52 protein-coding genes, 1 rRNA gene, 1 pseudogene and 1 riboswitch (1 of these 55 only partly in view) are annotated in these 56644 nt (G+C 64.9%); of the genes and pseudogenes, 23 read left to right on the forward strand and 31 right to left on the reverse strand.

Translation table 11 applies throughout. From position 1 onward, the window contains the following. Positions 1 to 176 precede the first annotated feature (176 nt). Positions 177 to 1665 (reverse strand): 16S ribosomal RNA (locus ACVMDN_RS32710). A 1008-nt stretch (positions 1666 to 2673) separates the two neighbouring features. Between ACVMDN_RS32710 and ACVMDN_RS32715 the strand changes: the two genes are divergently transcribed. After that, positions 2674 to 4737, forward strand: a complete 2064-nt coding sequence (locus ACVMDN_RS32715) for a M23 family metallopeptidase (RefSeq protein WP_057017855.1) — start codon at positions 2674 to 2676, stop codon at positions 4735 to 4737. 94 nt (positions 4738 to 4831) lie between these two features. Continuing rightward, entirely contained in the window at positions 4832 to 5089 is a 258-nt protein-coding gene (locus tag ACVMDN_RS32720; protein WP_057017856.1) for a hypothetical protein, read from the forward strand. Positions 5090 to 5104: 15 nt separating this feature from the next. Here the strand turns inward: ACVMDN_RS32720 and ACVMDN_RS32725 are convergent, their stop codons facing one another. The 3 genes from ACVMDN_RS32725 to ACVMDN_RS32735 form a co-directional block, all read right to left on the reverse strand. Then, on the reverse strand, positions 5105 to 5419 hold the full coding sequence (locus tag ACVMDN_RS32725) for a hypothetical protein (protein WP_141340954.1): 315 nt from the start codon (positions 5417 to 5419) through the stop codon (positions 5105 to 5107). 380 nt (positions 5420 to 5799) lie between these two features. After that, the gene (gene clpB, locus ACVMDN_RS32730; RefSeq protein ID WP_076827467.1) at positions 5800 to 8451 is read right to left on the reverse strand and encodes an ATP-dependent chaperone ClpB; all 2652 of its coding nucleotides are present in this window, start codon (positions 8449 to 8451) and stop codon (positions 5800 to 5802) included. Between the two features lie 191 nt (positions 8452 to 8642). After that, entirely contained in the window at positions 8643 to 9206 is a 564-nt protein-coding gene (locus tag ACVMDN_RS32735) for a helix-turn-helix domain-containing protein (protein WP_076827465.1), read from the reverse strand. 58 nt (positions 9207 to 9264) lie between these two features. Between ACVMDN_RS32735 and ACVMDN_RS32740 the strand changes: the two genes are divergently transcribed. Both ACVMDN_RS32740 and ACVMDN_RS32745 read left to right on the forward strand, forming a co-directional pair. Beyond that, entirely contained in the window at positions 9265 to 9780 is a 516-nt protein-coding gene (locus ACVMDN_RS32740) for a GNAT family N-acetyltransferase (RefSeq protein WP_076827463.1), read from the forward strand. A 55-nt stretch (positions 9781 to 9835) separates the two neighbouring features. After that, a complete protein-coding gene (locus ACVMDN_RS32745) occupies positions 9836 to 10627 on the forward strand; it encodes an MOSC domain-containing protein (protein ID WP_057017861.1) in 792 nt (263 codons plus the stop codon). 41 nt (positions 10628 to 10668) lie between these two features. On the opposite strand, the gene ACVMDN_RS32750 is transcribed toward ACVMDN_RS32745, so the two are convergent. After that, complete coding sequence (locus tag ACVMDN_RS32750) at positions 10669 to 11334, reverse strand: TIGR02594 family protein (RefSeq protein WP_076827461.1); 666 nt, start codon at positions 11332 to 11334, stop codon at positions 10669 to 10671. Between the two features lie 232 nt (positions 11335 to 11566). Between ACVMDN_RS32750 and ACVMDN_RS32755 the strand changes: the two genes are divergently transcribed. After that, positions 11567 to 12439 (forward strand): alpha/beta fold hydrolase, encoded by an 873-nt coding sequence (locus tag ACVMDN_RS32755; RefSeq protein ID WP_076827459.1) that lies wholly within the window; start codon positions 11567 to 11569, stop codon positions 12437 to 12439. A gap of 91 nt (positions 12440 to 12530) precedes the next feature. On the opposite strand, the gene metW is transcribed toward ACVMDN_RS32755, so the two are convergent. Together metW and metX are read right to left on the reverse strand one after the other, a co-directional pair. Next, the gene (metW, locus tag ACVMDN_RS32760) at positions 12531 to 13196 is read right to left on the reverse strand and encodes a methionine biosynthesis protein MetW (protein WP_076827457.1); all 666 of its coding nucleotides are present in this window, start codon (positions 13194 to 13196) and stop codon (positions 12531 to 12533) included. After that, positions 13193 to 14398 (reverse strand): homoserine O-acetyltransferase MetX, encoded by a 1206-nt coding sequence (gene metX / locus ACVMDN_RS32765; RefSeq protein WP_076827455.1) that lies wholly within the window; start codon positions 14396 to 14398, stop codon positions 13193 to 13195. The genes metW and metX overlap by 4 nt, the downstream gene beginning before the upstream one ends. 85 nt (positions 14399 to 14483) lie before the next feature. Further along, positions 14484 to 14563: riboswitch (SAM riboswitch) on the reverse strand. 174 nt (positions 14564 to 14737) lie between these two features. On the opposite strand from metX, the gene ACVMDN_RS32770 reads away from it, so the two are divergent. From ACVMDN_RS32770 to ACVMDN_RS32790, 5 genes are all read left to right on the forward strand, one after another. Continuing rightward, entirely contained in the window at positions 14738 to 15586 is an 849-nt protein-coding gene (locus ACVMDN_RS32770) for a chorismate mutase (protein WP_038385298.1), read from the forward strand. A gap of 99 nt (positions 15587 to 15685) precedes the next feature. Continuing rightward, positions 15686 to 16783: a histidinol-phosphate transaminase gene (hisC, locus tag ACVMDN_RS32775; RefSeq protein ID WP_076827513.1), complete on the forward strand. Its 1098-nt coding sequence runs from the start codon at positions 15686 to 15688 to the stop codon at positions 16781 to 16783. Positions 16784 to 16787: 4 nt separating this feature from the next. Beyond that, positions 16788 to 17720: a prephenate/arogenate dehydrogenase family protein gene (locus ACVMDN_RS32780; RefSeq protein WP_057017866.1), complete on the forward strand. Its 933-nt coding sequence runs from the start codon at positions 16788 to 16790 to the stop codon at positions 17718 to 17720. A gap of 289 nt (positions 17721 to 18009) precedes the next feature. Further along, on the forward strand, positions 18010 to 18444 hold the full coding sequence (locus tag ACVMDN_RS32785; protein ID WP_076827454.1) for a VOC family protein: 435 nt from the start codon (positions 18010 to 18012) through the stop codon (positions 18442 to 18444). 246 nt (positions 18445 to 18690) lie between these two features. After that, entirely contained in the window at positions 18691 to 19542 is an 852-nt protein-coding gene (locus ACVMDN_RS32790; RefSeq protein ID WP_141340956.1) for a hypothetical protein, read from the forward strand. A 35-nt stretch (positions 19543 to 19577) separates the two neighbouring features. Here ACVMDN_RS32790 and ACVMDN_RS32795 read toward each other — a convergent pair. From ACVMDN_RS32795 to ACVMDN_RS32810, 4 genes and pseudogenes are all read right to left on the reverse strand, one after another. Continuing rightward, a pseudogene (locus tag ACVMDN_RS32795) lies at positions 19578 to 20566 on the reverse strand (Bug family tripartite tricarboxylate transporter substrate binding protein). Positions 20567 to 20661: 95 nt separating this feature from the next. Next, positions 20662 to 21168 carry a hypothetical protein gene (locus tag ACVMDN_RS32800; protein ID WP_076827451.1) on the reverse strand — a complete coding sequence of 169 codons (507 nt, stop codon included), beginning with the start codon at positions 21166 to 21168 and terminating at the stop codon, positions 20662 to 20664. Between the two features lie 239 nt (positions 21169 to 21407). Next, on the reverse strand, positions 21408 to 22976 hold the full coding sequence (locus ACVMDN_RS32805) for a hypothetical protein (protein ID WP_244558796.1): 1569 nt from the start codon (positions 22974 to 22976) through the stop codon (positions 21408 to 21410). Between the two features lie 286 nt (positions 22977 to 23262). After that, positions 23263 to 24450: a DUF2125 domain-containing protein gene (locus tag ACVMDN_RS32810; protein WP_076827446.1), complete on the reverse strand. Its 1188-nt coding sequence runs from the start codon at positions 24448 to 24450 to the stop codon at positions 23263 to 23265. A 153-nt stretch (positions 24451 to 24603) separates the two neighbouring features. On the opposite strand from ACVMDN_RS32810, the gene ACVMDN_RS32815 reads away from it, so the two are divergent. Then, complete coding sequence (locus ACVMDN_RS32815; protein ID WP_057017872.1) at positions 24604 to 25200, forward strand: gamma-glutamylcyclotransferase; 597 nt, start codon at positions 24604 to 24606, stop codon at positions 25198 to 25200. A 17-nt stretch (positions 25201 to 25217) separates the two neighbouring features. Here ACVMDN_RS32815 and ACVMDN_RS32820 read toward each other — a convergent pair whose 3' ends face one another. Continuing rightward, positions 25218 to 25451 (reverse strand): hypothetical protein, encoded by a 234-nt coding sequence (locus tag ACVMDN_RS32820; protein WP_141340958.1) that lies wholly within the window; start codon positions 25449 to 25451, stop codon positions 25218 to 25220. Positions 25452 to 25515: 64 nt separating this feature from the next. On the opposite strand from ACVMDN_RS32820, the gene ACVMDN_RS32825 reads away from it, so the two are divergent. The 4 genes from ACVMDN_RS32825 to ACVMDN_RS32840 all read left to right on the forward strand — a co-directional run bounded on the left by ACVMDN_RS32825 (position 25516) and on the right by ACVMDN_RS32840 (position 32320). After that, positions 25516 to 28818, forward strand: a complete 3303-nt coding sequence (locus ACVMDN_RS32825; RefSeq protein WP_076827444.1) for an efflux RND transporter permease subunit — start codon at positions 25516 to 25518, stop codon at positions 28816 to 28818. A 57-nt stretch (positions 28819 to 28875) separates the two neighbouring features. Then, complete coding sequence (locus tag ACVMDN_RS32830) at positions 28876 to 29346, forward strand: peroxiredoxin family protein (protein ID WP_076827442.1); 471 nt, start codon at positions 28876 to 28878, stop codon at positions 29344 to 29346. Positions 29347 to 29453: 107 nt separating this feature from the next. Continuing rightward, entirely contained in the window at positions 29454 to 30935 is a 1482-nt protein-coding gene (locus ACVMDN_RS32835; RefSeq protein ID WP_057017874.1) for an aldehyde dehydrogenase, read from the forward strand. Between the two features lie 161 nt (positions 30936 to 31096). Next, positions 31097 to 32320 carry an ABC transporter substrate-binding protein gene (locus tag ACVMDN_RS32840; RefSeq protein ID WP_057017875.1) on the forward strand — a complete coding sequence of 408 codons (1224 nt, stop codon included), beginning with the start codon at positions 31097 to 31099 and terminating at the stop codon, positions 32318 to 32320. Between the two features lie 233 nt (positions 32321 to 32553). Here the strand turns inward: ACVMDN_RS32840 and ACVMDN_RS32845 are convergent, their stop codons facing one another. From ACVMDN_RS32845 to ftsE, 4 genes are all read right to left on the reverse strand, one after another. Further along, complete coding sequence (locus tag ACVMDN_RS32845) at positions 32554 to 33321, reverse strand: lysophospholipid acyltransferase family protein (RefSeq protein WP_057017876.1); 768 nt, start codon at positions 33319 to 33321, stop codon at positions 32554 to 32556. A 139-nt stretch (positions 33322 to 33460) separates the two neighbouring features. After that, entirely contained in the window at positions 33461 to 34171 is a 711-nt protein-coding gene (locus ACVMDN_RS32850) for a YdcF family protein (RefSeq protein ID WP_076827440.1), read from the reverse strand. Positions 34172 to 34334: 163 nt separating this feature from the next. Next, the gene (locus ACVMDN_RS32855) at positions 34335 to 35306 is read right to left on the reverse strand and encodes a cell division protein FtsX (protein ID WP_057017877.1); all 972 of its coding nucleotides are present in this window, start codon (positions 35304 to 35306) and stop codon (positions 34335 to 34337) included. Continuing rightward, entirely contained in the window at positions 35299 to 35958 is a 660-nt protein-coding gene (gene ftsE / locus ACVMDN_RS32860) for a cell division ATP-binding protein FtsE (RefSeq protein WP_016845305.1), read from the reverse strand. Before ftsE ends, ACVMDN_RS32855 begins: the two co-directional genes overlap by 8 nt. Positions 35959 to 36139: 181 nt before the next feature. Between ftsE and ACVMDN_RS32865 the strand changes: the two genes are divergently transcribed. Both ACVMDN_RS32865 and ACVMDN_RS32870 read left to right on the forward strand, forming a co-directional pair. After that, positions 36140 to 37000 (forward strand): MJ0042-type zinc finger domain-containing protein, encoded by an 861-nt coding sequence (locus tag ACVMDN_RS32865; RefSeq protein ID WP_076827438.1) that lies wholly within the window; start codon positions 36140 to 36142, stop codon positions 36998 to 37000. Positions 37001 to 37037: 37 nt separating this feature from the next. Then, positions 37038 to 37415, forward strand: a complete 378-nt coding sequence (locus ACVMDN_RS32870; RefSeq protein WP_016845302.1) for a response regulator — start codon at positions 37038 to 37040, stop codon at positions 37413 to 37415. 171 nt (positions 37416 to 37586) lie between these two features. On the opposite strand, the gene ACVMDN_RS32875 is transcribed toward ACVMDN_RS32870, so the two are convergent. From ACVMDN_RS32875 to ACVMDN_RS32890, 4 genes are all read right to left on the reverse strand, one after another. Further along, positions 37587 to 37964: a TadE/TadG family type IV pilus assembly protein gene (locus tag ACVMDN_RS32875; protein ID WP_244558795.1), complete on the reverse strand. Its 378-nt coding sequence runs from the start codon at positions 37962 to 37964 to the stop codon at positions 37587 to 37589. Next, positions 37961 to 38401, reverse strand: coding sequence for a TadE/TadG family type IV pilus assembly protein (locus tag ACVMDN_RS32880; protein ID WP_141340959.1), 441 nt, complete (start codon positions 38399 to 38401; stop codon positions 37961 to 37963). Before ACVMDN_RS32880 ends, ACVMDN_RS32875 begins: the two co-directional genes overlap by 4 nt. 74 nt (positions 38402 to 38475) lie before the next feature. Next, entirely contained in the window at positions 38476 to 39711 is a 1236-nt protein-coding gene (locus ACVMDN_RS32885) for a pilus assembly protein TadG-related protein (RefSeq protein ID WP_229191842.1), read from the reverse strand. 397 nt (positions 39712 to 40108) lie between these two features. Further along, positions 40109 to 42727, reverse strand: coding sequence for a TIGR02302 family protein (locus tag ACVMDN_RS32890; RefSeq protein WP_076827437.1), 2619 nt, complete (start codon positions 42725 to 42727; stop codon positions 40109 to 40111). A gap of 172 nt (positions 42728 to 42899) precedes the next feature. Between ACVMDN_RS32890 and ACVMDN_RS32895 the strand changes: the two genes are divergently transcribed. Both ACVMDN_RS32895 and ACVMDN_RS32900 read left to right on the forward strand, forming a co-directional pair. Beyond that, a complete protein-coding gene (locus tag ACVMDN_RS32895) occupies positions 42900 to 43283 on the forward strand; it encodes a carboxymuconolactone decarboxylase family protein (protein ID WP_018268955.1) in 384 nt (127 codons plus the stop codon). A gap of 198 nt (positions 43284 to 43481) precedes the next feature. Beyond that, the gene (locus ACVMDN_RS32900; protein ID WP_076827435.1) at positions 43482 to 44393 is read left to right on the forward strand and encodes an NAD(P)-dependent oxidoreductase; all 912 of its coding nucleotides are present in this window, start codon (positions 43482 to 43484) and stop codon (positions 44391 to 44393) included. 236 nt (positions 44394 to 44629) lie between these two features. Here ACVMDN_RS32900 and lysA read toward each other — a convergent pair whose 3' ends face one another. The 3 genes from lysA to argH all read right to left on the reverse strand — a co-directional run bounded on the left by lysA (position 44630) and on the right by argH (position 47671). Next, a complete protein-coding gene (gene lysA, locus ACVMDN_RS32905; protein ID WP_057017759.1) occupies positions 44630 to 45895 on the reverse strand; it encodes a diaminopimelate decarboxylase in 1266 nt (421 codons plus the stop codon). Positions 45896 to 45911: 16 nt separating this feature from the next. Then, positions 45912 to 46181 carry an LPS translocon maturation chaperone LptM gene (gene lptM, locus ACVMDN_RS32910; protein ID WP_057017758.1) on the reverse strand — a complete coding sequence of 90 codons (270 nt, stop codon included), beginning with the start codon at positions 46179 to 46181 and terminating at the stop codon, positions 45912 to 45914. 92 nt (positions 46182 to 46273) lie between these two features. Beyond that, positions 46274 to 47671 (reverse strand): argininosuccinate lyase, encoded by a 1398-nt coding sequence (gene argH / locus ACVMDN_RS32915; protein WP_076827431.1) that lies wholly within the window; start codon positions 47669 to 47671, stop codon positions 46274 to 46276. Between the two features lie 126 nt (positions 47672 to 47797). Here argH and tlpA point away from each other — a divergent pair, with 126 nt between their 5' ends. Further along, a complete protein-coding gene (tlpA, locus tag ACVMDN_RS32920; protein WP_076827429.1) occupies positions 47798 to 48478 on the forward strand; it encodes a thiol:disulfide interchange protein TlpA in 681 nt (226 codons plus the stop codon). Here the strand turns inward: tlpA and ACVMDN_RS32925 are convergent, their stop codons facing one another. Together ACVMDN_RS32925 and ACVMDN_RS32930 are read right to left on the reverse strand one after the other, a co-directional pair. Beyond that, positions 48479 to 48667 carry a putative motility protein gene (locus ACVMDN_RS32925; RefSeq protein WP_076827427.1) on the reverse strand — a complete coding sequence of 63 codons (189 nt, stop codon included), beginning with the start codon at positions 48665 to 48667 and terminating at the stop codon, positions 48479 to 48481. A 121-nt stretch (positions 48668 to 48788) separates the two neighbouring features. Next, the gene (locus ACVMDN_RS32930) at positions 48789 to 49640 is read right to left on the reverse strand and encodes a LysR substrate-binding domain-containing protein (protein ID WP_076827508.1); all 852 of its coding nucleotides are present in this window, start codon (positions 49638 to 49640) and stop codon (positions 48789 to 48791) included. A 110-nt stretch (positions 49641 to 49750) separates the two neighbouring features. Here ACVMDN_RS32930 and ACVMDN_RS32935 point away from each other — a divergent pair, with 110 nt between their 5' ends. Continuing rightward, positions 49751 to 50134: a tautomerase family protein gene (locus ACVMDN_RS32935; RefSeq protein WP_076827425.1), complete on the forward strand. Its 384-nt coding sequence runs from the start codon at positions 49751 to 49753 to the stop codon at positions 50132 to 50134. Beyond that, the gene (locus tag ACVMDN_RS32940) at positions 50131 to 51342 is read left to right on the forward strand and encodes a pyridoxal phosphate-dependent aminotransferase (protein ID WP_076827423.1); all 1212 of its coding nucleotides are present in this window, start codon (positions 50131 to 50133) and stop codon (positions 51340 to 51342) included. The genes ACVMDN_RS32935 and ACVMDN_RS32940 overlap by 4 nt, the downstream gene beginning before the upstream one ends. Positions 51343 to 51475: 133 nt before the next feature. Here the strand turns inward: ACVMDN_RS32940 and ACVMDN_RS32945 are convergent, their stop codons facing one another. The 5 genes from ACVMDN_RS32945 to ACVMDN_RS32965 form a co-directional block, all read right to left on the reverse strand. Further along, on the reverse strand, positions 51476 to 52357 hold the full coding sequence (locus ACVMDN_RS32945; RefSeq protein ID WP_076827506.1) for a 3-hydroxybutyryl-CoA dehydrogenase: 882 nt from the start codon (positions 52355 to 52357) through the stop codon (positions 51476 to 51478). A gap of 248 nt (positions 52358 to 52605) precedes the next feature. Further along, positions 52606 to 53556, reverse strand: coding sequence for an electron transfer flavoprotein subunit alpha/FixB family protein (locus ACVMDN_RS32950; RefSeq protein ID WP_141340063.1), 951 nt, complete (start codon positions 53554 to 53556; stop codon positions 52606 to 52608). Beyond that, positions 53556 to 54305 (reverse strand): electron transfer flavoprotein subunit beta/FixA family protein, encoded by a 750-nt coding sequence (locus tag ACVMDN_RS32955; RefSeq protein WP_016845285.1) that lies wholly within the window; start codon positions 54303 to 54305, stop codon positions 53556 to 53558. Before ACVMDN_RS32955 ends, ACVMDN_RS32950 begins: the two co-directional genes overlap by 1 nt. 117 nt (positions 54306 to 54422) lie before the next feature. Then, positions 54423 to 54995 carry a cob(I)yrinic acid a,c-diamide adenosyltransferase gene (locus tag ACVMDN_RS32960; protein ID WP_076827419.1) on the reverse strand — a complete coding sequence of 191 codons (573 nt, stop codon included), beginning with the start codon at positions 54993 to 54995 and terminating at the stop codon, positions 54423 to 54425. A 79-nt stretch (positions 54996 to 55074) separates the two neighbouring features. Further along, the gene (locus tag ACVMDN_RS32965; protein ID WP_028340366.1) at positions 55075 to 55269 is read right to left on the reverse strand and encodes a twin transmembrane helix small protein; all 195 of its coding nucleotides are present in this window, start codon (positions 55267 to 55269) and stop codon (positions 55075 to 55077) included. Positions 55270 to 55435: 166 nt separating this feature from the next. Here ACVMDN_RS32965 and ACVMDN_RS32970 point away from each other — a divergent pair, with 166 nt between their 5' ends. After that, the gene (locus ACVMDN_RS32970; RefSeq protein WP_371852129.1) at positions 55436 to 56296 is read left to right on the forward strand and encodes a YihY/virulence factor BrkB family protein; all 861 of its coding nucleotides are present in this window, start codon (positions 55436 to 55438) and stop codon (positions 56294 to 56296) included. Here the strand turns inward: ACVMDN_RS32970 and ACVMDN_RS32975 are convergent. Next, on the reverse strand, positions 56223 to 56644 hold the 3' end of the coding sequence (locus ACVMDN_RS32975; RefSeq protein ID WP_076827504.1) for an ATP-binding protein. 910 nt of this gene lie beyond the right edge of the window; 422 of the gene's 1332 nt are visible here — the last part of the coding sequence; its start codon lies off the right edge, out of view; it ends in the stop codon at positions 56223 to 56225. The genes ACVMDN_RS32970 and ACVMDN_RS32975 overlap by 74 nt on opposite strands.

Raw genomic sequence — 56644 nt, forward strand, 5'->3', positions numbered from 1 at the left:
GAAGTCGGTACATCGCACAGCGCTCAGCCCCTGGCGCGTGTTCGTCCGCGAAGAAAGAGAAACGAAGACGGCGAAATCCCGCCAATGGAGCTCAACAATCCTGAAACTGTTGGCCCCTGAATGTTTCTAAAACGATCCGATAGATAGCGTGAGCTGATCTGAAGGATCATCCTTAGAAAGGAGGTGATCCAGCCGCAGGTTCCCCTACGGCTACCTTGTTACGACTTCACCCCAGTCGCTGACCCTACCGTGGCCGGCTGCCCCCTTTCGGTTAGCGCACCGTCTTCAGGTAAAACCAACTCCCATGGTGTGACGGGCGGTGTGTACAAGGCCCGGGAACGTATTCACCGTGGCGTGCTGATCCACGATTACTAGCGATTCCAACTTCATGGGCTCGAGTTGCAGAGCCCAATCCGAACTGAGACGGCTTTTTGAGATTTGCGAAGGGTCGCCCCTTAGCATCCCATTGTCACCGCCATTGTAGCACGTGTGTAGCCCAGCCCGTAAGGGCCATGAGGACTTGACGTCATCCCCACCTTCCTCGCGGCTTATCACCGGCAGTCTCCTTAGAGTGCTCAACTAAATGGTAGCAACTAAGGACGGGGGTTGCGCTCGTTGCGGGACTTAACCCAACATCTCACGACACGAGCTGACGACAGCCATGCAGCACCTGTCTCCGGTCCAGCCGAACTGAAGAACTCCGTCTCTGGAGTCCGCGACCGGGATGTCAAGGGCTGGTAAGGTTCTGCGCGTTGCGTCGAATTAAACCACATGCTCCACCGCTTGTGCGGGCCCCCGTCAATTCCTTTGAGTTTTAATCTTGCGACCGTACTCCCCAGGCGGAATGCTTAAAGCGTTAGCTGCGCCACTAGTGAGTAAACCCACTAACGGCTGGCATTCATCGTTTACGGCGTGGACTACCAGGGTATCTAATCCTGTTTGCTCCCCACGCTTTCGTGCCTCAGCGTCAGTATCGGGCCAGTGAGCCGCCTTCGCCACTGGTGTTCTTGCGAATATCTACGAATTTCACCTCTACACTCGCAGTTCCACTCACCTCTCCCGAACTCAAGATCTTCAGTATCAAAGGCAGTTCTGGAGTTGAGCTCCAGGATTTCACCCCTGACTTAAAGACCCGCCTACGCACCCTTTACGCCCAGTGATTCCGAGCAACGCTAGCCCCCTTCGTATTACCGCGGCTGCTGGCACGAAGTTAGCCGGGGCTTATTCTTGCGGTACCGTCATTATCTTCCCGCACAAAAGAGCTTTACAACCCTAGGGCCTTCATCACTCACGCGGCATGGCTGGATCAGGCTTGCGCCCATTGTCCAATATTCCCCACTGCTGCCTCCCGTAGGAGTTTGGGCCGTGTCTCAGTCCCAATGTGGCTGATCATCCTCTCAGACCAGCTACTGATCGTCGCCTTGGTGAGCCATTACCTCACCAACTAGCTAATCAGACGCGGGCCGATCTTTCGGCGATAAATCTTTCCCCGTAAGGGCTTATCCGGTATTAGCTGAAGTTTCCCTCAGTTGTTCCGAACCAAAAGGTACGTTCCCACGCGTTACTCACCCGTCTGCCGCTGACATATTGCTATGCCCGCTCGACTTGCATGTGTTAAGCCTGCCGCCAGCGTTCGCTCTGAGCCAGGATCAAACTCTCAAGTTGGACTTGAAACCTTGAACCGGCTGATCACAACGTTTGACGAGGTCCCACCATTCTTCGTCGACCGAAGTCAACGAGCCGCCTGCGATTCACATCGTTGGCAGCGATGGTGTAACCTTTAAAACGTGTACCGCCGAAGTCTTTCGTCCACTCTCAGAAGTCAAAAGCCGAAGCTTTCAAGTATTCCGAGAGACGCAAGGACTCCGCCGTCCACGTTTCTCTTTCTTCATCTTCACTTGTCAAACAGCCCGGGATCCGATGACCCCACACCCTTGGAGGGTGGTTCTACCCTTCACCGGCCGACGGTGAACTTCAACCGATTTATGTCGGCTGTTGTGTCACTCATCGAAGTGAGGAGCATCAGTGGCGCGTTCGCTCGCCTTGGTCAGTGACCCGGCGGCGCCGCGCTCAGTGGTTGGTTTATAGTCCGCACCCCTCGGGATTGTCAACGGCCATTGTCAACGAATCGTCGCACGCCCAAATCGCTTGTGCAGTGCGAAGAAATTCTCGTGCTTTCCGTGGCTTAGGTCGGAGGTAAAAATTCGCCGCCCAGCCCACGCGGCAAAAAACTTTAAAAAAAGTTCGTCGCCGGGCGGCCCGTGAGGCCCTCCAAAACGGGTTCCGACCGCCCCGGGGCCGGGCGGCGCGCATCGACCTGCTTTCAGGGAAGCTTTTCCACCTCAAATGCCGCACTTGAGCCACAATCCTGCGACGTTCTGGCTATAACGAATGCATTGAACCGCTCGTAACCTGTGGGGGCTGGGGCGGTTTTTCTGGGGGACCAGGCGATTTTCTCCAAAAATCCGTCGCCTCTTCCCTTCGCGGCCGAGCAACATCGAGAGATCTGCACACCATTGACGTTCGAGATCGCGGCTAGCTAATGGCCATCGGCTTCTCGAATTCGATGCGTGTGGCTCGCCACACTGCCGCGATTCCTCTTCGGGGGATCAAGGTGGGGACGAGGACGAGCTGAGGTCGATCGCAGTTGCTGGAATTTGGGGGGATATCGGGTTGAGCCAACGGGCGTCACGCGGAAGCGGAATTGGGCGCGAGACCGGGATGATCGATCTCGGTCACGAGCCGCCGCTTTCAGTCGACGGCACCGAGGCCGCGGTGATCGACCGTCGCCGTGTCTCCGTCCAATGGTTTAGCGGCACCATTCTGACTGGACTATGTGGCGCGGCCCTGATCGGCGGCGCCGTTTTTGCGTCGCTCGACGGCGAGATGACCTTCGCCAAGGTGCCGGAGCGTGTCGAAGGCGCGCTCCGCGGCGCGTTCACCGGCAACGATCGCGTCGTCAGCCTGCACAAGGGTGACCGCCTGCCGCCGCCCAGCGAATCCTCCGCCTCCCGCAGCCTGGTGCGCGTGTCGACCGTGACCCGCGTCGGCAATCGCGACGTGATGCGGGTGCGGCCCTTCATCCGAATTTCCGGCAATCTCTCGATGACCACGAGCGACCTGTCGGCAAAAATCCCTGCGTTCAACGCGCAGCGTCTCTTGACCGATGTCGGCTCCGACACGCCGGCGGCGGCCGAGGATCCGAATGCGGCGGCCGAGCCCGACGCCGAGGTCTCGTTCGTCACCAAGGATCTCGGCTCCGTGCTGCCGAAAGCCAAGCTCGCCGCGGTCGTCGCGCTCGACGACGTGCTGATGCGGGTCCGCGACGCCGCCAACTGGCGCGGCTCCGGCGGCTCGGTGCGCTACGCTTCACTCGCCAATGCCGCGGCTGACGCGAGCGGCGCCGGCCCCGACATGAGGATGGCCTACGCCACCGAGGGCAACACCTCCGATCCCTATGCCGGCTTCGAGACCCGCGTGGTGCCGGAAAACGTCACCCTGCTGCCGAAGACCAAAGAGCAGGTCACCGGCGGCAATCCGGTCGGCGAGCGGGTTCACCTCGTCAGGAAGGGCGACAGCATCACCTCGATCCTGCGCGATCAGGGCGCAACGCCCGACGAGGCGAAGGCGATCGCCGCAACGCTCGGCCCGCGTGGCCGCGAGGGCGGCCTGAAGGAAGGCCAGAAGGTACGGATCCTGATGGCGCCGGCCGCGCCCGGACCGAATGTCAGGCTGCAGCCCTATCGCGTGATCGTCGCCAACGAATCCGTCATCGAGGCCGTCGCTGCGCTGTCCGATCTCGGCAAATACGTTGCCGTCGACGTGCAGAGCATGAACACCGTCACCGAGACCGCCGACAATTCCAGCGACGATGACGAGGATGATGGCAGCGGCGTGCGGCTCTATCAGAGCATTTACGAGACCGCGCTGCGCAACAAGGTGCCGCCGACCGTCATCGAAGACATGGTCAAGATCTACTCCTACGACGTCGATTTCCAGCGCAAGGTCCAGCCCGGCGACTCGTTCGACGTGTTCTTTGCCGGCGAGGACGAGGGCGTCACCAGCACCGAAAAGACCGAAGTGCTCTACGCCGCGCTGACCGTGGGCGGCGAAACCAAGAAATACTACCGATTCCAGAGCTCCGACGACGGCCTCGTCGACTACTATGACGAGACCGGCAAGAGCGCGAAGAAGTTCCTGGTACGCAAGCCGGTCAACAACGCGATCATGCGTTCGGGCTTCGGCGGCCGCCGCCACCCGATCCTCGGCTATGTGAAGATGCACACCGGCGTCGACTGGGCCACCGCCTACGGCACGCCGATCTTCGCGTCCGGCAATGGCGTGCTCGAGAAGGTCGGATACGAGGGCGGTTACGGCAAATATATCCGCATGAAGCATGCCAATGGCTACGAGACCGCCTACGGCCACATGTCGGCCTTCGCCAAGGGCATGGAGATCGGCAAGAAGGTGCGGCAGGGCCAGGTGATCGGCTTCGTCGGCTCGACCGGCCAGTCGACCGGCCCGCACGTCCACTACGAAATCCTGGTCAACGGCCGATTCGTCGACCCGATGCGCGTGAAGCTGCCGCGCGGCCGTTCGCTCGAAGGCCCGATGCTGGCGAACTTCGAGAAGGAGCGCGACCGGATCGAGGCCCAGATGTCCAGCCGCGGCAGCTCGCGAATCGTCTCGGACGCCACCAGTTCCACGTCGCAGACGCGCTCCACCACCAACCGCTGACGGCGGAAACCTCGCTCAGGAAGCCGTTCCATCCGGAACCATCCGCGCCCGTCAGGCTTTGTCCGCTTAGGTAAACCTTGCAGAGGAGGCGCGCATGGCAAGCCTCACCCGCGACGATGTGCTGAAGGCCGTCGGCTCCGCCGACGACGTCACGATCGCGAGGATTATCGCGTCGGGGGCGACGATCACCGAGCTTGCCGAGGCGCAAGCCTGGCTCGCCAATGACGAGCCGCTGATCAATGCCGGCAAGCCGCTGGCCACCGGCCGCGCCCGCGAGCTGGTCGATATCCTGTCCGAACTCGAGCCCGGCGAGGACGACGAGCCGTCACCGCCCATCGCCCCGCCGGAATGACGGGTCCGGCAAGATTTACGGCGCGAGGCTGGCGCAGATCAGGAACACGATCCCGATCGCGGTCAGCCCGAACGCCACGGATGCGAGCGGGAGCAGCATGTCGATGGTGGCATGGGTGCTGTTGATCGTGCTGCCCCAGACCGCGAATTCGCCGGTCCGCCACTCCCGGAACGGAATCGACCGCTGATGCAGGTTGTGCCGATCGTCGTATTTCTGCCGGATCAGCGAAAGCACCCACGGCAACAGCACCGCGACGAACAGCGATACGCTGACGAACATCAGCGACAGCTCGACGTCGTCCTGACGGTCGAACAATATCCATGCCGCCACCGCGAACCACCGGCGGCTACGCCGTAGACGCGGGGATGAAGATCGTCATAGACGGGCCGGTTATGGGCAATGAGGTCTCTGCTCATGCAATTCGCCTGCTGCTGAGGGCGACCGGAGGTGTGGCTTTGCAGGATGATGCAAGGCGGCGCGCGAATCAGCGATGCGATTCGGACCGAATACTTCCCTTTGCAGCTGCGCGGGACGTTTGCCACGCCAGCCGATCATCAGGATGAAAACGAACGCCGTCCCGAGGCGGTTTCATTAATTCGGGCTCACAAAACCGGCCGCCGAACAGGAACTCCGTCGCATGCGGCCCGCCGATGTCATGGCGATGGATGCGGCCTGTCGCCAGGCCGCATCCGGTTTCGCTATCGAAACGCTCAGTTCAGCTTGCGCTTCGAGACCGGGGCCTCGAACTGCACGATCTCGGCGGTTTTGGGCACCTGACCGTTGAAGGTCAGCACGTTGCCCTTCTCCGAGATCACGACATGATCGCCGTCCTTGACCTCGCCGGCGAGGATCATCTCGGCCAGCGGATCCTGCACGCTGCGCTGGATCACCCGCTTCAGCGGGCGGGCGCCGTAAGCCGGATCCCAGCCCTTCTCCGCGAGCCAGTCCCGCGCCTTGGGGTCCAGCGTGAGCTCGATCTTGCGATCCTCGAGCAGCTTGGTCAGCCGCGCGAACTGGATCTCGACGATACGGCCCATCTCGCTCTTCTGCAGGCGGTGGAACAGGATGATCTCGTCGATGCGGTTCAGGAATTCCGGCCTGAAATGCGCCCGCACGACGCCCATCACCTGATCGCGGACCGCCGCGGTGTCCTCGCCCTCCGGCTGATTCACCAGGAACTCCGAACCGAGATTCGAAGTCATGATGATCAGCGTGTTGCGGAAGTCGACGGTGCGGCCCTGACCATCGGTCAGGCGGCCGTCATCGAGCACCTGCAACAGCACGTTGAAGACGTCGGGATGCGCCTTCTCGATCTCGTCGAACAGCACGACCTGGTAGGGCCGGCGCCGCACGGCTTCGGTCAGGGCACCGCCCTCGTCGTAGCCGACATAGCCGGGAGGCGCGCCGATCAGCCGCGAGACCGAGTGCTTCTCCATGAACTCGGACATGTCGAGGCGGACCATCGCGGTCTCGTCGTTGAACAGGTCAGCGGCGAGCGCCTTGGTCAGCTCGGTCTTGCCGACGCCGGTGGGGCCTAAGAACATGAACGAGCCGGTCGGCCGGTTCGGATCCTGCAGGCCCGCGCGGGCACGGCGCACGGCGGTTGCCACCGCACGCACGGCTTCAGCCTGGCCGACGACGCGCTTGGCGAGACTGTCCTCCATTTTCAGGAGCTTGTCCTTTTCGCCCTCGAGCATCTTGTCGACCGGCACGCCGGTCCAGCGCGAGACGACCTGCGCGATGTGGTTGGCGGTGACCGCCTCCTCCATCATCTCGCCGCCGCTCGGCTTGCTGTTCGCTTGCGCCTCGATGTCGGCGAGCTTCTTTTCCAGCTCGGGAATCCGGCCATAGGCCAGTTCGCCCGCCTTCTGGAATTCGCCGCGACGCTGCGCATTGGCCAGCTCAACGCGGAGCGCGTCGAGTTCGCTCTTCAGCTTCTGGGCATTGGAGAGCTTGTTCTTCTCCGCGCTCCAGCGCGCCGTCAGCGCCGTCGATCGCTCCTCGAGCCCTGCGAGTTCCTTCTCCAGGGTCTGCAAGCGGCTCTTGGAGCCGGCATCGTTCTCCTTCTTCAGCGCCTCCTGCTCGATCTTCAGCCGGATGATGTCGCGATCGAGCGAATCGAGCTCTTCCGGCTTCGAATCAACCTGCATCTTCAGCCGCGCCGCCGCCTCGTCCATCAGGTCGATGGCCTTGTCCGGCAGGAAGCGGTCGGTGATGTAGCGGTTCGACAGCGTGGTCGCGGCCACCAGCGCGGAGTCGGTGATGCGCACGCCGTGATGCTGCTCGTATTTGTCCTTGAGGCCGCGCAGGATCGAGATGGTGTCCTCGACCGTCGGCTCGCTGACATAGATCGGCTGGAACCGGCGAGCCAGCGCCGCATCCTTCTCGACATGCTTGCGGTACTCGTCGAGCGTGGTCGCACCGATACAGTGCAACTCACCACGCGCGAGCGCAGGCTTCAGGAGGTTGGACGCGTCCATTGCGCCGTCGGTCTTGCCGGCGCCGATCAGGGTGTGCATCTCGTCGATGAACAGGATGATGCCGCCCTCGGCCGACGAGACCTCCTGCAGCACGGATTTCAGCCGCTCCTCGAACTCGCCGCGATATTTCGCGCCGGCGATCAAGGCGCCCATGTCGAGCGACAGCAGCTTCTTGTCCTTCAAGCTCTCCGGCACGTCGCCATTGAGGATGCGCAGCGCCAGGCCCTCGACAATGGCGGTCTTGCCGACGCCGGGTTCACCGATCAGGACGGGATTGTTCTTGGTCCGCCGCGACAGAACTTGAATCGTGCGGCGGATCTCCTCGTCGCGGCCGATCACCGGGTCGAGCTTGCCGTCGCGCGCAGCCTGGGTCAGGTCGCGGGCATATTTCTTCAGCGCGTCGTAAGCGTTCTCGGCGGTCGCACTGTCGGCGGTGCGGCCCTTGCGCAGCGCTTCGATGGCCGCGTTCAGGTTCTGCGCCGTGACGCCGCCCTTGCTCAGGATCGAGGCCGCCTCGCTGCCCTTCTCGAGCGTGAGCCCGAGCAGCAGCCGCTCGACGGTGACAAAACTGTCGCCGGCCTTGTCGGCGGCCTGTTCCGCCGCATCGAAGGCGCGCGCCAGCTCCGGCGACAGGTAGACCTGTCCGGCGCCATTGCCCGAGACCTTCGGCAGCTTGTTCAGCGCCTCTTCGGTCGCTTTCAGGATCGCTCCGGAATTGCCGCCGGCACGGTCGATCAGACCGCCGGCGAGCCCCTCATTGTCGTCCAGCAGTACCTTCAACAGATGCAGCGGCGAGAACTGCTGGTGACCGTCGCGCATTGCGAGCGACTGGGCAGACTGGATGAATCCGCGCGCGCGCTCGGTGTACTTCTCAATGTTCATTCGTTTTCCCTCGGCCTGCCGTCACCACCCATTCAGGCATGGTTCCGGCATCTTCATTGGGTTTCCGCGGGCCGCGTTGACGTTCCTCAACCAGCCTCTGGTCGTCGCCATCATTTTTCAGGCTTGCCGCAGATGTGGGCACTTGGTTCCAAAACGGAAGAGCCACAGCCTGCGATTTCGCCCGGTGAAGCTCAGCGCCGCACGATGGCGACAAGGTAGCGGCAAGGCTGAGCGGTTTCGTTACGGAAGACGATGTCCGACGGCGGACCGAGCTCGACGCGGTCGCCCGCAGCGAGCTCGTGGCGCTCCGCTCCTTCCATCAAGGTGAGGCGGCCGCTGATCACCCAGACCACCTGGCGGACCAAGTGATAGGCGCTGGCGGGGAAGCCGGCTTCCTGCCTCGCAGGCAGTTCGATCTCCACCAGCTCCAGCGGATTGGCCGGATGCAGGAACACTTGCCGCCGCAGATAGGCCGCCTTCGGATCTCGCCACACCGGCTGATCCTTGGCCCGCTGCAGGCGGGAATTTCGTGAGGCAACCTCGAACAGCGCGGCCATGGTCAGGCCATAGGCCGTGGCGATCCGCGACAGCGTCGCCGCCGTCGGGCTTGCCTCCGCCCGCTCGATCTTGCTGAGCATGGCCTTGGACACGCCCGCCCGCCCGGCGAGGTCCGCCAGCGACCAGCCGCGGCCCTCCCGTTCGGCGCGAACCCGCCGCCCGAGAGCCTCATCGGCCTTGTCCTCTATAATTGACATATCGTCTTATATAATAGACGATGGGGATCCGTTCAAGAGGCCCGTCAAGGAACCACCGATGATTATCCGCCCCGCCACAGAGCAGGACATCCCTGCGATTACCGCGATCTTCAACGAGGCGGTCGCCAACTCGAATGCGATCTGGACGGAGAAGCAGGATTCCGAGGCCGAGCGGCTGGCCTGGATGACGGCGCGGCTGGCTCTGGGCTATCCCGTGCTGGTGGCCGTCGAGGGGACGACGGTGCTCGGCTACGGCACATTCGGCGACTTCCGGGCCTTCCCGGGCTACCGCTACAGCGTCGAGCACAGCGTCTATATCCATGCCGATCATCGCGGCCGCGGCCTCGGCCGGATCATCGTCGACGAGCTGATCGCCGCGGCCACCGCGCTCGGCAAGCACGTCATGATCGCCGGCATCGACGGCGGCAATCTCGCCTCGCTGCGGCTGCACGCGCGGGCCGGCTTTGTCGAGGTCGCCCGGATGCCGGAGGTCGGACGCAAATTCGGCCGCTGGCTCGATCTCGTGTTCATGCAACGCCTGCTGGACGCTCCTGGAGCGGCGCGCGCCGACTAGTACCTTCCCGCGGGCGGCAGTTCTCCTCGCACGCCAAACAGGCTAGAGCGGGCGAATGGACAACACGCACGCTTCCTCTGCCCGGATCACCGGCATCTATCGCTACCCCGTCAAGGGTCTCACGCCCGAGCCGCTGCCGCACGCAGAGCTCAAGGCCGGCGAGACGCTCCGCTCCGATCGCCGCTATGCGATCGAGAACGGCCCGAGCGGTTTCGATCCCTCGGTGCCGAAATGGCTGCCGAAGCCGCATTTCCTGATGCTGCAGCGGGACGAGTGGCTGGCGCCGCTGCGCGCCCATTTCGACGATGACAGCCATGTGCTGACGCTGCGCCGGGATGGCGCGATGGTGGCCCAGGGCGACCTCGAGACCGCGGAAGGCCGCGCGGCGATCGAACGCTATTTCGCCAATCGTCATACCGGCCAGATCAAGGGCCCGCCCAAGGTGCTGGTCAGCCCCGGGCACAGTTTCTCCGATGTGCCGCGCAAGGTGGTCTCGATCATCAATCTGGCCAGCCTGCGGGCGATCGAGGAGATGGTGCAGGCGCCGGTCCATCCGCTGCGCTTCCGCGCCAACCTCTATGTCGAAGGCTGGCCGGCCTGGCATGAAGCCAGCCTGCTCGACCAGACCATCGCGATCGGCAGCGCCCGGGCCAGGGTGGTGAAGCGCATCACCCGCTGCGCCGCGGTCAATGTCGATCCCGACACCGGCGCGCGCGACCTCTCGGTGCCGAACACGCTGATGCAGCGTTTCGGCAACAATGAGTGCGGCATCTATGCCGAGATCATCAGCGATGGCGGCGCCGCCGTCGGCGACACGATTGCCGCTGAGGGACCTGTAGCGTCGTAGGCCGGGCAAGGCGCGTGCGCGCCCCGCCCGCTTTCGAGCGATCAGTTGGTCGGCATCACATAGGCGTAGATGCGGCCGCGCGAGACCCGCGTCTCGCGGACGCGGTGGCCGCTGTTGCCCGAGATCATGATCGGATTGCCCTTGGCATCGACGCCGGTGATGATGCCGACATGGCCGCCGCCGCGGCGGCTCATCACGGCGATGGCGCCGACCTGCGGTCCCGAAACGCGCGTGCCGTATTTGGCGAACGAGCTCGCCATGTCGGAGCCGGTGCCGCGATGGCCGGTGTGCTGCAGCACCATGTTCATGAAGCGGGCGCACCACAGGCTGGAGCGGCCGGTCGGATTGCCGCCGAGATAGCGGCGCGCCTCGGCCACGATGCCGGACGAGCCGAAGCCGCTTGCCGCAATCACGCCGCCCGTGTTGGGCACGGGGTCAGCGCTGCCGGGCAACGGCGCTGCGTTGGTTTCGATGATCCCGCCCGGCTGCGCGAGTGCGCGGCGCTCGGCGCGCGACAGCCGCGCTGCGGGCCGATAGTGATGACGGGCATAATGACGCGCGTGATGGCCGGCATGGGCCGAATGCGCGTGACGGGAATGATGCGGACGGGCGGATGCCGGTGCGGCGGAGATCACGGCGAGAGTGAGCGAACACAGAGCCAGCGCCAAAACACGAAGTGACCGGCGACACGCAAGCAACTGAACCATACTTCACTAGATCCTCTGTAACGCCCCCCAATTCCCCGTCGCGTTCCCGGGGGAACACGGCGGGTGGTTTTGAAAATCGGGATGGCGCGAGGAAGATTTCATGCGGCACTGCGGGACCAATTTCTTGGTCATTCCGCGATGATTCGATGACGAGAAAGGAACCGGAACTGCCGCATTGCGGCCTCGAAAATTAACTGCAAATCTGGAGGCGGCCAACGAGAGGAGAATTTCAATGCCCTACGCCACGACGAAAGATCATGTCCGCCTCCACTTCGAAGAGGCCGGCAGCGGAACCCCGATCATCTTCCTGCACGAGTTCGCCGCTGATCACACCAATTGGGAGCCGCAGATGCGCTACTTCGCGCGCGGCCACCGCTGCATCGCCTATTCGGCGCGCGGCTACACGCCGTCCGACGTGCCTGCGAGTGCCGACGTTTACACCTACCAGCACTTCTATACCGACGCGCTCGCCGTGCTCGACCATCTCGGCATCGCCAAGGCGCATTTCGTCGGGCTCTCGATGGGCTCCTATTCGTCGCTGCAGATCGCCCTCAACGCGCCGGAGCGCGCGCTGTCGATGACGCTGGCCGCGGTCGGCTCCGGCTCAAGCCTCGAGCATCTCGATGCCTTCCGCGCGCAGTGCCGTGCCAATGCCGAGCAATACGAGAGCATCGGCGCGGTCGAGGTCGCCAAGGTGACGCGCGAAGCGCCGAGCCGGATTCCGTTCCTGGTCAAGGATCCGCGCGGCCACGCCGATTTCTACGCCGCGCTCGCCCGCCACGACGCCAGAGGCTCAGCCAACACGATGCGCAGCTTCCAGGGCGGCAGGCCCTCGATCTACACCATGACCGACGCCATCAAGCGCGCCGCGACGCCGGCGCTGATCCTGTGCGGCGACGAGGACGACAATTGCATCGCGCCCAGCATGTTCCTGAAGCAGCATCTGCCGGCCGCCGGCCTCTCGTTCTTCCCGAAGTCGGGCCACGTGCTCAACCTCGAGGAGCCGGCGCTGTTCAACGAGATGGTCGAGCGCTTCATCGCGCTGGTCGAGGCCGGCCGTTGGCCGGTACGCGATCCGCGGTCGCTGGTGGCGGCGCCGGTGTAGTCCTGTCATTCCGGGGCGATGCGCAGCATCGAACCCGGAATCTCGAGATTCCGGGTTCACACTTCGCGTGCCCCGGAATGACGCCATGACGTCACTTCCCCTGCCCACCCCGGCTGAGCAGGAACACGCCCTGCTCGCCGAACATGTTCCACACCCACCACGGCAGGTTGAGCGGCACCGGACGGCCGTAGAGATCGAGCGCCACCGCGCGCTCCATCTTGACGTTGATCTCCTCGCAGAGCTGCACGAAATCCTTGATGGTGCAGAAGTGGATGTTCGAGGTGTCGTACCAGCTCGCCGGCAAATTCTCGGTGCGCGGCATGTGGCCCCCGATCAACAGCTGCAGCCGCATCCTCCAGAACCCGAAATTCGGGAACGAGACGATGGCGCGCTGGCCGATGCGCAGCAGATTTTCCAGCACCACCTTGGGCTGTCGCGTCGCCTGCAAGGTCTGCGACAGGATCACGTAGTCGAACGCATCATCCGGATAATTGACGAGGTCGGTGTCGGCATCGCCCTGCACCACCGCGAGCCCCTTGGCGACGCAGCCATTGACACCCTCGCGCGACAGCTCGATGCCGCGGCCGTCGATGCCGCGGCTTTCCAGCAGTTGCAGCAATTCGCCGTCGCCGCAGCCGACATCGAGCACGCGCGAGCCCGGCCGCACCATGTCGGCGACCAACAGATGATCGGTGCGATAGCCGCCGGTCCGCTCCGGCGCGATACCCGGCAAGGGCAATGTCTGCTGCATGCTCATGACCGGCCGCCGTCCTTCAGGCCGCGCGCCTTGCCTGCGGCCAGCAGGAAGGCACGGGAGATCTCGAGGAATTCGGGCACGTCGAGCAGGAAGGCGTCGTGCCCCTTGTCGGTCTCGATCTCGGCGAACGACACCCGCGCGCTCGACGCGTTCAGCGCATGCACCAGCGCGCGCGATTCCGAGGTCGGAAACAGCCAGTCGCTGGTGAACGACACCACGCAGAACCGCGTTTGGATGCCGGTGAACGCCTTCGCCAGCACGCCGTTGTGGTCGGCGGCGATGTCGAAATAGTCCATCGCGCGGGTCAGATAGAGATAGGAGTTGGCATCGAAGCGCTCGACAAAGGACGAGCCCTGGTAGCGCAGATAGCTCTCGACCTGGAAATCCGCATCGAACGAGAAGGTCGGCAGCTCGCGGTCCTGCATCCGCCGTCCGAACTTGCGGTGCAGCGCGGCGTCCGAGAGATAGGTGATGTGCGCGGCCATCCGCGCCACCGCCAATCCGCGGTGCGGATGGGTGTCCTCGTCGACATAGCGGCCGCCGCGCCAGTCCGGATCGGCCATCACGGCCTGGCGGCCGAGCTCGTGGAACGCGATGTTCTGCGCCGAGTGGCGCGTCGAGCAGGCGATCGCGAGCGTCGAGAACACGCGCTCCGGATAGGCCGCGGTCCATTGCAGGACCTGCATGCCGCCCATCGAGCCGCCGACCACGCAGAACAGCGTCGTGATGCCGAGACGATCGATCAGCATCGCCTGCGCACGCACCATGTCGGGGATGGTGATGATCGGGAAATCGAGTCCCCACACCTTGCCGGTCGCGGGGTTCAACGACGCAGGGCCGGTCGAGCCCATGCAGCCGCCGATCACATTGGAGCAGATGATGAAGTACTTGTCGGGATCGATCGGCCGGCCGATGCCGACCATGGTCTCCCACCAGCCGGGCTTGCCAGTGACGGGATGGATGTTGTTGACATGCTGATCGCCGGTCAGCGCGTGGCAGACCAAGATCGCGTTGGAGCGGTCGGCATTGAGCTCGCCATAGGTCTGGTAGGCGATCTGGAATGGTGCGAGATCGACGCCGCAATCGAGCTTGAGCGGCTGGTCCATCCCGAACTTCGCCACCAATGACGACGGATGGTCGGCCTCATGGGCGCGATCATCGCTCGGGGTTTGTGGGCTCGGTATCGGACGCACGTTGCTCATCTAGGCGACCCTGCCTCCGCGCGGGAGGGCTCGACGGACCTCAGGCCAATAAAAAACCCGGCCTGAACAAAGGTTCGGCCGGGAGCTGATAAGGTCCCCGGCCTGTTTAGCGAGTTGTTTAACGTGGCTGCAAGCCGGCCGGCTCAAATGACCACGGGACGCAGGGAACGTAGTCCCCACGCCCCCCGCCGTCAAGACAGCCCTGCCCACGGCCAATTGGTTAACCGAATGCGCAAGGCACGCCTGCGACGTTTCTCTTTGCTTTCGCTGCCCGTCTTTCCTAATCAGGGACCCTGTCCGACGCGGCACCGGGCCGCCCCGACGACAAGGTTTGAGAGCATGTCCAACCCACCCCCGTCGCCGCCCTCGCTGCAGGATCTGCGCAAGGAGATCGATGCGATCGACGAGCAGGTACACCGCCTGCTGATGGCGCGCGGCGACATCATCGACCGCCTGATCCAGGTCAAGAAGACCCAGGAGGTCGGCTCGGCATTCCGCCCGGCACGCGAGGCCAGCATGATGCGCGAGCTGGTGCGGCGTCATCGCGGCATCCTGCCGCTCGACACCATCGAGAGCATCTGGCGCGTCATCATCTCGACCTTCACCTATGTGCAGGCGCCGTTCGCGGTGCATGCCGATGTTTCGGTCGGCGAGTCGGCCATGCGCGACTCGGCGCGGTTTCACTTCGGCTTCGTGGTGCCTTACGTGTCGCATTTCAGCGCACAGGCCGCGGTCGAGGCGGTGGCGAAGTCGAAGGGCGACCTCGCGCTGGTCTCCGCGATCGCAAGCCGTACGCCGTGGTGGAATGCGCTCGAGGCCAGTGGCGCGCCGAAGATCATCGCGCGGCTGCCGTTCCTCGAACGCGCCGACCATCCCGCCGCGCTGCCGGTGTTCGTGATCTCGCGGGTCGCCGACGACGCCATGGTCACCGAAGTGCAGACCTGGAGCGTGCGCGTCTCCGGCTGGAACGCCGATGTCGCCCGGGCGCTTGCGCCGCTCGCCGAGATCGTCGCGGTCCCCGACACCGCTTTCGACGGCGCGGCGCTCCTGGTCTCGGTCACCGGACACGATTTCGAGGCCATCAAGCTCGCCCTGATCAAGGCCGGCGCCTCGGTCCGCTCGTCGGCCCTCGTCGGCAGCCACGCAACGCGCTATACGGTGCCCTCTAACGGATCGGCCAGGACCTGAAGTAAGAGCCAGCCGCCCGTCCAGGCTTTTGTTTTGACGCGTTTTCTTCACGCGAACCGGTATCCACTTCGCTCGAAAACGCTCTGTTCGGAGTTGATGATGTCCCGCCCCGTGCCGAACCCCGGCATCCTCGATATTGCGCCCTACACGCCCGGCAAGAGCCCGGTGCCGGAACCGGGCCGCAAAGTGTTCAAGCTGTCCGCCAACGAGACGCCGTTCGGGCCGTCTCCGAAGGCGATCGCGGCCTACAAGGCGGCGGCTGACCATCTCGAGGACTATCCGGAGGGGACCTCACGCGTGCTGCGCGAGGCGATCGGCCGCGCCTACGGGCTCGATCCCGACCGCATCATCTGCGGCGCCGGCTCCGACGAAATCCTCAACCTGCTGGCGCACACCTATCTCGCGCCCGGCGACGAGGCGATCTCGACCACCCACGGCTTCCTGGTTTACCCGATCGCCACCATGGCGAACGGCGCCAGGAACGTGATCGCGGCCGAGACCAATTTCACGGCCGACGTCGACGCCATACTCAAGGTGGTGACGCCGCGCACGAAACTGGTCTGGCTCGCCAACCCGAACAATCCGACCGGCACCTACATCCCGTTCGACGAGGTCAAACGGCTGCGCGCCGCGCTGCCGTCGCATGTGCTGCTGGTGCTCGACGCCGCCTATGCCGACTACGTCTCGCGCAACGACTACGAGCTCGGCATCGAGCTGGTCGCGACCACGGACAACACGGTGGTGACGCACACCTTCTCGAAGATCCACGGCCTTGCGGCGCTGCGGATCGGCTGGATGTTCGGGCCGGCGCATATCGTCGATGCCTGCAACCGTATCCGCGGTCCGTTCAACGTCACGACGCCGGCGATGCTGGCGGCGGTGGCGGCGATCGAGGACTCGGCGCATGTGCAGATGTCGCGAACCCACACCGAACAATGGCGCAACTGGCTGACCGAGCAGATCGGCAAGCTCGGGCTGAAGGTGACGCCGAGCGTCGCCAATTTCGTGCTGATCCATTTCCCGACCGACAAGGGCAAGACCGCGGCGGAAGCCGACGCCTATCTCACACGGCGCGGCCTCGTGCTGCGCGCACTCAACAATTACAAGCTGCCGCATGCGCTGCGCATGACCATCGGCACCGAGGAGGCCAACCGCCTCGTGGTCGAGGGGCTGCGCGACTTCCTGGCCGGAAAGTGACATCGTGACCACCGCCCCGCTCTTCCAACGCATCGCGCTGATCGGCTTCGGCCTGATCGGCGGCTCGATCGCGCGCGGCGCGCGCGCGCAAGGGCTGGTCGGCGAGATCGTGACCACCGCGCGCTCGGAGAAGACGCGTGCGCGCGTCGCCGAACTCGGCATCGTCGATCGCGTCGTCGAGACCAACATCGAGGCGGTGAAGGATGCCGACCTCGTCATCCTCTGCATCCCGGTCGGCGCCTGCGGCCCGGTCGCCGCTGAGATCGCGCCGCATCTGAAGCCCGGCGCGATCATCTCCGACGTCGGCTCGGTGAAGGGCGCCGTCGTCAAGGACATGGCGCCGCATCTGCCTGACGGCGTCCACTTTGTCCCGGCGCATCCGGTGGCCGGCACCGAGCATTCGGGGCCGGATTCCGGCTTCGCCGAGCTGTTCATCAACCGCTGGTGCATCCTCACCCCGCCCGAAGGCACCGATCCCGCGGCGACCGACCGATTGCGAACGTTCTGGGCCGCGCTCGGCGCCAAGGTCGAGATCATGACGCCCGACCATCATGACCTCGTGCTCGCGATCACCAGCCATTTGCCGCATCTGATCGCCTACACCATCGTCGGCACCGCCGACGAGCTGGCGCAGGTGACGGAATCCGAGGTCATCAAATTCTCCGCCGGCGGCTTCCGCGACTTCACCCGCATCGCGGCCTCGGACCCGACGATGTGGCGCGACGTATTCCTCGCCAACAAGGACGCCGTGCTCGAGATGCTCGGCACCTTCAACGAGGATCTGTCGAAGCTGACCCGCGCGATCCGGCGCGGCGACGGCGAAGCGCTGTTCGACCACTTCACCCGCACCCGCGCCATCCGCCGCGGCATCGTCGAGACCGGCCAGGACTCCGCCGCACCCGACTTCGGCCGGCCGCATGCGAATTTGGAGAAGTAGCCGGGGCGACTCTTTCCATTCGTCGTCCCGGCGAAAGCCGGGACCCATACTCCGCGGCGGGTGTGGTTGACGGGACTCGTCGTTTCAGCTTCGCGCAACGATGCAGCGAAACCCATCATTGGCGCCGCGGGCTTAAATCGATGGGTTTCGCTTCGCTCTACCCATCCTACAATTGGAGTTGCCCGTCGGATTGTGTCGCCGCAGGGCCGACCCGCCTACCGGCGGACGGAGCGAGCTGATAGCCTCCAGCAGGAAAGCCGGCGCGTCGCTGATGACAGGGAGCGATCAGATGATACTCAGTCCGGATCATGTGACTATCGCAGTGGCAGATGCCGGCCCGGCGATCGAATTCTTCGCGCTGCTCGGCTTCAAGAAGACTCACGTCGCGACCATCGACGGCGGCGTTCCCGCCCGGTACATGGGCATGCCGGCCATGAGAGCGCAGCACATCACCCTCGCACTCGAAGGAGCGGATTTCGAAATCCAGCTGCTTCAGTTCGACCCGCTCCCGGGGACCGATCCGGGGATGCACCCGACCAATCTGCGAAAGCTGGGCTTCAATCACCTCGCCTTCCGCGTCGACGACATCGAGGCGGCCACCGCGCACCTGGTGGCCAACGGTGTCACCATGCTGAGCGAGGTGATGGACTACATCAGCCGGAAGCTCCGGCTGTTCGAGGGCCCGGAGGGCATCACCTTCGAGTTGGTCCAGCGGGACGCCTGAGACTACGCTGGCCAGGGCCGTTTGCATTGCCCCAAGCGGCGCAGAATGATGTCGGCTTTTGACCCGAGCGGACCCGATCTTCGGCTAGCCCGGGCCAATATCCCGCCCCATTATCACGAGACCTCGGGCGCGCTATCATCCGGCCATTCTTTAGACAAGACTGAAGGGAGTGCTGGAGGCTGATCGCCCCTGACGGATAGCCGAGTCGGCACTCTTGGGTGACATTGGACGGAAAGGGAAACGTCAATGAACTCCACGCCCACTCCGAACCCAGTTGGATCGAACGATAGCCCGAGCGCGCGCGCCGACGAACGACTCGCGGAAGCCCAAAAGCAGATTGCGCGCGCCGATGAAGAACTCACGCGCTTGAGTGAACAGCTCGCAAGAATGGAGCGCGATGCCGCGTCCCACCCGTCGGCAAAGCCAAACCCGCCCTCGGTCGGACCCAACCCCGTTTCTTCCGGGCCCAGCCCTGCTTCTTCCGGACTTGCCTCGCAATCGCGGCCCGGAAGACCGGTATTCCGCGCCCTCACCGCCTTGTCGGTGGCAGCATGTATCGTGGTCGCTGCCCTGGCTTTGCAGTCGTCATATGGCGGGGAAGCCAAGCTGCTTGTCGCCCGTTGGGCGCCGCAGCTCGTTTCAACTCCAGCATTGCCGCCGGATGATCCGCAGCCTCCGGCGCAGCCCGCTCCACCTGCCGTTCAGGTCGCCGCGGCAGACGCCGCTCCGCCCCAAGCGACGCCGTTGCCTCAGACCGCACCACCGCAGGACGCCGCGCCGACGGCCAACACAGCCCTTCCCGATCAGACGCAGCTGCTGCAAACGATCGCACGCGACCTCGCAAATGTTGAGCGAAATATCGAGCAACTAAAGGCGAACCAGCAACAGATGGCCCGCGAGAGCTCCAAAGCCATTGAGGAACTCAAGGCGAGCCAAGAAGAAATGAAACGAGCGCTCGCGAAGGTTTCCGAGCCGAAGGCGTCACCGGCTCCGACGCAGCCGGCGCCGGCCGCGCGCAAGCCCGAGCGGACGTCTATCCCGCCATACGCAAGAGCGCGGCCTCGTATCCCGAGGGAGTGGTTCTACGACGAATGGTGACCGTCGATGCAGCCATCCTTCAGTTCCGGATCGCTTCAAGCCGGCGGCAGGCCGAGTGACTGCGCGGCCTCCATCCAGACCGGCAATTCACGCTGATACAGCGCATTGCTGTCCTTGAAGCCGATCGCGGGCTCCAGCACGAAGGTCGCGAGCACCTCCTTCACCTTCGGATCGTTATTGGCGGCGACGCAAATCTCCGACAGCCGATCGACGATCGGCTGCGGCGTCGCCTTCGGCAGTGCCCAGCCCGAGAACCGCTCACGGTGAAGAACTTCGACGTCGCGCCCTGCTCGGGCAGCGTCCTGATCTCGGGGATCGCGTCGACCTTCTTCGAATGCACCCCAAAAACGACGCCGCGACCGCTTTGCAGGACGGTTTGCGCGGCGGTGTAGCTGCCCATCGCGACATCGAGCGTACCTTCCGCGAGCCCGGTCCACATCGGTGCTTCGCCGCGATAGTGGATCGGCTCGATGGTGAGGCCATACTGCTTGTTGAGCTCGTTGATCGTCATGTGCGGCGCGGAGCCCGCGCTATAGGTGCCGAAATTCACCTTGCCGCTGCTGCGCGCATAGGCGACGAATTCCGCCAGTGTCTTGACGCCCAATTTCGGGCTCGCGACCAGCAGCAGCCCGGCGCCCGGGATCACGCTGACCAGCGTCAGATCCTTGTCCATGTCGTAGCCGGGGTTCTTCATCATCGCGCGGTTCATCACGTAAGTGGTCGAGATCGAGCACAGGATGGTGTGACCGTCAGGCGCGGCGCGCGCCACCTCGGCGGCGCCGATCGAGCCCGAGGCGCCCGCCTTGTTCTCGATGACGACGGTTTGCCCGACTTGCCTTGCGATGAATTCGCCGAAGGCGCGTGCCAGGAGATCGGTCTGCCCGCCGGCGGGGTAGCTGCAGATCATGCGGATTTGCCGCGAGGGCCAGGCGGCTTGCGCCGAGGCGCCGCGCGGCAGGAAGGGCATCGCAGCGGCCGCGGTTCCGGCAGCGATGACGTGACGGCGGGTGAATTTCGCTGGCATGAAGTCCCTCCCCGATTTTTTGGTGAGGGTATCGCATCGGCCGATCGCAGCTACGGCACAGATTGGCGCAGCGGGCCGCAGGTCTGCGACCGTGCTCACCGCCGCAGCCGTTGATCCCGGATCGGCCGCGTCGACATCGCGGCGGCGTTCGCCAGCCGCTGACGGCCGACGAGACCGGCGGTCGCCAGCATGATGCCGCCGCCGAACCACCAGGTGCCGATCACGAACTCCCAGGCGCGCGGCGGAATCTCGTCGAACACGATGCCGTAGACCGACACCAGCGCAGCCAGCGCGGCAAGGAAGATGCCGCCCGCGCTCATCAGCTCGACGGCATCGATGCGACCCGTGCCGCGCATCACCGGCTTGGGAACATCGATGCCGAGATAGAAGCCGACTGCACCGATCACGATCGTCGTCGCGATGAAGCCGAGCGTGCCGAAGACAGCGACATGGCCCTTGGCGAGCTGGGCGGCGACGAAGGTGCCGGCCATGGCACCGGCCATCGCGAGGCCAGTTCGCTGCAGCACATGCGCGGCGCGGCTGACCATCATCAGTTCGCGCGCGATCACGGCCCTCTGCTTCGGTCTGGTCACGATCCTCATGTGCGGTGTTCCTTTGCCGGTGGTGCACTCCCTCTCCCCGTTCTTACGGGGTCGAGACAAGCGAAGCGTGCTCTTGGAGGGTTGGGGTGAGGGGCCGTCTCCGCATGGATGGTGATAGCAACGTTTGCGGAGGCTCCCCCTCACCCGGGGCGCATCTAACGATGCGCTCCGACCTCTCCCCGCGCGCGGGGCGAGGTAACCAGAGTTCGTAGCTCGGCTCGAAATGACATCGTCACGCCCTAGAACGGGTAGTAGCGGATCTGGGTCATGACGATGTGGTCGTCGGTCTTCGGCGCGCCGCCGACACCCTGGAAGGCGAAGCGCTGGGTGTAGGAATATTGCGCGCCGGCCTTGATGGTGCCGTAGGAGCCCTTGAAGATCGTGTCGTAGAAGCCCGCGGTGTACTGCCTCACCTCCGAAGTGTTGCCGTTGCAGGTCGCGGCCGGCGAGTTCTCGATGTTGCAGCCGAGGTTGTTGTAGAGCGGATTGCCGTAGCCGAACGGCACCGTGCCGACATTGGAGAAGGTCGCCTTGGTCTGTTCGAGCCCGGCATAGGCGTAGAGATCGAGCGACGGCGTCGTGTGCCAGACCGAGCCGACCAGGAAAGCCGTGATCGGCAGCGGCTGGATCGAGCCGTCCTGGCGCACGGTTGCATCCGGGAATGGCGTTGCGGTGAAGCGGCCCAGCGCACCGTAGGAGGCGGAGGCCTGCACCTCGAGCAGCTTCGGCACGATCTCGGCCGAGAGGTGGCCGCCGAAGCTGACCGTGTTGACGTCGTGATTGGCGAAGTTGAAGCGATCATAGAAGTCGCGGTAGAGCGCCCACGCCTCGACATGCAGCTTGTAGGGCCCGAGCCGCGGATCCCACGCGCCCTTCACGGTGAAATCCGGAACGTGGTTGAGGCTGACATTGTTCAGGCTGTTGAAGAAGCTGCCGCCCGGACCGGTGAGATTGACCAGCAGATTCGGATTGAGCACGCCCTGCGGGCCAACCGCCGGCGTGCCGACCAGCGGGTTGTTGCCGCCGAAAAAGGATGTCTGCGGATTCTCCGCCGAGACCGCGAGCTTGAACTCCGGCCCGATATCCTGCCAGACCCGGACGCCGGGTTGGCGCGCGCCGAGAAAGCCCGGCACCAGCTCGAAATCGATCACGCCCGGCGTATCGGCGCCTCGCGGATCGATGCCGGCCTTGCTCGGCGTGTTCAGCGACCATGATTGGCCGGCGAGGACATGCAGGCCGAGATCGCTGCGGTCGATCTCGATGCTGGCCTGCCGCAGCCGCGGATTGAACGAATTGGTCGCGACCGAATTGGCGGTCTGCGCCGCGCCCTCGAAATCGAGCTCGCCATAGCCGGCGACGTGGATGTTCTCCGTGGCGTTGGCTTCGGCGAGCACCGAGAAGCGGGTCTGGCGCGCGGTGAAGCGCGACTCGCCGGTGTTGTAGTTCTTGCTCTGCGGGAACGGGATGAAGTTGTAGACCGAGCCCGAATCGGAGGCGAGGTTGCGGCTGCGATAGATGCCGGTGAGATCGACCCAGCCGCCGAAGGTGAAGGTGACGCCCTTGTAGCAGAGCTTGCCCGATGCGCAGGGATCGAACGGCACCGGCGCCTTCGCCGTCATCTGCGCGTTCTGAATTGCGTTCTGTCTTGCGGCCAGCGCCTCCTCCTTGCGCGCCTGCGTCTCCATTTTCTGCTCGAGCTGCTTGAGCCGTGCCTTCAGCGCACGCAGCTCGGACGCATCGTCCTCCGCCAACGACGGACCTGCCGACAGCAGCATGCTGCCGAGCAGAATTCCCCCGAGAATTCGCATCGCTTCTCCTCCACACGAGGTTGCTTCCTCAGGCGAGAGAGCGGTACTCGGGGAGTGATATTCGCGCCGGGGCGCATTATTCCGGTCACGTTTTTCTCATCGCGGCGGCGGGAATAGATCGCGGTAATCGACGATAGCGCGCGAGGAGATAGTGAGCGGCCTTACCGGTAAGCTCTGTCATTGCGAGCGAAGCGAAGCAATCCATCGCGCGGCATATGCGGAGCCATGGATTGCTTCGTCGCTATCGCTCCTCGCAATGACGGATGTTTCCGCAGCGTCCATCCGCTCAGAACAGCGGCGGAATCTGCGCGACTTTCAGCGGCCCCAAGAACACCGCGCCGTCGGCGAAGCGCAGCGGGAAGCTGCGCGCCTTCTTGCCTTCGAGGGTAGCCTCGGTGCCGAGCGAATTGACGCCGGCGGAAATGCCGGCATTGGCGTTCTGCTTGATCACCTTGCCGAGGCCGGGGATGGCGCGATCCAGCGCGCCAAAGAGATTGCTGAGGTCCTGGCTCTTCACGCCGGGCGCGACGCGATCAAGCGTTGCCTGCGGCACGCCCTCCTCCAGCATCTTGTCGATGCCGAGCGCGGGGATGACGCGCTCGAGGCCGGCGACCGTCATCTGCAATTCGCCCTCGATGCGACCCTGCGCGTTGAGGCGCAGCGTGCCGGCCGCGACCGACAGCACATCGCCCTGCTCGATCCGCGACTGCTGGATCTCGACGCTGCCGCCGGCGGCCTGGATCTCGCGGAAGCGATCGGGCCAGGGTTTCGGCGAGAAATCCTTCAGGCCATTGAGCCGCGCATGGATGTCGGCGTTGAACGGCTGGGCGAGCAGCGGATGCACCTCCTGCAAGGTGCCGCCGGCAATCTGCAGCACGGCCTCGATCGCCGGACTGTCCGGCGCCGAGCCGTCGACCTGCCTGCCGTGCAGCTCGATGTGATTGACCCGCGCCAGCGGCGCCGGCGCCGCGCCGCCGGTGCGGTCGATGGCGAGATCGTCGAACACCAGCGAGGCGCGCTGCGGCGGCGCCGGCAGGCCGACCACGCTGCTGCGTGCCTTGCTCCAGCTCACCGACAGCGTCGGCTGCGCGCCGCGCTCGGCGATCGTGGCCGGGCCCTTGAATTCGGCGATCACGAGCTTGGGATCGTAGACCTGCGCCACGACCAGGATCTCGGCGAGCCGCGCCACGAACGCCATCTGCGGCGCGGCGGTCTGCGAGACCAGCATCACGCTCGGATCGGTGCAGCGGACCTCGAACCGGAACGGGTAGCCCGCCACCGAACGGTCGCCGCAATCATAGACCCGGCCGGCCTTCGCCTCCTGCGCGCGCCAGGCATCGGCCTGCACGCCGACCTGCGAGGCGGCGAAGAACCAGAAGCCGCTCCATGCGACCGCGGCGATCAGGACCGCGACGGGGACGGCATAAAGGCCGAAGCGCGAGCGGCGGCGGGGGGCGGAGGTCTGATCCGACATGCAGGTCCTTTGGCGGGCGAATTTGTCAAAATCTAAGCGGCCGCGGGCCTTGAACAAGCCCCGAGCAACCCTTGAGCGAGCCTTCAGCAAGCCTTGGAAACATCACGGAATCCGCTTCGCTTCGACGGCCCGTTCTGCTAGCCCATCAGCGCGATGTCAGCAAATCCTCCCCATTCCGAAACCGACGGCGACCTCTGGGTGTTCGGCTATGGCTCACTGATGTGGAAGCCGGGCTTCGAGTTCCTGGAACAGGTGCCGGCGCGGCTGATCGGCGAGCATCGCGCGCTCTGCGTCTATTCGTTCGACCACCGCGGCACGCCGGAGAAGCCGGGCCTGGTGCTCGGGCTCGACCGCGGCGGCGCCTGCCGCGGCATCGCATTCCGCGTCGCCGCCCGCCTGCGCCACGACACCATCGCCTATTTGCGCGGACGCGAGCAGACCACCAACGTCTATCGCGAGGTGATGCGCTCGGTGTGGCTGGAGAATGCGGCGCGCGAGCGCGTCAGCGCGCTGGCCTATGTGGTCGATCGCGGTCATGTGCAATATGCCGGGCGGCTGTCGCTCGCCGAGCAGCAGCGCCTGGTGCTGCAGGGCCATGGCCGCTCCGGCAACAACCGCGACTATGTGCTCTCGACAGTGGCCTCGATCGAGAAGCAGGGCTTTCGCGACACGCAGCTGCACCAGCTAGCGACGATGCTGCATGATGCCCACGCGGCGCGTCACCCGCTGCAGGATGCCCGGGATGCGTAAGGCTGCGTCGCGAGGCTCTACTTAGTTCGCTTGGCCAACCGTCGTTTAACGACCTCGCCGAGCGGACTATCCGGCGACTTGCGGAATGCCTTGAGCTTCTTCATTTGGCCTTTGCGCAGTGCTTGCGACTGCGCTTCGCCACCATCATCGATCAGCCTTTGTAAACGGGTTTTGCCAGATCCTCGTTTTTCGGCGTGCGCCGCGGTGCATCCGGCAAATCGCGGCGGCGGTATGGCGCCGCCCTGTGACATTTAGGCTTTTGCATCCCGGCGCGGACGGATAGAAGCTGATCCGCAAACAGCGCTCGCAAATTCGATGAACCTCTCCGCCCCCTTTGTCCGACGGCCGGTCGGCACCACGCTGCTGTCGCTTGGACTGGTGGTGGCGGGCATCATTGCGTTCTTCAAGCTGCCGGTGTCGCCGCTGCCCGACGTCGACATCCCGACCATCATGGTGCAGGCGACCCTGCCCGGCGCCAGCCCGGCCGACGTCGCCTCCACGGTGGCAAGCCCGCTCGAGCGCCACCTCGGCCAGATCGCCAGCGTCACCGAAATGACGTCGGTGTCCTCGCTCGGCTCTGCCCGCATCACGCTGCAGTTCGATATCGACCGCGACATCAACGGCGCTGCGCGCGACGTGCAGGCGGCGATCAACGCGGCGCGGGCGGACCTGCCGACCAACCTGCGCGCCAACCCGACCTACCGCAAGTTCAACCCGGCCTCGGCGCCGATCCTGATCTACACCTTGACCTCGGACACGCTGACGCCGGCCGAGCTCTATGACGCCGCCTCGACCGTGCTGGCGCAGAAGTTGTCGCAGGTCGAGGGCGTCGGCGAAGTCTCGGTCGGCGGCGGCTCGCTGCCGGCGGTGCGCGTCGAGCTGATCCCGCCGGCGCTGTACAAATACGGCATCGGGCTCGAGGACGTCCGCGCCGCGCTCTCGAGCGCCAATGCGCACAGCCCGAAGGGCGGCATCGACGTCGGCAACCAGCGCTACCAGATCTACGCCAACGACCAGGCCCGCAAGGCGGCCGACTACAGGCCGCTGGTCGTCGCCTACCGCAACGGCGCGGCGGTGCGCCTGACCGATGTCGGCGACGTGATCGATTCCGTCGAGAATGTGCGCACGCTCGGCCTTTCCAACGGCAAGCCGGCCGTCGTGATGATCGTGTACCGGCAGCCGGGCGCCAACATCATCAAGATGGTCGACACCGTGAAAGGGCTGATGCCGCAGCTGAAGGCCTCGGTCTCGCCTGCGGTTGACATCACCCTCGCGATGGACCGCTCGAAGACAATCCGGGCCTCGCTGCACGACGTCGAGATCACGCTGTTGATCGCGGTGGCGCTGGTGATCCTTGTGGTGTTCGCCTTCCTGCGCAATGCCCGGGCCACGCTGGTCCCGGTGGTGGCGGTCGGCGTGTCATTGATCGCGACGTTCGCCGTGATGTATCTACTCGGCTACACGCTCGACATCTTCTCGCTGATGGCGCTGACGGTGGCGACCGGCTTCGTGGTCGACGACGCCATCGTGGTGCTGGAGAACATCACCCGGCACATGGACGCCGGGCTGTCGCGGCTCGAGGCCACGCTGGTCGGCACCCGCGAGGTCGGCTTCACGGTGCTGTCGATGAGCGTGTCGCTGATCGCGGTGTTCGTGCCGATCCTGCTGATGGGCGGCCTGGTTGGCCGCCTGTTCCGCGAATTCGCCATGACCATCACGATCGCGATCGTGATCTCGCTGGTGGTCTCGCTGACCACGACGCCGATGATGTGCGCGGTACTGCTGCGCAAGGAGGAGGGCCGGCCGCACGGCCGGATCTACCGGATCAGCGAACGCATCTTCGAGCTGATGCTGAACGGCTACCGCGCGACGCTCGGCCTCGCGCTGCGCCATCCGCTCCTGGTGATGCTGATCCTCTGCTCGACGCTCTATTTGAACTTCCATCTCTACAAGGTGGTGCCCAAGGGCTTCGTGCCGCAGCAGGACACCGGATTGCTGGTCGGCTCGATCCAGGCCGACCAGAGCACCTCGTTCCAGCTGATGCAGCAGAAGCTGACCCAGTTCATCGACATCGTGAAGTCGGATCCGGCGGTCGACACCGCGGTCGGCTTCACCGGCGGCGGCGGCGTGGGTCCCGGCGGCACCAACACCGGCACCGTGTTCGCCTCGCTGAAGCCGATGGACGAGCGCCGGCTGCGCGCCGACAAGGTGATCGAGCGGCTGCGCGAGCCGTTGGCAAGCGTCGCGGGCGCCACGCTGTTCCTGCAATCGATCGGCGACCTCGGCGCCGGCGGACGCTCGGGCAATGCGGCGTATCAGTACACGCTGAAGGGCTCGACCTTCGAGGAGCTGAACGAGTGGACGCCGAAGCTCGTCGCGGCATTGCAGAAGGAGCCGACGCTCGCCGACGTCAACAGCGACCAGCAGAACAAGGCGCTGCAAGCCAATCTGATCATCGATCGCGACGCCGCCTCCCGGCTCGGGATCACCGTCAGCCAGCTCGACAACACGCTCTATGACGCGTTCGGGCAGCGCCAAGTCTCGACCATTTTCGTCGCGCGCAACCAGTATCATGTCATCATGGAGGTCGCGCCGCGTTTCTCGCAGGACCCGCAGACCCTCAAGGAGGTCTATATCTCGACCTCGGGCGGCTCGGCGAGCGGCACGCAGAGCACCAATGCCGTGGCCGGCACGGTGGCCTCGTCCTCGCAAAAAAGCTCGGTCAGCGCGGTCGCCGCCAATGTGGTGCGCAACCAGGCCACCAATTCGATCGGCGCCACCGGAAAGGGCGTCGCATCGACCGGTACCGCGGTCTCCACCAGCGCGGAGACCATGATCCCGCTGTCGAGCGTCGCAAGCTTCGAGCACGGCGAGACGCCGCTTTCCGTCAACCACCAGGATCTCCTGGTCTCGAGTACCATCTCGTTCAACCTGCCGCCGGGCGTCTCGCTGAGCACAGCGACCACCACGATCGAGAACGCGATGCACGCGCTCGGCATGCCCGCGGGCATTTCCGGCGGGTTTGCGGGCTCCGCGAAAATCTTCCAGCAGGCGCTGGCGAACGAGCTGTTCCTGATCCTCGCCGCGCTGGCGACGATCTACATCTCGCTCGGCATGCTCTACGAGAGCTACATCCACCCGCTGACCATCCTCTCCACTTTGCCCTCGGCAGGCGTCGGCGCGGTGGCGGCCTTGATGCTGTCGCACACCGATTTCGACATCATCGGCATGATCGGGGTGATCCTCTTGGTCGGCATCGTGAAGAAGAACGCCATCATGATGATCGACTTCGCTCTCGATGCCGAGCGCCAGCGCGGGCTGTCGTCGCGCGATGCGATCTACGAGGCCTGCCTGATGCGCTTCCGGCCGATCATGATGACGACGCTGGCTGCCTTGTTCGGCGCGGTGCCGCTGATGATCGGCCTCGGCGAAGGCAGCGAACTGCGTCAGCCGCTCGGCATCGCGATCTTCGGCGGCCTGATCCTGAGCCAGATCCTGACGCTCTACACGACGCCGGTGGTCTATCTCTATCTCGACCGTGCCAGGCTCTGGACCCAGCGCCGCCGCGCCGCGCGCCGCGCACGCCGGGCCGCGGCATCAAGCGCCGCCGGTCGTTGACAGACCGGTATCGATGTTGCCAACCTTGCGCCGTGAGCGGACGCAAGGAACCGATCTGTGACTCTCGCACCTGATATCGCCGCGTCGCGCTGGTTCAACACCAGCGAGCCGCTGACCCTGGCTGGGCTGCGCGGCCGGCCGGTGCTGCTGCACGCGTTCCAGATGCTGTGCCCCGGCTGCGTCGCGCACGGCACGCCGCAGACCCAGCGCGCGTTCGAGCTGTTCAAGCATTCGGACCTGCAGGTGATCGGGCTGCACACCGTATTCGAGCACCACGCGGCGATGACGGAGGTGTCGCTGGAAGCCTTCATCCACGAGTACCGGCTGACCTTCCCGATCGGCGTCGACGAGGCCGGCGAAGGCACGCCGATCCCGGTCACCATGCAGCGCTACGGCATGCAGGGAACGCCGACCAGCATCCTCATCGGCCGCGACGGCAACGTCGTGCATCATGGCTTCGGACAACAGAGCGACATGGCGCTCGGCGCGATCATCGCGGCCGAGCTTGCCGCGCCGCATGGCCGATAGCGGCCCGCCTCGGCTGCAACCCGGCTCACGCGACTGCGTTATGACGGCGTCGCGCAATGCGTGATAGCGTTCCGCCAACCAGAACCATCGCCTTGCGGGAGGATGTCATGAAAACCTATCAGCTCTACATCAACGGCCAGTATGTCGACCCCGCCAATGGCGAATGGTTCGACAGCATCGATCCCTATCGCGGCGAGGCCTGGGCGAAGATTCCGCGCGGCACGGCCGCCGACGCCGACAAGGCGGTGAAATCAGCCAATGAGGCGATGTGGCGCGGCCCCTGGGCGAAGATGACGGCCTCCGCACGCGGCAAGGTGATGCGCAAGCTCGGCGACCTCGTCGCGGCCAATGCCGAGCGCCTTGCCGAGATCGAGGTGCGCGACAACGGCAAGCTGATGGCCGAGATGCTCGGCCAGTTGCGCTACCATCCGGAGTGGTGGTGGTATTTCGGCGGGCTCGTCGACAAGCTCGAGGGCGGCCTGGTGCCGATCGACAAGGCGGAGACCTTTGCCTACACGACCCATGAGCCGGTCGGGGTGGTCGCGGCGCTGACCGCCTGGAATTCGCCGCTGCTGTTCGTCGCCTGGAAGTGCGCCGCCGCGCTCGCCGCTGGTTGCGCCGTGGTCGTCAAACCGTCGGAATTCACCTCGGCCAGCACGCTGGAATTCGCCGCGCTGACCAAGGAAGCCGGAATTCCCGACGGCATCTTCAACGTGGTGACCGGCTTCGGTCCCGAGGCGGGCTCCGCGCTGATCGCCCATCCCGGCGTCGCCAAGATCACCTTCACGGGATCCGATACGACCGGCGCAAAGGTCTACGAGACCGCAGCCAAGAGCCTGAAGCGCGTCTCGCTCGAGCTCGGCGGCAAGTCGCCCAACATCGTGTTCGAGGACGCCGACCTCACCGCCGCCGCGGCCGGCGCGATCTCCGGCATCTTCGCTGCCACGGGGCAGACCTGCATCGCGGGATCGCGCCTTCTGGTGCAGAGCTCGATCAAGGAAAAATTCGTCGCGCGGGTGCTGGAGCTGGCAAAGTCCGCCAAGATCGGCGATCCCATGCAGTCCGACACCAATGTCGGCCCGATCACGACGCCGGCGCAGTACAAGAAGGTGCTCGACTATATCGACATCGCCAAGGCCGAGGGCGCGCGCTGCCTGCTCGGCGGCAAGCCGGCCACCGGCGACGGCATCAAGGGCGGCCAGTTCGTCGAACCGACCATCTTCACCGACGTCGACAACACCATGCGGATCGCGCGCGAGGAGGTGTTCGGACCGGTGCTGTCGATCATCTCTTTCGACACCGAGGAGGACGCCATCCGGATCGCCAACGACACGATCTACGGCCTCGCCGCCGGCATCTGGACCAAGGATCTCGCGCGCGCCATCCGCGTGCCGAAGCAACTGCGCGCGGGCACCGTGTGGGTGAACACCTACCGGGCCATCAGCTACATGATGCCGTTCGGCGGCATGAAGCACTCCGGCGTCGGCCGCGAAAGCGGCATCGACGCGGTCCGCGAATATCAGGAGACCAAGAGCGTCTGGATCTCGACCGCGACGGACGTGCCGGCCAATCCGTTCGTGATGCGGTGAGTTTTCCGCACTGACATCGCTTGCTTCACCGCTCCCGGACGCACAGCGGTACGACGGCACCCGCGCGCCGAGCTGTCGCACTTGACGTGCAGGGTGGAGCAGCGATCATCAGCCCCACGGCACACGCCGAAGAGCGTGGCCGATACTTGGGGAGATTCGCCATGACGTTTCGTTACTCACGCGCAGTGTTCTGCGCGCTGATGCTCGCCACCGCCCAACCTGCCCTCGCCGACAAGAAATACGGCCCCGGTGTCACCGATACCGAGGTGAAGATCGGCCAGACCATGCCCTATAGCGGCCCGGCGTCCGCCTACGGCACCCAGGGGCGTCTCGAAGAGGCCTACTACGCGATGATCAACGCGAAGGGCGGCGTGAACGGCCGAAAGATCAAGCTGATTTCACTGGACGACGCCTATTCGCCGCCGAAGACCGTGGAGCAGACGCGACGCCTCGTCGAACAGGACGAGGTGCTGGCGATCATAGGCACCATCGGCACGCCGACCAATTCAGCGATCCAGAAGTATCTGAACCAGAAGAAGGTCCCGCAGATCTTCATTTCGACGGGCGCGGCAAAATGGGACGACCCGAAGAACTTCCCGTGGACCACCCAGCTTTATCCGCCCTACCAGATGGAGGGCATGATCTTCGCCAAATATCTGTTGAAGAACAAGCCCGACGCGAAGCTCGGCGTGTTCTCCCAGAACGATGATGCCGGAAAGGATTACGTCAAGGGGCTGAAGGATGGCCTCGGCGACAAGGCGAAGACGATGATCGTGAAGGAAGTGACCTACGAGGTTTCCGATCCGACGGTCGATTCGCAGATCGTCTCCCTGAAAGCCTCCGGCGCCGACACGCTGTTCACGATGGCGACGCCCAAGTTCGGCGCGCAGGCGATACGCAAGGTCTACGAGCTCGGATGGAAACCGCTGAACTACGTGGTCAGCGTCTCCTCATCGATCAAGGGCGTCATGGAGCCGGCCGGCATCGAAGCTTCGAAGGGATTATTGACCGCGCTGGCGTTCAAGACGCCGACCGATCCCACCTGGGAGAACGCCGCCGACGTGAAGGAGTTCAAGGAATTCCTGGCGAAGTGGTATCCGCAAGGCGACATCGCCGACGGCAGCAACGTCACCGGCTACATCTCGGCCTATATGACGGTGAAGGTCATCGAGATGTGCGGCGATGATCTGACGCGCGAGAATTTGCTGAAGCAGGCAACCAACCTCAACAAGGTGGTTGCGCCGTTGCTGCTGCCCGGCATCGCTATCTCGACGCGGCCGGACCGCTATGCGCCGTTCACGCAGATGCAGATCGCGACGTTCGACGGCAAGAGTTGGGTGCCGCAAGGCGAGACCTTCAACACCGACGCGGCGGCCGGTCAGTGATGGCGACGCCTTTCGCGATACGGTAACTCTCCGCATCGTCATGAGCCGGGCAGCCGCCCGAAGGACGGCATCGCTTCGGCTTGCCTGTGCCCGGCCATCCACCGTCTTGCTTCAGGCCGAACCAAAAACGTGGATGCCCGGGACAAGCCCGGGCATGACGATTTCTGAAGGGACCGACGAAACCGCGCGCACGAAATTCCCGGCAGCAACCGCACCAGGGCTTGTGCTGCGCCCTACCCTTTCGCCGCGTTCGGCACACCGCCGAACAATTTCGCCTGCTCGGCGCGGCCGGCCTCGACGATGCGGGTGGTGGCGGTTTCGATCTGGTCGCGCAAGCGAGCCATGAACTCATCGCGCGGCAATCCCGGCGGCAGCGGATCGAGGAATTCGACCACCAGCGTCCCCGGATAGCGCATGAAGGTGCGGCGCGGCCAGAACAGCCCGGAATTGAGCGCGATCGGCAGGCACGGCACGCCGCTCTCGGCATAGATCTGCGCGACGCCGGCCTTGTAGTTCGGCGGCGCCCCTGGTGCGGTACGGGTGCCCTCGGGAAAGATCACAAGCTGCCGGCCGAGCTTCACCTCGGCCGCCGCGCGCTTCAGCGTCTTGATCAGCGAGCGCGGGCCGCCGCCGCGCTCGACCGAGATCATGCCGACCTTCTTGAGGTACCAGCCGAACACCGGGATCATCATCAGCTCGCGCTTCAGGATGAACAGCGGATGCTCGAAGAAGCGCACCAGCGCGAACGTCTCCCAGAACGACTGGTGCTTCGAGGCGACGACCAGCGGCCCGCTCGGTATCTTCTCGATCCCGCGAAACTCGATCCTGATGTTGCAGATCACGCGCATCAGGAACAGGCTGGTGTTGGCCCACGCGACTTCGAGCGCCATCAACGCCCCCCGCGGCAACAGCAGCGCCGGCAGCGCGATGATGCAGAGCACCACCAGCACGAGATAGAACAGCACGTTGAAGATCAGCGAGCGCAGGAAGATTGAAGTCATTCTCTCAACACTATCCTTTACACCGTCATTCCGGGATGGTGCGTCAGCACCAGACCCGGAATCTCGAGATTCCACAATTCGCAATTACGAATTGGGGTTCGATGCCGCGCATCGCCCCGGAATGACGGTGCCTGATACATCAATTCGCCTGCGCCGTCGCCGGGCGGCGCGGCGCGGCAGCCGGCTCGGCGAGATCGGAGGTCAGGTCGAGGCCGAGACCGGCCAGCCGCACCCGCATCTCGGCGGCGACATATTTGGCGTATTCCGATAGCAAGAGACGGAACGTCGCGCCGCTCGTCCACCACGGCTCGTCGCGCCATTTGTCGCCGACCACCGCGAACGGGATCAGCGTGACGTCGGGCATCGCATGTGACAGTTCCACGATCGCCCGCGGCATGTGGTAGTTCGAGGTCACCACGATCAGCGACTTGAAGCCGCGCTCGCGCGCCCAGCGCCGCGTCTCCGCCGCGTTGCTGCGGGTGTTCAGCGCCGAGCGGTCGAGATCGACGCAGCAGCTCATCAGCCCCTTGCTGTCCGGCACCGAGCGAGAAATGTCGCTGGCGTCGTTGGTCGGATGTACGCCCGAGATCAGCAAACGCTTGCCGTAGCCGGCGGCCAACAGTTCCATGGCGTCGGACACCCGCGACGAGCCGCCGGTCAGCACCACGATGCCGTCGGCATTTTGCGGCGGGTCGGTCTCGACGCCGCGCAATTGCGAGAGGAAGCCGACAAAGCCGACCGCCGCGGCGACGAAGGCAAGCGCCAGCGGCGCGACGATAACGGCGCGCAGCCAGCCGCGCGGGCGCGCGGCAAAGCCATTCGGCGACGTATCGTCGGACTGCAAACTCATGTGATGCGGTTATCCTTCCCCCCGGGCGATTTTAAAGCATGATCCGGAAAAGTGGAAACCGGTTTTCCCCGGGACCAGTGCCGCGTGCACGCGCGCGAAATCACACCTGGGCGACGAAATGCGATCACGAGGCGGCGCCATGATTTCGAGTTTCGCAGCGCCGTCAGTCGATGTCGTCGAGCGTGGCAAACAGGGTGCGCCGCGATGCCCACGCGGTGATCGCCGCGATCAGCACCGCCTGCATCGCCAGCACCAGATAGCCCGACGGACGCAGCGAGAACGTGCCGAGCAGGGCCGCGAACTGGTCGCCGACCGGCGTGCCGGAGAACCAGTTGGCGATCGACTCGGAGAAGCCGAACGCCAGCATCGCCGCACCGCCACCGATCAGCCCGCCTTCGAGGCCGAGCCGAAGGAAATGCCGCAGGAAGCGGTTGGCGATGAAGCTGTCGCCGGCGCCGACAAAATGCAGCACCTCGACGATCGGGCGGTTGGCGGCCATCGCGCCGCGGGTCGCGAACGACACCGAGATGATGGTTGCGATGATCACGAGGATGAGGATGCCGACGCCGGCGAACGTCGTGGCGCCGGTCATCGAGCGCATGCGCTCGATCCAGGCGCGGTGATCGTCGACGCTTGCGGTCGGCGCCGCCTGCGTCACCCGCGCGCGTAAGCCGGCGAGATCGAGCGTGGTGCCGGGCTGCACCCGCGCCACGATGACGCGCGGCACCGGCAGTTCGTCGATCGAGAGCCCGCTGCCGAGCCACGGCTCCAGCAGCTTGGCGGATTCCTCCCTGCTGAACGGACGGACCTCGAGAATGCCGGGCTGCGCCCGCATAGCGTCCACCGCGGCCTGCGCGTCGCGATCGAGGTCACGGCCCGGCGAGGGGCGCACCTGGATGGTGATCTCGCTCGATACTTCCGACTGCCATTCGGCGGCTGACGCGCTGACCAGCAGCACGGTGCCTGTCGTCAGCGAGGCGAGGAAGGTCATGATCGCGACGACCGCGACCAGTGCACGGCCCGAAATCGACGCCCGCGGCACGATCGGCGACATGTTGCGCGCAGTGGCCGGGACCTGCGGGCGTTCGCGCCCGAGATCGACCAACGACACTTTCTCGTCGCCGCTCCTATTCATAGATGTGCAGCCGTCCCTGATGCAGCACCAGCCGCCTCGCTTCGTATTGATCCATCAGCGTGATGTCGTGGGTCGCGATGATGACCGCGGTGCCGGATTTGTTGAGCTCGATGAACAGCCGCAGCAGGCGGCGCCCGAGCGTCGGATCGACGCTGCCGGTCGGCTCGTCCGCCAACAGCAGTTGCGGCCGCGAGATCACCGCGCGCGCGATCGCGGCGCGCTGCTTCTCGCCGCCCGACAGGATCGGCGGCAGCGCGTCCATGCGCTCGCCGAGGCCAACCCATTTCAAGAGATCGATCACCTCGCGGCGATAGCTCGATTCCTCGCGGCCCATCACGCGGAACGGCAGCGCGACGTTCTCATAGGTGGTCATGTGATCGAGCAGGCGAAAATCCTGCAGCACGATGCCGATCCGCTTGCGCAGGTCGGCGACCTGATCCTTGCTCAGCAGCGAGACGTCCTTGCCGAACAGATTGACCAGCCCGCGGGTCGGCCGCAACGACAGGAACAACAGCCGCAGCAGCGAGGTCTTGCCCGCGCCCGACGGCCCGGTCAGGAACTGGAACGAGTGCGCCGGGATCATGAACGAGAGGTCGCGCAAAATCTCCGGGCCGAGCCCGTAGCGCAGACCGACATTTTCGAACCGAACCAATGCGCTAGCTCCGTTCGAGAGGGCCGATGGCCCAATACCCTACACCGACGGCGAAGACGGCCCGAACCCCGGCCGAGCGCCCGCGAACCGCACAGAAAGCTTGTGCTTCGGTTATGGTTTCCGATTCGTTAACGGTCGCTAAGTAGCATCCGGGCATCCACACGGTGGAGATTCGGCCTCCATGCATATTGTCTGCCCGCATTGTACAACATCCTACGCCATCAATCCGGCCACCCTTGGCGAGGCCGGACGTACCGTCCGTTGTTCCCGCTGCCGGGAGGTCTGGCTGGCCCGGCCGGAGGACGCCATCGGGGCGACCGCGCCCACTCTGGCCTATCAGTCCGCCGGATCCGACCTCGCCGCCGAATGGGAGGCCGTGGGCCGGGAGGAGGCTGACGCGACCCCGATGGTCGAGAGCCCCTCGATTTCGGCCGATTTGCCCACCGAGGGCAGCGACGCCGACACGGAATGGCCGGCGCTGGCCGAGGCGGATGCAGTGGCCCATGCCGGGGACGCGGGAACCAGGGGCCGCTTCCGCCTGCCCCGGCTTCCCCGCCTGTTCCGCCTGCCCGCCCTGCCCCGAATTCCGTTCATGCCGGTGATCGGCGCCCTGCCGACCACCTGCGGCGCCATGGCCGCGCTGATCATCGCGCTGTTCGTCTGGCGCAACGACGTGGTGCGGCTGCTGCCGCAGACCGCGCTGTTCTACAAGATGGCCGGGCTCGACGTGAATCTGCGCGGGCTCGCCTTCAAGGATCTCAAGATCACCAACGAGACCGTGGACGGCAAGCCGGTGCTGGTGATCGAGGGCATGATCGTCGGCCAGACCAGGAAGCCGGTCGAATTGCCGCGGCTGCGCTTCTCGGTCCGCGACGCCCAGGGCGCCGAAATCTATGCCTGGAACGCCGTGCTGGAGCAGCCGGTGCTCAATCCCGGCGAGCGGGCCTTCTTCAAGTCGCGCCTCGCCTCGCCGCCGCCCGAAGGCCGCAATATCGACGTACGCTTCTTCAACAAGCGTGATCTCACCGGCGGCCGCGCGTGAGCCGCCGGCCAACTCCATCGGGAACCGACCAATCACCATGACGCGTGTTCTGATCGCCGACGACGAAGACTCAATGCGCTCGCTGGTGGCGCGCGCCATCGCCATGGACGGCCACGAAACCGTGACCGCGCAGGACGGCGCCGAGGCGCTGGAGGTGCTGACGCGCGACGAAGGCGCGTTCGACCTTCTGCTCACCGACATCCAGATGCCCGTGATGGATGGCATCGCGCTGGCGCTGACCGCGGCGCGCGACTTCCCTGCGCTGAAGATCCTGCTGATGACCGGCTTCGCCCATCAGCGCGAACGCGCCTCCGGCCTCGAGGCGATCGTGCATGACGTGGTGACGAAACCGTTCTCGGTGGCCGATATCCGCACCGCAGTCGCGGACGCGCTGGCGGCGCGGAAGGCCGGCTAGTGTGCTGAATGCGAAGTTCGTGCGATTTCGCGGCAGCCACTTTCACGAACTTCGCATTCATAAAGCACACTAGAATCATAAATTTGCTAGTGTCTTTATCGAATCCGAAGTTCGCTCCGAAGGTGCGGCAAATGATGCGAACTTCGGATTCGGGACACTAGGGTTACGAGCTCAACTCGGAAAGCATGCCCGGGCGGTCAGCGTCACCGGGGACAGATTGAGAAATTGCGCAAATTGAAATGCATAACTCGCGCTGACCACGTTGCCGCAGGCTGACGTGGAATAGGTGAATGTCTGCGCCGGGAGCGTGAGGCCGAACGCCTGCTGCGCGGCGTAATTCGTGATGGCGCTGCCGCTTGGACAGAGCGTGCTGTTGACGGTCGCGCAACGCGCCGCCATTTCGGAGCCGTGCTGCAGCCCGAGCTGAGTCCAGAACAGCAGTCCGAATTCGATGATGCCAAATATGAACAGGAAGAACACGGGAGCGGTCAGGGCGAATTCCAGCGCGGAGGCCCCTCGATTGTCCCGCCATAGCGGTGTGAGTTTCACTGCAGCCTCGCAGTGGACTGGGCGCTATAGGTGTAGGTGGCCGCCACAATCTGATAATTGATCAGCGTGTAGTAGGTCCCTTGCGCCGAAACCATGGCATATGTTCCGGCCTGCGCGCCGCTGGGGCAGACCGCACCGCAACTGACGGTGCTGACCCCCGAACTGGTCGGGCACCCGCAAAACTGGTACGGCTTGGGCGAAGCATTGATGGCTGTGGAATTCGTGGCGGCTGTTACGGCGCTGGTGACGCCAGTCTCGTCAAAGCCGCGCACGATGGCGTATTGCGCTCCCGCCTGCGCGGCATTCTCGACCTGCATCTTGCGATAGAGCGCGAGTCCGATGTCGGTTACCGAGACGACCATCAGGGACAGCAACGGGATCATGATCCCGAATTCGATGGCCGCGACGCCGCCCCTGTCGTGAACGGCGGTGCGCACAAGCCGCGTCAGAGAGAAAACCAATCGACCACGGCTGTTGGATGAGGATCTCTGGATTTGCATCGGGGCCAACCTCACTCGATGAGTTGCGCGGTTTGCGTGCCTATCGTCGCGGTGCCGAGCGCCGAACAATTGACCTGAAGGTTCGACGTGCCGCTGAACGTCAGCGTGTCCGCGATGATCTTGGTGCATGATGTGCTTGTGCCGTTGCCACCGCCGAAGCTGAGGTCGGCCTTCGGCAGGTAGATGGCGCCGCCGAAGTTCTGGGTGGCACCACCCGTGAGATTAAAGGTAGTCCCGGCCGGCATGTTGCGGTCGCCATACATGACGATGCCCTTCGTGGAGCCGGAGGTCGGCGCCGTCAGATCGACGATCGCGTTGCTGCCGATCGAAGCCGTGCCCCACTTGCTTCCCGAGCCCGTAAAGACCAGGGTCACGCCGCTGCCCGTGATGGTGGCGTTGCCCGCGACGCTCAAGTTCGAGCCGTCCAGGTAATAGATGCCTGGATCGAGGTTCAGCGTTGCGCCGGCGTTCACCGTAATACTGCCCGAGTAGCAGCCGGGGCTGAGGGAGTTCGTCTTTCCGTTGGAATTGACCGTAATCTTGGCGTTCGTGCAGCTCGGCTTCGACGGCGGAGAGACGTTCGCATACGGGTCAGCCATTGGCTTCACATGCGTCTTGACGCCGTTGGTGGCCGTGATGTTGCTGGTGCCGGAGACGTCGCCGACGACGCCGACCTGATTGGCGGCGACCGTCGCGCTGCCGGCCACGTTGAGCGATGGGCTTGCACCCGAGTTGCTGTAAAGGTTGCACTTGATCAGGTTGAGCTGGTTGCCGCCGCTCACGTTGACCGCGGGACTGGCGCTGGCGTTGAGCGCAAGCACGCAGCCCGTCCCGGAATTCGGCAGCGCGACCGCGCGCGCGGTGACCGGCACAGGGGCCGAGCCGAACAAGGCTGACAGCAACCGCTGTTGCGGTTGGCTCACGATGACTTCGACCGCCTGCAGGTTCGACGTCTGACTGCCGGTCTTCGGCGGTTGATTCACCCTGACCGTGACGTTGTTCGCCCCGTTCGCGTAACCGTAGTTTGCCGTGACCGCATTGGCTTCGGACAAAAGGTCGGCGCCTGCACTTGCCGCCGTTGCGGCGCTCACCGCGCCGGAGTCGGCGGCACTCTGCATGTTCTTATGTTTGTAGTACCACCATCCCACTTCGGTACCCAGCCCTGCCGTGCCGACCAGGACCGGCATGAGCAGCGCTGAAATGATCACATAGCTGCCCGACTGGTCTCGAACGAATTGTCGAACCAAGCTGGTCTGATGTTGGTGCCGGCGAGTAATACCCAATGGCCGGTATGACGATGCAATGAATAAACGGCTGTGCCTCATGTGCTCTCCTGAGACGCTTGCCAATTTTCCGAAGTAAGGTGACGCAAGCGACTTAAATGCGCACCAACGGGAACCCGACAATTTTAGGAAAATTGTGCGCAACGGGCGGACGACACCCGGTCCCGATCGCACCGATTGGAATACGGGGCGCGTAGCCCGCAGAAGCTGACGTCCGCAGGCTTACGACCGTCGTGCAGATTCCGCGTCATTCCAGTGGAAGCGCGGCATACAGGTGGCCGTGGCCGTTCGATTCAAAGCGCCGATGTCTCGTGAGTAGGCACGAGCTTTCACGGATGACGACAGTCGAAGGACGAGGCGCTCAATAATCCTTCAGCAGCCGCTCGATGTAGTCGAGCTCGATCTGCGGCCGCGACGGATCGGCGAGGCGGCGGCGCAGCTCTTCGAGGATGCGGCGGACGCGCTGCACGTCGATCTCGCCGGGGATCTTCACCGTGTAGTCGTCGCCGAATTCCCGGCCATGCAACGGGCGGCCGAGCGGATCGGTCTGGTTGCCGCCGCTCTGCTGGCGGCCGGCGCGGTTGCCGGGGCTGTCGCCCGGCTGGTCGCCATCGCCCTGCTGCATCGCGTCGGCGAGGCTCTGGGCGCCCTTGCGCAGCGCATCCAGCGCACGGCCCTGCGAATCCACCGCGCCGTCGGCATTGCCCTCGCCGAGCCGCCCGGAGGCATCGCCCATCGCGGAATCGGCCTGGTCGAGCCCGTCATCGCCGTCATCGCCCTGGTCGCCGCCTTGATCGCCCGGCTGCGCCTGGTCGCCCTTCTGACCCTGGCCTTTCTGGCCCTTCTGGCCGCGCTGGTCCGGTCCCATGCCGCGCTTGGCGAGTTCTTCCTGCAGCTTCTTCAAGCGGTCGCGCAGCGCCTGCTGGTCCTGCTGCAGGTCGCCCATCGACTGCTCGCCCTGCTTGCCGCGCATGCGGTCGCGGCGGGAATCCTGGCCCTGCTTGAAGGTCTTGTCGCGCAATTGCTGCTGCTTGCGGATCATGTCGCCGAGCTCGTTGAGCGACTGCTGCATGTCGTCGTCGCCCTGATTGGGCTGCGCCATTTGCAGGTTTTCCAGCATCTGCTGCATCTGCTCGAGCAGCTGCCGCGCCGCATCCTTGTCGCCGGAGCGTGACAGCCGCTCCATGCGATCGAGCATGTTCTTGAGATCCTGCTGGCTCAGCACCTTGGCATTGGGATCGAGCGGCCGGGCGAGCTGCTGCGGATTGTTGCGGAACTGCTCGACCATCTGGCGGAGGAAATTGTCCAGCGCGGCGCGCAGATTGTCGGTGAGCTTCTTGATCTCCTCGTCGGTCGCGCCGCGCTCGAGCGCCTGCTTGAGCGCGTCCTGCGCCGCGCGCAGCGCCTTGTCGACGTCCGAGATATTGCCGTCCTCGATGGTGACGGCGAGCGACCACAGGCTGGCGACCACCTCGCGCAATTGGTCGTCGGTGCGCGCCGCCTCGAGCTGCCGGCTCACGGTGTGCAGGCCAAGGTAATAGCCGGTCTCCGGCATGAACATTTCGGGCGCGATCATCAGCGCCTCGAGCGCGGCGAACACCTGGCCGTTCTGGTTGGCGTCGAGCGCCAGGATACGGCGCTGCTCGATCAGCGCGCGCGCCAGCGGCTTGGTGAACAGGCGCTCCGGCAGCCGCATGTTGAACGGCTCGCTCTTGCCCTCATTGCCGGCCTCGTCCTTGGCCGTCAGCGTCAAGGTCACGTCGGCGCCGGCATAGGGATCCTCACTGAGGTCCTTCACGGTCTGGCCGACGCCGTTGCGGGTGCGCGCATTCGGCAGCACCAGCGCGAATTGCGGCGGCTCGAACAACGGCCGTGGTTGCGCCGCCTTGCCGTCGGCATCCTTCTTGCCGTCAGCCTCCTTCGGCGCATCGGTCGGCCGCACCGCGAATTGCGCGCGCGCTTCGCTGACGCCGTAATCGTCCTCGAGCCGGTAGGACATCTGCAGCGCGCCGCGCGCCTGCCGCTCCGGATCCTTGGCGAGCACAATCGACGGCGGGCGGTCCGGCGTCGCAGTGAACTTCCATTGCGGCTGGCCGGCCGGCGCGCGGACATGCGCGGTGCCGTCGCCGGTGATCTTGAAATGCCGCTCGTTGGTGCCCTTGGGCGCCTGCCCGTCCGGCGCGACCTCGGTAACACCGCCACCGACGACGACGTCGATGCTGCCGCCGCTGGAGCGTACCAGGAGCGTGCTGCCGGCCGGAACCGCGAGCGGGGTGGTGTCCGCCGCGTTGGCGTCCTTGTTGGCGTTCGACAGAATGATCGGCGGCTTGCCGGTGTAGTTGGGCGGCGTCACCCAGGCATCGACCCGGACATTGGCCGGCGCCATGATGCCGTTCCAGTCGAATGCGGAGGCGACCCGCAGGCCGCGCTCGTCGCCGGCGGCGACATAGCTCGCGACCAGCATCACGATGACCAGCGCGCGCAGCGCCCAGGGGTCGTGCAGCGACACGCGCGGCCGCGGCAGCCCGGCGCGGATGCGCTTGATCGAGGCCAGCGTGCGCTCGCGCTGCGCCTGCCACAGCGCCAGCGCAAACGGGTCCTTGTTGGTGAGCGTGTCGGAGAGCGTGGTCGCCGGACGATGGCGAATGCCGGCGCCGCGGTCGAGCCGGCTCAGGCCCTCCTCGCGGCTCGGCCAGCGGAAGCGCACCAGCGGCGACAGCGCCGCGAGCGCGGCAATCGCGAACAGGCCGGCGCCGGCCACGCGTGCGACAAACGGCAGCACCAGCCACAGCCCGGCCCAGGACGCGACCAGGAACAATCCTGCGACCGTCAGGAACCGGGCCAGATGCGGCCAAGCCCGTTCCCACCCAATCGCGAACCTTGCCCGCTGCAGAGCCTCTGTCAGTTTCAGCCGCGCGATCGCATCGCTGTCGCGGACGGCGCGTGACGGGTCAGAGGGGTCGATGTTGGCTCCGCTCAATAAAATCTCCGGGGTAGCCGGCAGGTCAGCCTAGCACGGCGGCGGCTTTGAGGCACCCGTTCCAGGACGTAACCCACACCGGGAAATACGCATAACACGAAGGCGTGACTGCGGCGGTTCGACCCCGTAACGTCGCGGCCGAACCATCGCATTAACGCATGAGGAACGCGATATGGACCAAAAAACGCACGACAAGGGGCTTGAAATCCGCAAGGCGGTGCTGGGCGAAGCCTATGTCAACAATGCGCTGAAGAATTCGGACAGCTTCAACAAACCATTCCAGGAACTGGTCACCGAATATTGTTGGGGCGCGGTCTGGGGCCGCGAGGAACTGCCGCGCAAGACCCGCAGCATGCTCAACCTCGCCATGATCTCGATCCTGAACCGGCCGCACGAATTGAAGGCCCACATCAAGGGCGCGCTGACCAACGGCGTATCCCGCGACGAAATCCGCGAGATCTTCATGCAGGTCTCGATCTATGCCGGCATCCCCGCCGGCGTCGACAGCTTCCGCATCGCGCGCGAGGTGTTCGCCGAACTCGACAACAAGGCGTGAGCGAGCTCCACTCGTTGTCGTCCCGGCCAAGCGAAGCGCGAGCCGGGACCCATAACCACAGCTCGTCGTGGTTACGACGGCTGTGGCCCCGACTGCACCAAACAACTTAGTCCTGGGGTTATGGGTCCCTGCTTTCGCAGAGACGACATCGTGTGGGAGGCGCGCATATCGCACACAACGACATAGAGGAAACGACTCATGGAAATCGGATTCATCGGCCTCGGGAAGATGGGCTTCCCGATGGCACGCCGGCTGATCGAGGCCGGCCACAAGCTCACCGTGTTCGACACCAGCAAGGACGCGCTCGACAGGCTGGTCGCACTCGGCGCGGTGGCCGCAACCTCGCCCAAGGACATCGCCGACCGCGTCGAGACCGTGATGGCGAGCCTGCCCTCGCTGCAGGCCTCACTCGAGGTGGCGACCGGCGCGGGCGGCGTGATCGAGGGCACGCGCGTCAAACGCTTCATCGACCTCTCCACCGTCGGCTCGCGGATGGCGGTGAAGATCCACGAGCTGTTGGCCAAGAAGAACATCGTGCAGATCGACAGCCCGGTCTCCGGCGGCGTCGCCGGCGCCGAGAAGGGCACGCTGGCAGTGATGGTGTCGGGCCCGCGCGCCGATTTCGAACTGGTGAAGGGCGCGCTCGACGTCATCGGCAAGGTGTTCTTCATCGGCACCAAGCCGGGCTCCGGCCAGACCATGAAGCTCGCCAACAACTTCCTGTCGGCGACCGCGATGGTGGCGACCTCGGAGGCTGTTGTGATGGGTGTCAAGTCCGGGCTCGATCCGGCCGTGATGATCGACGTCATCAATGCCGGCTCCGGGCTGAACACCGCGAGCCGCGACAAGTTTCCGCGCTCGGTCTTGCCGCGCAGCTTCGACTTCGGCTTCGCCACCGGCTTGATGGTGAAGGACGTGCGGCTTGCGGTCGAGGAAATGCGCGCGCTCGGGCTGTCGATGGAAATCGCCGAGGCGGTCGGCCGGCTCTGGGAAGTCATCATCCGCGACGAGGGACCGGAGTCGGACTTCACCGCGGCGATCAAGCCGATCGAGAAGGCCGCGGGCGTGATCGTCGGCGGCGGTAAAGGCGGCGCGCACGCCGCGAAGTAACGCTCTCGCCGAAATAAACGCTGTCGTCCCGGGCAAGCCAACGGGTCGGCGCGAAGCGCCGCCCGATGACAGGCTCCGCGCGACCCGGGACCCATCACCACAGGACTTCGTGGTTTAGCTGAGCTGCGGCCCCAGCTCAGGACAACAATCAGGAGCGGTGGTTATGGGTCCCTGCTCCCGTGCGCAATTGCGCACTAGGCAGGGACGACACCGTTAGTGAAGCGCGACACCGGCCATCACAGCCACGGCGCCGGCTTGTCCATCGCGATCAGGGCGTCGACGTCGATGCGCGGGCGGACCACGGCGTACTGGTCGTCTTTGACCAGCACTTCGGGCACCAGAGGCCGCGTGTTGTAGGTGCCGGACTGCACCGCGCCGTAGGCGCCGGCGGTCATGATCGCCAGCAGATCGCCGGCCTTCGGCTGCGGCAGCGCGCGATCGAGCGCGAGGTAATCGCCGGTCTCGCAGACCGGGCCGACTACATCCGCGACCATGGTCGGGGTGCCGGGCGCGGGCTGGCGCACCGGCAGAATGTCGTGATGCGCTTCGTACAGCGTCGGCCGGATCAGGTCGTTCATCGCCGCGTCGATGATGACGAAGTTCTTGGCATCGCCCGGCTTCACATGGATCACGCGGGTGACGAGGATGCCGGCATTGCCGACGATCATGCGTCCCGGCTCGAACATCAGCGTGCAGCCGAGATTGTGCGTGACGCGCTTGACCATCGCCGCATAGGCGTCCGGCGCCGGCGGCGCGGCGCGATCCATGTAGTAGGGGATGCCGAGGCCGCCGCCGAAATCGATATGCGAGATGTCGTGGCCGTCGGCGCGCAGCGTCTGCACGAATTCGGCGAGCAGCCGGAAAGCGACCTCCAGCGGGCCCAGATCGGTGATCTGGCTGCCGATATGCACATCGGTACCGGTGACCTTGATGCCCGGCAGCTTTGCCGCGCGGGCATAGACCTCGCGGGCGCGGGCGATCGGAATGCCGAACTTGTTCTCGGACTTGCCGGTCGAGATCTTGGCATGGGTGCCGGCGTCGACATCGGGATTGACCCGCACCGAGATGCGGGCCGTCTTCTTCATCTCGACCGCGAGACGCGACAGCATCTCGAGCTCCGGCTCGGACTCGATATTGATGCAGAGGATGTCAGTTGCGAGCGCGGCGCGCAGCTCGCCTTCGGTCTTGCCGACCCCGGAGAACACGATCTTCGAGGGCGGAATGCCGGCCGCCAGAGCCCGCTTCAACTCGCCGCCGGATACCACGTCGGCGCCGGCGCCGAGCTTGGCCAGCGTGCGCAGCACCGACTGATTGGAGTTCGCCTTCATGGCGTAGCAGACCAGCGCCTTCTCGCCGGCGAAGGCTTCGGTGAAGACGCGGTAGTGACGCTCCAGCGTCGCGGTCGAATAGCAATAGAACGGCGTGCCGACGGCCTCCGCCAGCTCAATGAGATTGACCGCCTCGGCATGCAGCACGCCGTTGCGATAGTCGAAATGGTTCATGACACGCTTTTAAATACTAATTGCCGAGCAGCGGATCGAGGAGGAAGGGCCGTTTATTGCCTCGCGGCGCGGCCGGCGCGGCCTCCGAGCCATAGGTCGGATTGAACACGCTGGGCTGCGCCGCCCGCTCGCTCTCGGTGTCGCTCGGTGCCGCGCCCGGCGCGACGTTCGCGGTCGGCGGCAGGTCGAGCGGTCCCTTGCGGCCGCAGCCGCCGAGCGCCAGCGCGGATACGCCCAGCACAATGATGGCCCATCCCGAGGGGGTCAGGCGGTTCTTGCTAATCACGACGAATTCCCCAATTCGGGCGGCACCATACAAACATTGGCGTGCTCTGGCGAGAGGCGGAGCGCCATGAAATCACGGCCAAATTTTCCGGTTCAGCCCAATTTTCGCTCTTTTTCCAGCCGCTTGGCCCAGGCCTTGGCCTGCGCCATCACATTCTTCGGCGCCGTGCCGCCAAACGAGGTCCGGCTCTGCACAGAGGATTCGACGCTGAGCACCCTCAGCGCGTCGGCCGTGATCTTCGGCTCAACCTCCTGCATGGCCTTGAGCGGCAGCTCGTGCAGCGCCACACCCTGCTTCGATGCTAGGCCGACGATGCGCCCGGTAACGTGGTGGGCGTCACGGAACGGCATTTTCAGGGTGCGCACCAGCCAGTCGGCAAGATCGGTGGCGGTGGCGTAGCCCTCGCCGGCGGCGGCCTTCATCTTTGCTTCGTCCGGCACCAGGTCCTCGACCATGCCTGTCATGGCGCGAATTGCCAGTGACAGCGCCTCGAAAGCCTCCATCGCGCCCTGCTTGTCCTCCTGCATGTCCTTTTGATAGGCGAGCGGCAGGCCCTTCATCACGATCAGCAGCGCGGTGAGCGCGCCGATCACGCGGCCGGTCTTGGCACGGACCAGCTCGGCCGCGTCCGGATTGCGCTTCTGCGGCATGATCGACGAGCCGGTGGTGAACTTGTCGCTGAGCTTGACGAGGCCGACCAAGGGCGAGGTCCAGATCACGATCTCCTCGGCGAAGCGCGACATATGCACTGCGCAGATCGCGGCCGCCGACAGCGTCTCCAGCACGAAATCGCGGTCGGATACCGCGTCGAGCGAATTGGCCATCGGACGGTCGAAGCCGAGCGCCTTTGCGGTCGCGGCGCGGTCGATCGGAAACGAGGTCCCGGCGAGCGCGGCCGCGCCCAGCGGCGATTCGTTCAACCGCTTGCGCGCGTCGGCGAAGCGGCCGCGGTCGCGGCTGGCCATCTCGACATAGGCCAGGAGATGATGACCGAAGGTCACGGGCTGCGCGGTCTGCAGATGGGTGAAGCCCGGCATCACCGTGCCGGCATGCTCCAGCGCTCGGGCGACCAGCGCCTGCTGGAACGCGGCCAGCGCCGCATCGGTCTCATCGATGGTGTCGCGGACATAAAGCCGGAAATCGGTCGCGACCTGGTCGTTGCGGGAGCGCGCGGTGTGCAGCCGGCCCGCCGCGGGCCCGATCAATTCGGACAACCGCGACTCGACATTCATATGAATGTCCTCGAGCGCGCGCTTGAAATCGAAATCGCCCTTGCCGATCTCTGACAAAATCGTGTCTAGACCTTTGCCGATATTTTTCGCATCAGCGGACGTGATGATGCCCTGCGCAGCGAGCATCGCGGCGTGGGCCTTGGACGCGGCAATGTCCTGGGCATAAAGGTGACGATCGACGTCGATGGAGACGTTGATTTCCTCCATGATCGCGTCGGGACGTTCCGAGAAGCGGCCGCCCCACATCTTGTTGCTCATGACATCTCGCTCACGAATTCGTATTTCAGCCTTGCGGTTTCATGGCCGGAGGCGGCGAAACAGCACCGCAGTTCCGGTCGTATTCCCGGCACTGCTTAGCCACATCGACCCAGGATGACAAACGATATGCCCGAGACGACCCAACCCAACCCGACCGCCAGGCCGACCGCCAAGTGGCGCATCCCGCTGGTGATCGGCGCCGTGCTGGCCGGGGCTGTGATCGGCTATGCGGGGGTCTCCAGCCTCAAGCATCCCGCGGGCGGCGATATCGCCTGCAACAGCGCGGTGGCTCTTGCGAAGAAGATCGCCCCGCTTGCCCACGGCGAGGTCGCGGCGCTGACCATGGCGACCACCCCCTTGATGCTGCCCGACCTGACCTTCGAGGACGCCAACGGCCAGCCGAAGAAGCTCTCGGACTGGCGCGGCAAGACCGTGCTGGTCAATTTGTGGGCGACCTGGTGCGTGCCCTGCCGCAAGGAAATGCCGGCGCTCGACAGCCTGCAGACCAAGCTCGGCGGCAAGGATTTCGAGGTGGTCGCGATCAACATCGACACCCGCGACCCGGACAAGCCGAAAAACTTCCTGAAAGAGGCCAATCTGACCAATCTCGGCTATTTTTCGGATCAGAAAGCCAAGGCTTTTCAAGACCTTAAGAACATAGGCAAGGCGCTGGGCATGCCGACCTCGGTGCTGGTCGACGGCAAGGGCTGCGAAATCGCCAATATCGCCGGTCCCGCCGAATGGGCGAGCGACGACGCGATCAAGCTGGTGAAGGCCGCGCTGCAGCCAGCCGCAGCCGGGTTCTGATCAGGCGACGGTGTTGAGGTTGTCGCCGATGCCGGGCGACAAATTCGCGGTGGAAGGCGTGCCGAGCAGGGTCTGAACCGCGAACTTCTCGGCGTCGAGGTTCTGCTTGGTCACGCGGGTTGCGATCTCACCCTGCAGACTACCCTGCTGCATCGACAGGATGCTGGTGACCATGCTCATCATGTCCATACGCGGCACTCCCAAAACTGGGGTTTGAGGTAACGCGCGAAAGTTAATGCTTGGGTAATCGATGGCCGCGTCAGGCTGACGCATCGGCCTCGAAATTCCCGCTAGCGCGATGATCCGCGTCTCAGGCCGTGTTCGCCGCGAAGGCCGCGCCGAGGGTGCGCAGCGCTTGCCGTGTCCGCGCATCGGACAGTTTTGAGTGAAGCATGACGTCGCGGGACGGCAATGGCGGCAGGCCAAGCCGCGGCCCGAGATCGACGGTGTCCGCCGGCGCCACCCGGCGCGCCAGCGCCGCGACCGCAAGGCCTGCGGAGATCGCAGCTCCGATCGTCGACAACCCGCCGCCGACGAATGCCTCGGTCCAGGCGATGCCGGCGGCGTCGAGCGCTTCGACCGCCATGGCACGCACGCTGCACGGCTCGGCTTGCGTCGCGAGGCGCAACGGCTCGCCCGGTCGATGGTGAAAATCGGGTGCGGCCATCCAGCCGAACGGCTCTTCGAACAGCACGTCGCCATCGCGGCGCTTGGCGTCGTGGCGGAGCACGATCGCAGCATCGAGCCTGCCGTCGTCGAATGCGCTAAGCACCGAACGCGACGTGTCGACGTGCAGCTGGATCACCAGCCCGGGATCGGTGCTGTTCATCCGCTTCAGCAGCGAGGCGAGTTCCGAGCCGACGATGTGGTGGCTGATGCCGACGACCAGCCGCCGATGCTCGACGGCAAACGAGCTGATCGCCGATTGATGCGCGGCCACCAGATTGCGCGCGGCGCCGAGGAAGGCGGCCCCTTCAGCGGACAGCCGAACCAGCCGCGGCGTTCGCTCCAGCAGCCGCCGGCCGAGGCCGTCTTCCAGACGCCTGATCTTCAGGCTGACCGCGGACTGCGTGGTCTCCAGCGCCTGCGCCGCGCGCGTGAAGCTGCTGAGATCGGCCACCAGGACGAACGCCTGGACTGCCTCGACGTCGAGTGCCTTCATGGTCATTCATTTAAATATGAAATCATTGAAATGCATTACCATACCGTTTTTCAATGAGCAAGGAGCCCCTAGGATCGGCGGCACGTCACGCCACTAGGAGAGCCACCATCATGCCGCTGACCCGCGTTTCATTGCGACGGGGCAAGCCCGCCGCCTACCGCAAGGCCGTTCTTGAAAGCCTTTATCGCGCCATGCGCGAGACCTTCGACGTGCCGGAAGGCGATCGCTTCATGACAATCTCCGAGCACGATGACGATGATTTCCTCTATGGTGCCGACTATCTCGGCATCAGGCGCAGCGATGATCTGATCATCATCCAGATTACTGTCAGCAATACCCGCCCGGTGGCGCAGAAGCAGAAGCTCTATCGACGGATCGCGGAACGGCTGACCGAAAGCCCCGGCCTGCGCGCCGAGGACATCTTCATCAACCTTGTCGAGGTGCTCCCCGAGAACTGGTCGTTCGGCAACGGTGAGGCGCAATACGTCCGATGACCGCTGCACCGCTTCTCTCACCGCGCATGAGCGGCATCACGGCATCGCCCGCATCAGTGCTGCGCCGCCGCGCCCGCGAACTGCGAGCTGCCGGGCGCGACATCATCGAGCTGTCGTCGGGCAATCTGGACTTCCCGACACCGGACCATGTGATCGCAGCGGCGCATGCAGCCGCATTGCGCGGCGAAACCCGTTACACCGATGTCGACGGCACGCCGGAACTGAAGCGGGCGGTGCAGGCCGCGCTGCTGCGCGACCATCATCTCGACTACGGCCCGGACGAGATCGTCATCACCAACGGCTCGACGCAGGCGCTGTTCAACGCGCTGCTGGCGACCCTGGCGCCCGACGACGAGGTCATCATCCCCGCGCCCTATTGGGCGCCCTATCTCGATCAGGTACGGCTGGCCGGCGCGGCGCCGGTGGTGGTGCCGTGCGCGCAGAACAACGGCTTCAAGCTGCGCGCGGAGGATTTGCAGGCGGCGATCTCGGCGCGAACCCGCTGGATCATCGTCAACAATCCGGTCAACCCATCCGGCGCGCTGTATTCGCGTGATAATCTGTCCGAGATCGCCACGGTCCTGCTGCGGCATCCGGAAATCCGGGTGCTGGCCGACGGGCTCTACGAGCACATCGTGTTCAACGGATCTCCGGCGCCGACGCTTGCGGAAATCGAGCCGCGCCTGAAGCCGCGGACGCTGACCGTCAGTGGCCTCGCCAAGAGCTACGCCATGATGGGATGGCGCATCGGCTATGCCGCCGGACCCGCGGCGCTGATCCGCGCGATGATCACGATCCAGTCGCAGACCACGTCCGGCGCGTCGTCGATCAGCCAGGCCGCGGCAATTGCCGCGCTCGACGGCGCGCAGGATGTGCTGCTTGCGCGTGCCGCCATCCTGCGCGCCAAGCGTGACCGCTTTGCCGAACTCGTGAACGAATGCGCCGGGCTGTCCTGCACACCGCCGGAAGGCACGTTCTATCTGCTGGTCGCCTGCGCCGGCATAATCGGCAAGCGCGCGCCCGACGGCAGAGTGATCCGGACCGACCGCGATTTCTCGGCCTATCTGCTCGAGGCGGCCGACGTGGCAGTGTTTCCCGGCGAGGATCTCGGGCTGTCGCCCTATATCCGCCTCAGCTTCGCCAACCCGTCATCGACCATCGAGGAGGCCGCAAGGCGGCTGAAGCGCGCCTGCGCGGCACTGCAATGACGCCTCACGGACGGACCCCGCGCCTCGCGCTGACAGCACATCTGCTCGGACTTGGAACGGGTGTGACGATGATTGTCGGTCTGGTGCCCGCGACGCTTGCGCTGCTGCGGGCACTGATCTGAAGACGCGACGATTACCGCGTCGGGATCGGCTTGTCGCCGCGATAGTCGTAGAAGCCGCGCTGGCTCTTGCGTCCGAGCCAACCGGCCTCGACATACTTCACCAGCAGCGGACACGGCCGGTACTTGGAGTCGGCCAGCCCCTCGTGCAGCACCTGCATGATCGACAGACAGGTGTCGAGGCCGATGAAATCGGCGAGCTCGAGCGGGCCCATCGGATGGTGCGCGCCGAGCTTCATCGCGGCATCGATCGCCTCGACGTTACCGACGCCTTCATACAGCGTGTAGATCGCCTCGTTGATCATCGGCAACAGGATGCGGTTGACGATGAAGGCGGGGAAATCTTCCGACACCGCGACCTGTTTGCCGAGCTTGGCGACGAACGCCTTGGCGGTGTCGAAGGTCATGTCGTCGGTGGCGATGCCGCGGATCAACTCGACCAGTTCCATCGCCGGCACCGGATTCATGAAATGAATGCCGATGAACTTCTCCGGGCGGTCGGTCGAGGCGGCGAGCCTTGTGATCGAGATCGACGACGAGTTGGTCGCGACGATCGCCTCCGGCTTCAGTACCGCACAGACCTCGTGGAAGATCTTGCGCTTGGTCTCTTCCTTCTCGATCGCGGTCTCGATCACGAGATCGCAATCGGCGAGCGCGTCGAGCGACTCGGCGGAGGCGATGCGGTCGAGCGCCTGCTTGCGGTCGCTCTCGCTGATCGCCTTCTTCGCGACCTGCCGGGTCAGATTGCCGTTGATGGTCGCCAGCGCCGACTTCAGCCGGTCGCCGGACACGTCATTGAGCACCACGTCGAAGCCGGCCAGCGCCGCCACATGGGCAATGCCATTGCCCATCTGGCCCGAACCGATCACGCCGACCTTTTTGATTGCCACCGTCATCTTGTCATCCACCGGAACGGCGCGCACATCGCGCCTGCCCAATTCCAACGATACCCGAAGTAAAGCCTTCCGGGTTGCCCAATCCGCCGGAAAACGTTTCCCGGGACCATGATGTGATGACAGGTCATCATACCCGGGTCCCATTTTCCCCCGTCGAGCACGATCCTTTCGGAAAAACGTTTCCGGATCATTGCCTCGAAAATAATAACACCGGCCGGAGCTTACCCACCCGGCCGGTGTCTTGTCGCTTACTTTCCGAGCTTGCCGAGCGCTTCGGTGAGCTCCGGAACCGCCTGGTAGAGGTCGGCGACCAGGCCGTAATCGGCGACCTGGAAGATCGGCGCGTCCTCATCCTTGTTGATGGCGACGATCACCTTGGAGTCCTTCATGCCGGCCAGATGCTGGATCGCGCCGGAGATGCCGACCGCGACATAAAGTTCCGGAGCCACCACCTTGCCGGTCTGGCCGACCTGCCAGTCGTTCGGCGCATAGCCGGCATCGACCGCGGCGCGCGAGGCGCCGACGCCGGCGCCGAGCTTGTCGGCGAGCGGCTCGATGTACTTGGCGAAGTTCTCGCGGCTCTGCATGGCGCGGCCGCCCGAGACGATGATCTTGGCCGAGGTCAGCTCGGGACGGTCGCTCTTGGCGACTTCCTCGCCGACGAACGTCGACAGGCCGGGATCGGCGGCCGCAGCGGCGTTATCGATCGCAGCGCTGCCGCCTTCGCCGGCGGCGGCGAAGGTCGAGGTGCGCACCGTAATCACCTTCTTGGCGTCCTTCGACTTCACGGTCTGGATCGCGTTGCCGGCATAGATCGGCCGCTCGAAGGTGTCGGGGGCGACGACCTTGATGATCTCGGAGACCTGCATGACGTCGAGCAAGGCCGCGACGCGCGGCATCACATTCTTGAAGCGCGAGGTCGCGGGCGCGACGAACGCGTCATAGCTAGGAGCCAGCGCGACGATCAGCGCGGCCAGCGGCTCGGCAAGGTCGTGTTCATAGGCCGGGCCTTCGGCCACCAGCACCTTGGTGACGCCGGCAAGCTTGGCGGCTGCTTCCGCCGCCGCCTTGGTGCCCTGGCCGCCACCGGCAACCAGCACATGGACATCGCCGCCGAGCTGGCTCGCCGCGGTCAGCGCCTTGTTGGTCGCGTCCTTCAGCGTCTCGTGGTCGTGTTCAGCAATCAACAGCGTCGTCATCAGAGAACCCCGGCTTCGGTCTTGAGCTTGTTCACGAGTTCGGCGACGTCCTTGACCTTGACGCCCGCCTTGCGGCCTGCCGGTTCCGCGGTCTTCAGCACTTCCAGACGCGGCGTCACATCGACGCCGTAGTCAGCGACGCTCTTGTCGTCGATCGGCTTCTTCTTCGCCTTCATGATGTTGGGCAGCGACGCATAGCGCGGCTCGTTCAGGCGCAGGTCGGTGGTGACGATCGCCGGGCCCTTGAGCTTGATGGTCTGCAGGCCGCCGTCGACTTCGCGGGTGACCTTGAAGTCGGATCCTTCGACCTCGAGCTTGGAGGCGAAGGTCGCCTGCGACCAGCCGAGCAGCGCGGCCAGCATCTGGCCGGTCTGGTTCGAGTCGTCGTCGATCGCCTGCTTGCCGAGAATGACGAGGCCGGGCTGCTCCGCCTCGACCACCGCCTTCAGGATCTTGGCAACCGCGAGCGGTTCGACATTGCCTTCGGCCTTGACCAGGATGCCGCGGTCGGCACCCATCGCAAGTCCGGTGCGAATGGTCTCGGAGGCCTGCGCGGGTCCGATCGACACCACCACCACTTCGGTCGCCTTGCCGGCTTCTTTCAGCCGCAGCGCTTCCTCGACGGCGATTTCGTCGAACGGGTTCATCGACATCTTGACGTTGGCGAGCTCCACGCCCGTCCCGTCACTCTTGACGCGGACCTTGACGTTGTAGTCGACGACCCGCTTTACCGGCACAAGAACCTTCATCGATCCTCTTTCGCTTTGATTTTATGGGTTTCGGTTGGCTGGCGCGGAACCTAAAGGTCCCGTTTCTCCCGGTCAACGCGCCAAAGCCAAAAAACCGTCCCCCGGTTTTGAACCAGTTTAGCGGTTCTGGCCCGGCACCCACAACACGTCTCCCGCTCCCTTACTGTTCTGGAAGCGGCTGGCAACGAACAGGAAATCCGACAGCCGGTTCATATACTGGATGCCAGCCTGATTGACCGGCTCGTCGGGTTGGGCGGCGAGTTCCACCATCATCCGTTCCGCGCGGCGACATATCGTCCGGGCGAGATGCAGATAGGCAGAGGCAGGCGTGCCGCCGGGCAGCACGAACGAGGTTAGCGGCGCGAGCAGGTCGTTCAGGCTGTCGATATCGCGCTCGAGCCGCTCGACCTGGCTTGCCAGCATCCGCAGACGTTCGGCCTTGCCCTCGCGTTCGGGCACCGCGAGGTCGGCGCCGAGATCGAACAGATCGTTCTGGATCCGGCCCAGCATCGCATCGACCTCGGGGCTGCCGGCAAGGTGCAGCCGCACCACGCCGATCGCGGCATTGGTCTCGTCGACAGTGCCATAGGCGGCAATGCGCAGATCGTATTTCGGCCGCCTCTCGCCGGAGCCGAGCGCGGTGGTGCCGTCATCGCCGGTGCGCGTGTAGATCCGATTGAGAACAACCATGGCAGGCTCCGGTGTTCGATGTTCGAGTCCACCACTCCGATCGGGAGAGGTGGAGAATAGCCCGACAAATCTACCTCACCTAGCGCCCCATCGCCCAGACCGCGAGCATCGCGATGACAATGGCGACGAACTGCAGCAGCACGCGCAGCCGCATCAGCTTTTGCGACGTGTTCGGCGAGCCGCCCTTCATCATGTTGATGAGGCCGAGCAGGAGCACCAGCGCGACGGCGCCGACGGCGATGGGAAGAATGATCGTGCTGAGGAGAGATGTCATTTGCGGTACATAACACCGCAGGACGCGGACTTCCACACAGCCCGGCCATGCAACCAACTGGCTTTTCAGCGCGTAATATCAGATGCTGGGTCGGTTCTCGGGCCGAGCGGTTTTCGACAATGCCGGGTGGAATGTGAAGCAGCTTCGTTACGTCACCCACGTCGTGATGGATGCCTTTTACACGTTCCTCGCCGACGACGGCTGGGCGATCGCGAGCCACATCGCGCTGTCGACGCTGATGGCGCTGTTTCCGTTCCTGATCGTGCTGACCTCGGTGGCCGGCTTCTTCGGCTCCAAGCAACTCGCCGACCAGGCGGTCGGGCTGATGCTGCAGGTCTGGCCGCGGCAGGTCGCCGAGGCGCTGTCCGGCCAGATCCACGACGTGCTGACCAACACCCGCGGCGATATCCTGACCATCGGCGCGGTGCTCGCGGTCTACTTCGCCTCCAACGGCGTCGAGGCGCTGCGGGTGGCGCTGAACCGTGCCTACGCCGTGATCGAGCCGCGGCGCTGGTACTGGCTGCGGCTGGAGTCGATCGGCTACACGCTGGTCGCGGCGTTCACCTCGCTCGCGATGGCTTTCCTGATCGTGCTCGGACCGCTGATCATCGAGGCGGCGCGGCGCTATATCCCGTTCTTCGTCGAATCGAACGAGAGCCTGCTCAACACCGCCCGTTACGGCGTCACGATCCTGGCGCTGGTCGTCGCGCTTTTCATCCTGCACGCCTGGCTGCCGGCGGGCCGTCGCAGCTTCACGCAAATCCTGCCCGGCATCATCTTCACCATGGTGGCCTCGCTGCTCTCGGGCATCGGCTTCGGCATGTACCTCGCACGCTTCGCCAACAACTACGTCACGATGTATGCGGGGCTGGCCTCGGTGGTGATCGCACTGGTGTTCCTGTATTTCATCGCCGCGATCTTCGTGTTCGGCGGCGAGTTGAACGCGGCGATCATCAAGTCGCGGTTGCCACACGGCGTGTCGCTTCATGCAGCGCAGTCGCGAGCGCCCGCGGGGACACAGGCTTGACCAGGAAGCCGTCTGCGCCGGCAGCGCGCGCCGCGGCTTCGTCCTCGGCCCGGCCGGAAATCCCGACAATCATGATGCGACCGTGCGGCGGCGGCAGCGCGCGGATGCGTTTGATCGCCTCGATGCCGCCGATGCCGGGCAGCACCATGTCCATCAGCACGGCGTCGAAGGCGCCCTGCGCGAGCCGGTCGGGCGCGGCCTCGCCCTGACCGACGAATTCGGCGTGGTGGCCGAGCTCGGTCAGGATCGTGTTGAGCACGACGCGGCCGAACGGATTGTCCTCGACACTGAGCAGCCGCAGCCCTTGCGACAGCAGCGCCGCCGCGCTCTCGCCGGAGGCGGTGCCGG

The sequence above is a fragment of the Bradyrhizobium sp. USDA 4510 genome (genome assembly GCF_054059095.1).

Excerpts from the sequence above, each read along its gene's own strand:
- ACVMDN_RS32720 (WP_057017856.1), top strand. The coding sequence starts at position 4,832 with ATGGCAAGCCTCACCCGCGACGATGTGCTGAAGGCCGTCGGCTCCGCC.
- clpB (WP_076827467.1), bottom strand. The coding sequence starts at position 8,451 with ATGAACATTGAGAAGTACACCGAGCGCGCGCGCGGATTCATCCAGTCT.
- ACVMDN_RS32735 (WP_076827465.1), bottom strand. The coding sequence starts at position 9,206 with ATGTCAATTATAGAGGACAAGGCCGATGAGGCTCTCGGGCGGCGGGTT.
- ACVMDN_RS32740 (WP_076827463.1), top strand. The coding sequence starts at position 9,265 with ATGATTATCCGCCCCGCCACAGAGCAGGACATCCCTGCGATTACCGCG.
- ACVMDN_RS32745 (WP_057017861.1), top strand. The coding sequence starts at position 9,836 with ATGGACAACACGCACGCTTCCTCTGCCCGGATCACCGGCATCTATCGC.
- ACVMDN_RS32750 (WP_076827461.1), bottom strand. The coding sequence starts at position 11,334 with ATGGTTCAGTTGCTTGCGTGTCGCCGGTCACTTCGTGTTTTGGCGCTG.
- ACVMDN_RS32755 (WP_076827459.1), top strand. The coding sequence starts at position 11,567 with ATGCCCTACGCCACGACGAAAGATCATGTCCGCCTCCACTTCGAAGAG.
- metW (WP_076827457.1), bottom strand. The coding sequence starts at position 13,196 with ATGAGCATGCAGCAGACATTGCCCTTGCCGGGTATCGCGCCGGAGCGG.
- metX (WP_076827455.1), bottom strand. The coding sequence starts at position 14,398 with ATGAGCAACGTGCGTCCGATACCGAGCCCACAAACCCCGAGCGATGAT.
- ACVMDN_RS32770 (WP_038385298.1), top strand. The coding sequence starts at position 14,738 with ATGTCCAACCCACCCCCGTCGCCGCCCTCGCTGCAGGATCTGCGCAAG.
- hisC (WP_076827513.1), top strand. The coding sequence starts at position 15,686 with ATGTCCCGCCCCGTGCCGAACCCCGGCATCCTCGATATTGCGCCCTAC.
- ACVMDN_RS32785 (WP_076827454.1), top strand. The coding sequence starts at position 18,010 with ATGATACTCAGTCCGGATCATGTGACTATCGCAGTGGCAGATGCCGGC.
- ACVMDN_RS32790 (WP_141340956.1), top strand. The coding sequence starts at position 18,691 with ATGAACTCCACGCCCACTCCGAACCCAGTTGGATCGAACGATAGCCCG.
- ACVMDN_RS32800 (WP_076827451.1), bottom strand. The coding sequence starts at position 21,168 with ATGAGGATCGTGACCAGACCGAAGCAGAGGGCCGTGATCGCGCGCGAA.
- ACVMDN_RS32805 (WP_244558796.1), bottom strand. The coding sequence starts at position 22,976 with ATGCGAATTCTCGGGGGAATTCTGCTCGGCAGCATGCTGCTGTCGGCA.
- ACVMDN_RS32810 (WP_076827446.1), bottom strand. The coding sequence starts at position 24,450 with ATGTCGGATCAGACCTCCGCCCCCCGCCGCCGCTCGCGCTTCGGCCTT.
- ACVMDN_RS32815 (WP_057017872.1), top strand. The coding sequence starts at position 24,604 with ATGTCAGCAAATCCTCCCCATTCCGAAACCGACGGCGACCTCTGGGTG.
- ACVMDN_RS32820 (WP_141340958.1), bottom strand. The coding sequence starts at position 25,451 with ATGTCACAGGGCGGCGCCATACCGCCGCCGCGATTTGCCGGATGCACC.
- ACVMDN_RS32825 (WP_076827444.1), top strand. The coding sequence starts at position 25,516 with ATGAACCTCTCCGCCCCCTTTGTCCGACGGCCGGTCGGCACCACGCTG.
- ACVMDN_RS32835 (WP_057017874.1), top strand. The coding sequence starts at position 29,454 with ATGAAAACCTATCAGCTCTACATCAACGGCCAGTATGTCGACCCCGCC.
- ACVMDN_RS32840 (WP_057017875.1), top strand. The coding sequence starts at position 31,097 with ATGACGTTTCGTTACTCACGCGCAGTGTTCTGCGCGCTGATGCTCGCC.
- ACVMDN_RS32845 (WP_057017876.1), bottom strand. The coding sequence starts at position 33,321 with ATGACTTCAATCTTCCTGCGCTCGCTGATCTTCAACGTGCTGTTCTAT.
- ACVMDN_RS32850 (WP_076827440.1), bottom strand. The coding sequence starts at position 34,171 with ATGAGTTTGCAGTCCGACGATACGTCGCCGAATGGCTTTGCCGCGCGC.
- ACVMDN_RS32855 (WP_057017877.1), bottom strand. The coding sequence starts at position 35,306 with ATGAATAGGAGCGGCGACGAGAAAGTGTCGTTGGTCGATCTCGGGCGC.
- ACVMDN_RS32865 (WP_076827438.1), top strand. The coding sequence starts at position 36,140 with ATGCATATTGTCTGCCCGCATTGTACAACATCCTACGCCATCAATCCG.
- ACVMDN_RS32870 (WP_016845302.1), top strand. The coding sequence starts at position 37,038 with ATGACGCGTGTTCTGATCGCCGACGACGAAGACTCAATGCGCTCGCTG.
- ACVMDN_RS32895 (WP_018268955.1), top strand. The coding sequence starts at position 42,900 with ATGGACCAAAAAACGCACGACAAGGGGCTTGAAATCCGCAAGGCGGTG.
- ACVMDN_RS32900 (WP_076827435.1), top strand. The coding sequence starts at position 43,482 with ATGGAAATCGGATTCATCGGCCTCGGGAAGATGGGCTTCCCGATGGCA.
- lysA (WP_057017759.1), bottom strand. The coding sequence starts at position 45,895 with ATGAACCATTTCGACTATCGCAACGGCGTGCTGCATGCCGAGGCGGTC.
- argH (WP_076827431.1), bottom strand. The coding sequence starts at position 47,671 with ATGAGCAACAAGATGTGGGGCGGCCGCTTCTCGGAACGTCCCGACGCG.
- tlpA (WP_076827429.1), top strand. The coding sequence starts at position 47,798 with ATGCCCGAGACGACCCAACCCAACCCGACCGCCAGGCCGACCGCCAAG.
- ACVMDN_RS32925 (WP_076827427.1), bottom strand. The coding sequence starts at position 48,667 with ATGGACATGATGAGCATGGTCACCAGCATCCTGTCGATGCAGCAGGGT.
- ACVMDN_RS32930 (WP_076827508.1), bottom strand. The coding sequence starts at position 49,640 with ATGAAGGCACTCGACGTCGAGGCAGTCCAGGCGTTCGTCCTGGTGGCC.
- ACVMDN_RS32935 (WP_076827425.1), top strand. The coding sequence starts at position 49,751 with ATGCCGCTGACCCGCGTTTCATTGCGACGGGGCAAGCCCGCCGCCTAC.
- ACVMDN_RS32940 (WP_076827423.1), top strand. The coding sequence starts at position 50,131 with ATGACCGCTGCACCGCTTCTCTCACCGCGCATGAGCGGCATCACGGCA.
- ACVMDN_RS32945 (WP_076827506.1), bottom strand. The coding sequence starts at position 52,357 with ATGACGGTGGCAATCAAAAAGGTCGGCGTGATCGGTTCGGGCCAGATG.
- ACVMDN_RS32950 (WP_141340063.1), bottom strand. The coding sequence starts at position 53,556 with ATGACGACGCTGTTGATTGCTGAACACGACCACGAGACGCTGAAGGAC.
- ACVMDN_RS32955 (WP_016845285.1), bottom strand. The coding sequence starts at position 54,305 with ATGAAGGTTCTTGTGCCGGTAAAGCGGGTCGTCGACTACAACGTCAAG.
- ACVMDN_RS32960 (WP_076827419.1), bottom strand. The coding sequence starts at position 54,995 with ATGGTTGTTCTCAATCGGATCTACACGCGCACCGGCGATGACGGCACC.
- ACVMDN_RS32965 (WP_028340366.1), bottom strand. The coding sequence starts at position 55,269 with ATGACATCTCTCCTCAGCACGATCATTCTTCCCATCGCCGTCGGCGCC.
- ACVMDN_RS32970 (WP_371852129.1), top strand. The coding sequence starts at position 55,436 with ATGGATGCCTTTTACACGTTCCTCGCCGACGACGGCTGGGCGATCGCG.